61 protein-coding genes (1 of these 61 running past the window's edge) are annotated in these 53,733 nt (G+C 63.8%); 24 read left to right on the top strand and 37 right to left on the bottom strand.

Annotated elements, in window-relative coordinates; all coding sequences use genetic code 11:
* The 6 genes from OKW20_RS06310 to pheT all read left to right on the top strand — a co-directional run.
* Nucleotides 1-1,333: the 3' portion of a sensor histidine kinase gene (locus OKW20_RS06310; protein WP_429170926.1), read on the top strand. 35 nt of this gene lie to the left of the window's left edge; the window shows 1,333 of its 1,368 coding nt (coding positions 36-1,368); its start codon lies off the left edge, out of view; its stop codon occupies nt 1,331-1,333.
* A gap of 219 nt (nt 1,334-1,552) precedes the next feature.
* The gene (gene rpmI, locus OKW20_RS06305) at nt 1,553-1,756 is read left to right on the top strand and encodes a 50S ribosomal protein L35 (RefSeq protein WP_043617095.1); all 204 of its coding nucleotides are present in this window, start codon (nt 1,553-1,555) and stop codon (nt 1,754-1,756) included.
* 39 nt (nt 1,757-1,795) lie between these two features.
* On the top strand, nt 1,796-2,200 hold the full coding sequence (rplT, locus tag OKW20_RS06300; protein ID WP_043617092.1) for a 50S ribosomal protein L20: 405 nt from the start codon (nt 1,796-1,798) through the stop codon (nt 2,198-2,200).
* 145 nt (nt 2,201-2,345) lie between these two features.
* Nucleotides 2,346-3,119 carry a serine/threonine protein phosphatase gene (locus tag OKW20_RS06295; RefSeq protein ID WP_429111966.1) on the top strand — a complete coding sequence of 258 codons (774 nt, stop codon included), beginning with the start codon at nt 2,346-2,348 and terminating at the stop codon, nt 3,117-3,119.
* Nucleotides 3,120-3,171: 52 nt separating this feature from the next.
* Nucleotides 3,172-4,254 carry a phenylalanine--tRNA ligase subunit alpha gene (gene pheS / locus OKW20_RS06290; protein WP_043617089.1) on the top strand — a complete coding sequence of 361 codons (1,083 nt, stop codon included), beginning with the start codon at nt 3,172-3,174 and terminating at the stop codon, nt 4,252-4,254.
* Nucleotides 4,255-4,387: 133 nt separating this feature from the next.
* Nucleotides 4,388-6,814, top strand: a complete 2,427-nt coding sequence (gene pheT / locus OKW20_RS06285; RefSeq protein ID WP_429170924.1) for a phenylalanine--tRNA ligase subunit beta — start codon at nt 4,388-4,390, stop codon at nt 6,812-6,814.
* 65 nt (nt 6,815-6,879) lie between these two features.
* Here pheT and OKW20_RS06280 read toward each other — a convergent pair whose 3' ends face one another.
* The 3 genes from OKW20_RS06280 to OKW20_RS06270 all read right to left on the bottom strand — a co-directional run bounded on the left by OKW20_RS06280 (nt 6,880) and on the right by OKW20_RS06270 (nt 8,727).
* A complete protein-coding gene (locus OKW20_RS06280) occupies nt 6,880-7,287 on the bottom strand; it encodes a VOC family protein (RefSeq protein WP_429171161.1) in 408 nt (135 codons plus the stop codon).
* The gene (locus OKW20_RS06275; RefSeq protein WP_429170922.1) at nt 7,268-7,630 is read right to left on the bottom strand and encodes a nuclear transport factor 2 family protein; all 363 of its coding nucleotides are present in this window, start codon (nt 7,628-7,630) and stop codon (nt 7,268-7,270) included. Before OKW20_RS06275 ends, OKW20_RS06280 begins: the two co-directional genes overlap by 20 nt.
* Before the next feature lie 101 nt (nt 7,631-7,731).
* Complete coding sequence (locus OKW20_RS06270; protein WP_429170920.1) at nt 7,732-8,727, bottom strand: aldo/keto reductase; 996 nt, start codon at nt 8,725-8,727, stop codon at nt 7,732-7,734.
* 249 nt (nt 8,728-8,976) lie between these two features.
* Here OKW20_RS06270 and OKW20_RS06265 point away from each other — a divergent pair, with 249 nt between their 5' ends.
* Both OKW20_RS06265 and OKW20_RS06260 read left to right on the top strand, forming a co-directional pair.
* Nucleotides 8,977-9,867 (top strand): LysR family transcriptional regulator, encoded by an 891-nt coding sequence (locus tag OKW20_RS06265; RefSeq protein WP_043617078.1) that lies wholly within the window; start codon nt 8,977-8,979, stop codon nt 9,865-9,867.
* 79 nt (nt 9,868-9,946) lie between these two features.
* Nucleotides 9,947-10,582, top strand: coding sequence for a hypothetical protein (locus OKW20_RS06260; RefSeq protein WP_429170918.1), 636 nt, complete (start codon nt 9,947-9,949; stop codon nt 10,580-10,582).
* Here OKW20_RS06260 and OKW20_RS06255 read toward each other — a convergent pair.
* Nucleotides 10,534-11,007 carry an N-acetyltransferase family protein gene (locus OKW20_RS06255; RefSeq protein WP_429170916.1) on the bottom strand — a complete coding sequence of 158 codons (474 nt, stop codon included), beginning with the start codon at nt 11,005-11,007 and terminating at the stop codon, nt 10,534-10,536. The two genes, OKW20_RS06260 and OKW20_RS06255, sit on opposite strands and share 49 nt — an antisense overlap.
* Before the next feature lie 19 nt (nt 11,008-11,026).
* Complete coding sequence (locus tag OKW20_RS06250; RefSeq protein WP_429170914.1) at nt 11,027-11,977, bottom strand: aldo/keto reductase; 951 nt, start codon at nt 11,975-11,977, stop codon at nt 11,027-11,029.
* Between the two features lie 199 nt (nt 11,978-12,176).
* Between OKW20_RS06250 and OKW20_RS06245 the strand changes: the two genes are divergently transcribed.
* Complete coding sequence (locus tag OKW20_RS06245) at nt 12,177-13,163, top strand: Gfo/Idh/MocA family protein (RefSeq protein ID WP_429170912.1); 987 nt, start codon at nt 12,177-12,179, stop codon at nt 13,161-13,163.
* Between the two features lie 66 nt (nt 13,164-13,229).
* Here OKW20_RS06245 and OKW20_RS06240 read toward each other — a convergent pair whose 3' ends face one another.
* Nucleotides 13,230-13,634, bottom strand: a complete 405-nt coding sequence (locus OKW20_RS06240) for a hypothetical protein (protein ID WP_429170910.1) — start codon at nt 13,632-13,634, stop codon at nt 13,230-13,232.
* A gap of 129 nt (nt 13,635-13,763) precedes the next feature.
* Between OKW20_RS06240 and OKW20_RS06235 the strand changes: the two genes are divergently transcribed.
* Nucleotides 13,764-14,543, top strand: a complete 780-nt coding sequence (locus OKW20_RS06235) for a helix-turn-helix domain-containing protein (RefSeq protein WP_429170908.1) — start codon at nt 13,764-13,766, stop codon at nt 14,541-14,543.
* Nucleotides 14,544-14,547: 4 nt separating this feature from the next.
* On the opposite strand, the gene OKW20_RS06230 is transcribed toward OKW20_RS06235, so the two are convergent.
* The 4 genes from OKW20_RS06230 to OKW20_RS06215 are packed head-to-tail and all read right to left on the bottom strand — an operon-like array spanning nt 14,548 to nt 16,885.
* Complete coding sequence (locus OKW20_RS06230; RefSeq protein WP_043617063.1) at nt 14,548-14,757, bottom strand: hypothetical protein; 210 nt, start codon at nt 14,755-14,757, stop codon at nt 14,548-14,550.
* A gap of 17 nt (nt 14,758-14,774) precedes the next feature.
* Nucleotides 14,775-15,143: a transporter gene (locus OKW20_RS06225; protein WP_429170906.1), complete on the bottom strand. Its 369-nt coding sequence runs from the start codon at nt 15,141-15,143 to the stop codon at nt 14,775-14,777.
* Between the two features lie 3 nt (nt 15,144-15,146).
* Nucleotides 15,147-15,854 carry a class I SAM-dependent methyltransferase gene (locus OKW20_RS06220; RefSeq protein ID WP_429170904.1) on the bottom strand — a complete coding sequence of 236 codons (708 nt, stop codon included), beginning with the start codon at nt 15,852-15,854 and terminating at the stop codon, nt 15,147-15,149.
* A complete protein-coding gene (locus OKW20_RS06215) occupies nt 15,851-16,885 on the bottom strand; it encodes a glycosyltransferase family 2 protein (protein WP_429170902.1) in 1,035 nt (344 codons plus the stop codon). Before OKW20_RS06215 ends, OKW20_RS06220 begins: the two co-directional genes overlap by 4 nt.
* Nucleotides 16,886-17,022: 137 nt before the next feature.
* Between OKW20_RS06215 and OKW20_RS06210 the strand changes: the two genes are divergently transcribed.
* The 4 genes from OKW20_RS06210 (at nt 17,023) to OKW20_RS06195 (ending at nt 21,902) form a co-directional block, all read left to right on the top strand.
* On the top strand, nt 17,023-18,843 hold the full coding sequence (locus tag OKW20_RS06210) for a hypothetical protein (RefSeq protein WP_429170901.1): 1,821 nt from the start codon (nt 17,023-17,025) through the stop codon (nt 18,841-18,843).
* Nucleotides 18,844-18,916: 73 nt separating this feature from the next.
* A complete protein-coding gene (gene xseA, locus OKW20_RS06205) occupies nt 18,917-20,527 on the top strand; it encodes an exodeoxyribonuclease VII large subunit (RefSeq protein ID WP_429170899.1) in 1,611 nt (536 codons plus the stop codon).
* Nucleotides 20,528-20,593: 66 nt separating this feature from the next.
* Nucleotides 20,594-21,178: a chloramphenicol phosphotransferase CPT family protein gene (locus tag OKW20_RS06200; RefSeq protein WP_429170897.1), complete on the top strand. Its 585-nt coding sequence runs from the start codon at nt 20,594-20,596 to the stop codon at nt 21,176-21,178.
* 133 nt (nt 21,179-21,311) lie between these two features.
* The gene (locus OKW20_RS06195) at nt 21,312-21,902 is read left to right on the top strand and encodes an NAD(P)H-dependent oxidoreductase (protein WP_429170896.1); all 591 of its coding nucleotides are present in this window, start codon (nt 21,312-21,314) and stop codon (nt 21,900-21,902) included.
* Between the two features lie 6 nt (nt 21,903-21,908).
* Here the strand turns inward: OKW20_RS06195 and OKW20_RS06190 are convergent, their stop codons facing one another.
* Complete coding sequence (locus tag OKW20_RS06190) at nt 21,909-22,403, bottom strand: MarR family winged helix-turn-helix transcriptional regulator (protein ID WP_429170894.1); 495 nt, start codon at nt 22,401-22,403, stop codon at nt 21,909-21,911.
* 89 nt (nt 22,404-22,492) lie between these two features.
* On the opposite strand from OKW20_RS06190, the gene OKW20_RS06185 reads away from it, so the two are divergent.
* The 3 genes from OKW20_RS06185 (at nt 22,493) to OKW20_RS06175 (ending at nt 24,493) form a co-directional block, all read left to right on the top strand.
* The gene (locus OKW20_RS06185; RefSeq protein ID WP_429170892.1) at nt 22,493-23,371 is read left to right on the top strand and encodes an EamA family transporter; all 879 of its coding nucleotides are present in this window, start codon (nt 22,493-22,495) and stop codon (nt 23,369-23,371) included.
* A 72-nt stretch (nt 23,372-23,443) separates the two neighbouring features.
* The gene (locus OKW20_RS06180) at nt 23,444-24,073 is read left to right on the top strand and encodes an RNA polymerase sigma factor (RefSeq protein ID WP_429170890.1); all 630 of its coding nucleotides are present in this window, start codon (nt 23,444-23,446) and stop codon (nt 24,071-24,073) included.
* Nucleotides 24,074-24,094: 21 nt separating this feature from the next.
* Nucleotides 24,095-24,493, top strand: coding sequence for a VOC family protein (locus OKW20_RS06175; RefSeq protein ID WP_429170888.1), 399 nt, complete (start codon nt 24,095-24,097; stop codon nt 24,491-24,493).
* A gap of 90 nt (nt 24,494-24,583) precedes the next feature.
* Here OKW20_RS06175 and OKW20_RS06170 read toward each other — a convergent pair whose 3' ends face one another.
* The 3 genes from OKW20_RS06170 to OKW20_RS06160 all read right to left on the bottom strand — a co-directional run bounded on the left by OKW20_RS06170 (nt 24,584) and on the right by OKW20_RS06160 (nt 27,569).
* The gene (locus OKW20_RS06170; RefSeq protein ID WP_034804607.1) at nt 24,584-25,837 is read right to left on the bottom strand and encodes an aminopeptidase; all 1,254 of its coding nucleotides are present in this window, start codon (nt 25,835-25,837) and stop codon (nt 24,584-24,586) included.
* Between the two features lie 88 nt (nt 25,838-25,925).
* Complete coding sequence (locus OKW20_RS06165; RefSeq protein WP_429171159.1) at nt 25,926-26,804, bottom strand: MBL fold metallo-hydrolase; 879 nt, start codon at nt 26,802-26,804, stop codon at nt 25,926-25,928.
* 93 nt (nt 26,805-26,897) lie between these two features.
* On the bottom strand, nt 26,898-27,569 hold the full coding sequence (locus tag OKW20_RS06160) for a glutathione S-transferase family protein (protein ID WP_429170886.1): 672 nt from the start codon (nt 27,567-27,569) through the stop codon (nt 26,898-26,900).
* Between the two features lie 84 nt (nt 27,570-27,653).
* On the opposite strand from OKW20_RS06160, the gene OKW20_RS06155 reads away from it, so the two are divergent.
* A complete protein-coding gene (locus OKW20_RS06155) occupies nt 27,654-28,109 on the top strand; it encodes a MarR family winged helix-turn-helix transcriptional regulator (protein WP_429170885.1) in 456 nt (151 codons plus the stop codon).
* Nucleotides 28,110-28,408: 299 nt separating this feature from the next.
* Here the strand turns inward: OKW20_RS06155 and OKW20_RS06150 are convergent, their stop codons facing one another.
* The 5 genes from OKW20_RS06150 to tatA all read right to left on the bottom strand — a co-directional run bounded on the left by OKW20_RS06150 (nt 28,409) and on the right by tatA (nt 31,877).
* Nucleotides 28,409-28,960: a dual specificity protein phosphatase family protein gene (locus OKW20_RS06150; RefSeq protein ID WP_429170883.1), complete on the bottom strand. Its 552-nt coding sequence runs from the start codon at nt 28,958-28,960 to the stop codon at nt 28,409-28,411.
* Nucleotides 28,961-29,105: 145 nt separating this feature from the next.
* Nucleotides 29,106-29,579, bottom strand: coding sequence for a Cys-tRNA(Pro) deacylase (gene ybaK / locus OKW20_RS06145; protein WP_429170881.1), 474 nt, complete (start codon nt 29,577-29,579; stop codon nt 29,106-29,108).
* A gap of 20 nt (nt 29,580-29,599) precedes the next feature.
* Nucleotides 29,600-29,953: an ArsC family reductase gene (locus tag OKW20_RS06140; protein WP_402323572.1), complete on the bottom strand. Its 354-nt coding sequence runs from the start codon at nt 29,951-29,953 to the stop codon at nt 29,600-29,602.
* Nucleotides 29,954-30,066: 113 nt separating this feature from the next.
* Entirely contained in the window at nt 30,067-30,699 is a 633-nt protein-coding gene (locus tag OKW20_RS06135; RefSeq protein ID WP_429170879.1) for a YitT family protein, read from the bottom strand.
* 8 nt (nt 30,700-30,707) lie between these two features.
* Nucleotides 30,708-31,877 (bottom strand): tyrosine aminotransferase, encoded by a 1,170-nt coding sequence (gene tatA, locus OKW20_RS06130; protein ID WP_429170877.1) that lies wholly within the window; start codon nt 31,875-31,877, stop codon nt 30,708-30,710.
* A gap of 238 nt (nt 31,878-32,115) precedes the next feature.
* Between tatA and OKW20_RS06125 the strand changes: the two genes are divergently transcribed.
* Nucleotides 32,116-32,592: an Lrp/AsnC family transcriptional regulator gene (locus tag OKW20_RS06125; RefSeq protein ID WP_429170875.1), complete on the top strand. Its 477-nt coding sequence runs from the start codon at nt 32,116-32,118 to the stop codon at nt 32,590-32,592.
* A 26-nt stretch (nt 32,593-32,618) separates the two neighbouring features.
* Here OKW20_RS06125 and OKW20_RS06120 read toward each other — a convergent pair whose 3' ends face one another.
* Entirely contained in the window at nt 32,619-33,677 is a 1,059-nt protein-coding gene (locus OKW20_RS06120) for a peptidase M14 (RefSeq protein WP_429170874.1), read from the bottom strand.
* Nucleotides 33,678-33,846: 169 nt separating this feature from the next.
* Between OKW20_RS06120 and OKW20_RS06115 the strand changes: the two genes are divergently transcribed.
* Complete coding sequence (locus OKW20_RS06115) at nt 33,847-34,473, top strand: glutathione S-transferase family protein (RefSeq protein ID WP_429170872.1); 627 nt, start codon at nt 33,847-33,849, stop codon at nt 34,471-34,473.
* A 173-nt stretch (nt 34,474-34,646) separates the two neighbouring features.
* Entirely contained in the window at nt 34,647-35,111 is a 465-nt protein-coding gene (locus tag OKW20_RS06110; protein WP_429170870.1) for a hypothetical protein, read from the top strand.
* Nucleotides 35,112-35,234: 123 nt separating this feature from the next.
* On the opposite strand, the gene OKW20_RS06105 is transcribed toward OKW20_RS06110, so the two are convergent.
* The 6 genes from OKW20_RS06105 to OKW20_RS06080 form a co-directional block, all read right to left on the bottom strand.
* Complete coding sequence (locus OKW20_RS06105; protein WP_429170868.1) at nt 35,235-35,837, bottom strand: 2'-5' RNA ligase family protein; 603 nt, start codon at nt 35,835-35,837, stop codon at nt 35,235-35,237.
* A 101-nt stretch (nt 35,838-35,938) separates the two neighbouring features.
* Entirely contained in the window at nt 35,939-36,352 is a 414-nt protein-coding gene (locus tag OKW20_RS06100) for a GFA family protein (protein ID WP_429170866.1), read from the bottom strand.
* A gap of 121 nt (nt 36,353-36,473) precedes the next feature.
* Nucleotides 36,474-36,941, bottom strand: coding sequence for an SRPBCC family protein (locus OKW20_RS06095; RefSeq protein ID WP_429112018.1), 468 nt, complete (start codon nt 36,939-36,941; stop codon nt 36,474-36,476).
* Nucleotides 36,938-37,267, bottom strand: a complete 330-nt coding sequence (locus tag OKW20_RS06090) for an ArsR/SmtB family transcription factor (protein WP_429171156.1) — start codon at nt 37,265-37,267, stop codon at nt 36,938-36,940. The genes OKW20_RS06095 and OKW20_RS06090 overlap by 4 nt, the downstream gene beginning before the upstream one ends.
* Nucleotides 37,268-37,392: 125 nt before the next feature.
* Nucleotides 37,393-38,127: an SDR family oxidoreductase gene (locus tag OKW20_RS06085; RefSeq protein ID WP_429112020.1), complete on the bottom strand. Its 735-nt coding sequence runs from the start codon at nt 38,125-38,127 to the stop codon at nt 37,393-37,395.
* Between the two features lie 257 nt (nt 38,128-38,384).
* Entirely contained in the window at nt 38,385-39,143 is a 759-nt protein-coding gene (locus OKW20_RS06080) for an alpha/beta hydrolase (protein WP_429170864.1), read from the bottom strand.
* Nucleotides 39,144-39,290: 147 nt separating this feature from the next.
* Here OKW20_RS06080 and OKW20_RS06075 point away from each other — a divergent pair, with 147 nt between their 5' ends.
* Nucleotides 39,291-39,737, top strand: a complete 447-nt coding sequence (locus OKW20_RS06075; protein WP_429170862.1) for a MarR family winged helix-turn-helix transcriptional regulator — start codon at nt 39,291-39,293, stop codon at nt 39,735-39,737.
* Nucleotides 39,738-40,178: 441 nt separating this feature from the next.
* The gene (locus OKW20_RS06070) at nt 40,179-41,009 is read left to right on the top strand and encodes a DUF2971 domain-containing protein (RefSeq protein WP_429170861.1); all 831 of its coding nucleotides are present in this window, start codon (nt 40,179-40,181) and stop codon (nt 41,007-41,009) included.
* Nucleotides 41,010-41,092: 83 nt separating this feature from the next.
* Here OKW20_RS06070 and guaA read toward each other — a convergent pair whose 3' ends face one another.
* The 4 genes from guaA to OKW20_RS06050 all read right to left on the bottom strand — a co-directional run bounded on the left by guaA (nt 41,093) and on the right by OKW20_RS06050 (nt 44,366).
* Complete coding sequence (guaA, locus tag OKW20_RS06065) at nt 41,093-42,655, bottom strand: glutamine-hydrolyzing GMP synthase (protein ID WP_043625848.1); 1,563 nt, start codon at nt 42,653-42,655, stop codon at nt 41,093-41,095.
* 94 nt (nt 42,656-42,749) lie between these two features.
* A complete protein-coding gene (locus OKW20_RS06060; protein ID WP_429170859.1) occupies nt 42,750-43,388 on the bottom strand; it encodes a 5'-methylthioadenosine/S-adenosylhomocysteine nucleosidase in 639 nt (212 codons plus the stop codon).
* Entirely contained in the window at nt 43,385-43,837 is a 453-nt protein-coding gene (locus tag OKW20_RS06055; protein ID WP_043625842.1) for a PaaI family thioesterase, read from the bottom strand. The genes OKW20_RS06060 and OKW20_RS06055 overlap by 4 nt, the downstream gene beginning before the upstream one ends.
* A gap of 76 nt (nt 43,838-43,913) precedes the next feature.
* A complete protein-coding gene (locus OKW20_RS06050; RefSeq protein WP_205237292.1) occupies nt 43,914-44,366 on the bottom strand; it encodes a TspO/MBR family protein in 453 nt (150 codons plus the stop codon).
* Nucleotides 44,367-44,449: 83 nt separating this feature from the next.
* Between OKW20_RS06050 and OKW20_RS06045 the strand changes: the two genes are divergently transcribed.
* Nucleotides 44,450-45,004 carry a GNAT family N-acetyltransferase gene (locus OKW20_RS06045; protein ID WP_043625836.1) on the top strand — a complete coding sequence of 185 codons (555 nt, stop codon included), beginning with the start codon at nt 44,450-44,452 and terminating at the stop codon, nt 45,002-45,004.
* Nucleotides 45,005-45,017: 13 nt separating this feature from the next.
* Here OKW20_RS06045 and OKW20_RS06040 read toward each other — a convergent pair whose 3' ends face one another.
* The 7 genes from OKW20_RS06040 to OKW20_RS06010 all read right to left on the bottom strand — a co-directional run bounded on the left by OKW20_RS06040 (nt 45,018) and on the right by OKW20_RS06010 (nt 53,358).
* Complete coding sequence (locus OKW20_RS06040) at nt 45,018-46,103, bottom strand: DUF1513 domain-containing protein (RefSeq protein WP_429170857.1); 1,086 nt, start codon at nt 46,101-46,103, stop codon at nt 45,018-45,020.
* A gap of 73 nt (nt 46,104-46,176) precedes the next feature.
* Entirely contained in the window at nt 46,177-47,166 is a 990-nt protein-coding gene (locus tag OKW20_RS06035) for a magnesium transporter CorA family protein (protein WP_043625893.1), read from the bottom strand.
* Nucleotides 47,167-47,397: 231 nt separating this feature from the next.
* Nucleotides 47,398-48,513 carry an imelysin family protein gene (locus tag OKW20_RS06030; RefSeq protein ID WP_429170854.1) on the bottom strand — a complete coding sequence of 372 codons (1,116 nt, stop codon included), beginning with the start codon at nt 48,511-48,513 and terminating at the stop codon, nt 47,398-47,400.
* Nucleotides 48,513-50,042: a di-heme oxidoredictase family protein gene (locus OKW20_RS06025; protein WP_429170853.1), complete on the bottom strand. Its 1,530-nt coding sequence runs from the start codon at nt 50,040-50,042 to the stop codon at nt 48,513-48,515. Before OKW20_RS06025 ends, OKW20_RS06030 begins: the two co-directional genes overlap by 1 nt.
* A 49-nt stretch (nt 50,043-50,091) precedes the next feature.
* Nucleotides 50,092-51,372 (bottom strand): imelysin family protein, encoded by a 1,281-nt coding sequence (locus tag OKW20_RS06020; RefSeq protein WP_043615417.1) that lies wholly within the window; start codon nt 51,370-51,372, stop codon nt 50,092-50,094.
* Between the two features lie 188 nt (nt 51,373-51,560).
* Nucleotides 51,561-52,847, bottom strand: a complete 1,287-nt coding sequence (locus tag OKW20_RS06015) for an RsmB/NOP family class I SAM-dependent RNA methyltransferase (protein ID WP_429170851.1) — start codon at nt 52,845-52,847, stop codon at nt 51,561-51,563.
* A gap of 136 nt (nt 52,848-52,983) precedes the next feature.
* Nucleotides 52,984-53,358: a septal ring lytic transglycosylase RlpA family protein gene (locus tag OKW20_RS06010; RefSeq protein WP_060519659.1), complete on the bottom strand. Its 375-nt coding sequence runs from the start codon at nt 53,356-53,358 to the stop codon at nt 52,984-52,986.
* Between the last annotated feature and the right edge of the window lie 375 nt (nt 53,359-53,733).

Here is a 53,733-nt window from a genome sequence, read left to right as displayed (position 1 = left end):
CGCATCGGTCGCCATCTGCCTGGTTCTGCTGGTGGTCTGGCTGTCTTTAAGCCGGCTTTTCACCGATTATGTTGCCGGACGTTACCGCGCCGAAATGGCAACGCTCGTCGATACCGTTGCCGCCCAGGTGCGGGTGCGCAACGGCGAATTGGTGCTGCCGCGCGCGCCGGCCGATCCACGCCTGAGCCTGCCGGCCGGCGGCCGCTACTGGCAGCTCGACCGCGACGGCGGCACGCCGCTGCGTTCACGCTCCCTCTGGGACACGGTGATCGATGCCGATCGCCCGTCGGCGTCGCACCACCTGGGTTTTCTTGAGGCGGAGGGGCCCGACGGTGCGCCGATCCTCGTCTACCGCCAGGCCCTGACGCTCGGCGAGGGCGCGGATGCCAAGCGGTTCGCCGTCGCCGCCGGTTTTGCGCGCGGCGAACTCGATGACGCCTTGTCCGCCTTTCACGGCCGCATCCGGCTGATGCTGCTGGCGACGGCGGCCGTGCTTGCCGGCGCCGCATTTCTACAGGGTGCGCTCGGCCTTCTGCCGCTGGCGCGGCTGCGGGAGCGCGCCGCTCGCGTCCGCTCCGGCGAGGAGAAGGATTTTGGTCTGGCTGGCCCGAGCGAGGTGCAGCCGCTCGTCAGCGAAATCAATCTTCTGCTTGCGGAGCGCGCGACGGCGTTGGCGCAGGCTCGGGCGCGCGCCAGCGATCTTGCCCACGGGCTGAAGACGCCGCTGACGGTGCTGGCGCAACTTGCCGAAGGCCTGCCGAAACAGCAGCGCGACATCGCCCTCGAACAGGTCGACCTCGTGCGCCAGCGCGCCGACCGCCAGCTTCAGGCGGCCCGCATGGGCGTCGAGCGAATGGCAACGACCTCGATCGCCGACCTCGGTAACAAGCTGGTCAGCGTCTTGCGTCCCGTGACCGCCGAGCGCGACGTTGCCTGGGAGGTCGATATCGATCCGTCGATTTCGATCGACGTCGATCCGGCCGACCTTGCCGAATGTCTCGGCAACCTGCTCGACAATGCTGCCAAATGGGCGCGGGCGCGCATCCGGCTTTCGGCGGGGATGATCGACGGGCGCGTTCGGATCGCCGTCGGTGACGATGGGCCGGGCATTGCGGAGGGCGATCGCGCGCAGGCAATGCACCGCGGGAGCCACAGTGCCAATGCCGCGCCGGGCCACGCTTCCGGCAATGGCCTCGGACTGGCGATCAGCGCCGATATAGCGGAGGCCTATGGCGCGGCCATGTCGCTCGGGCAATCGGCGTTGGGTGGTCTTGAGGTCGCGCTGACGTTCGACGTCGGCGGCGGCAGCCGCCGCCCGTGTGATCCGGCCTGAGGCGCAACGCGCCGTCGCAAATTGGCGGAATGTGCCGGCGCTGAAGGCATCGGATCGCCACTTGCAGCCCGCGTCTTCGATTCCCCAGTTGCGCTTTTCGGGATGTGCGGTTATAAGCCCCCGTCCGAACGGTCCGGCAGGGCATGCCGTGGCCGTTCTTAACGCTGGAAATGGACCTCGTCTGTCCGTTTCGATTCTTAAGAACAATGGAGTAGCAAAATGCCCAAGATGAAGACGAAATCGTCTGCCAAGAAGCGGTTCAAGATCACCGCCACCGGCAAGGTTCGTGCTGCAGCTGCTGGCAAGCGCCACGGCATGATCAAGCGTACCAATAAGTTCATCCGCGATGCGCGTGGAACGATGATCCTCGCTGAGCCCGATGGCAAGAAGGTCGTCAAGAACTACCTGCCGAACGGTCTCTAAGACTTTCAGGCATATTGGACACGTTAAGGAGATCATGACATGGCACGTGTAAAACGCGGCGTAACCGCCCACGCCAAACACAAGAAGACGCTGAAGGCAGCCAAGGGCTTCTACGGCCGTCGCAAGAACACCATCCGCGCCGCCAAGGCAGCGGTTGACCGTTCGAAGCAGTACGCTTACCGCGACCGCAAGGTTAACAAGCGCAACTTCCGCGCTCTCTGGATCCAGCGTATCAACGCTGCCGTCCGCGAATTCGGCCTGACCTACGGCCGCTTCATCGACGGCCTGAACAAGGCTGGCATCGAAGTCGACCGCAAGGTTCTGTCCGACATGGCTATCCATGAGCCGGCAGCATTCGGCGCCCTCGTCGAAGCTTCCAAGAAGGCGCTCGCCTACCTCAAGGAAGCCGGTACGGAAAACGAGTTTGAAAGCGCTGTTCGTTAAGCCAGCGTTTTCCCAAAATCGTTTTTGAAATTAGTTGGGAAACCCGCGCTGGCAGGGCTGGCGCGGGTTTTTCTTGTTTTACGGGACGAAAGTGTACCACGATCGAAGGGGACCATGCGCGGTCCCGGAGCTTGATGACGACGATATGACGTCTCTGCTGGCAGCGCTTGCAGCCGGCCGGGAGCGCGTTGAGCGCTGCGAGCTCAAGGATCGTATGGTCTGGATCAAGCGCTACTGTCGCCAGGGCCCCCGTCTTTGGCTGCGCACGCAAGCCTTCATCGCCCGGATCTGTGGCCTTCCCGTGCTGCTGCCTTCCCCCCTTCTCGACATCGAGGGCATGATCGAGCGCGAAGTTCGCCAGATCGCGACCTTCTCCGAGGCCGGTTTCATGACGCCCGAGGTCATCTATCGCGGACCGAAGGTGCTGGTTCTCTCCCATCTCGGCCTGCCGGTCAGCAAGCATATGGGGCCGCTGCGCGACAGTGACGCCGACGCCCACGATCAGCTGCTGGTGCGCTGTGCTGCGGAACTCGGGCGCCTGCACCGCGCCGGCCTTTGCCACGGACGCCCGCATCCGCGCGATTTCATCATCGACAACGGCGAATTCGGCTTCCTCGATTTCGAGGAGGTGCCTGCGAGCGTCATGCCGCTGGCGACCGCCCAGGCGCGCGACCTCTGGCTCCTGTTTTTGCAGGTAGCGAGCCGGGCCCTTCTGCCGGAGACCCCGGCAGTGGCCTTTGCCGCCTGGAAGTCCGCCGCTCCGGCGGAAGCCAGCAGGGCGCTCACCGAAATCATGCCGCTCTTCATCCGCTTGCTGCCGCTGGCGCGCTTCCTCCTGCGCTTCCGCAAGGGCAACGATATCATCCGTTTCATCGCTGCGACGGACTATCTGGCGGGTGCGACGCAATCACATTCTTGAAGACAAGAACCGATATAGAACCGAACCCATTCCCGCATCGAGGCAGGACAGAATGAGCGAACTGGAAACACTGGAACGGACACTCCTGGCGGACATCGACGCCGCCGGCGACGAAGGATCGATCGAGGCGGTGCGCGTCAACGCACTCGGCAAGAAGGGCTCGATCTCCGAGCTGCTGAAGACGCTCGGCACCATGACGCCCGAGGAGCGCCAGACCCGCGGCGCGCAGATCAATGCGCTGAAGAACACGGTCGCCGAAGCGATCGCCGCTCGCAAGTCGGCGCTCAAGGACCAGGCGATCGCCGAGCGCCTGGCGCGCGAGACCGTCGACATCAGCCTGCCGGTGCGCTCGTCGCCGGCCGAGCGTGGCCGCATTCACCCGATCAGCCAGATCGTCGACGAGATCACCGCGATCTTCGGCGACATGGGCTTCTCGATCGCCGAAGGGCCGGACATCGAAACCGACTACTACAACTTCACGGCGCTGAATTTCCCCGAGGGCCATCCGGCTCGCGAGATGCACGACACCTTCTTCTTCAATCCGGATGAAAACGGTGAGCGCAAGGTGCTGCGCACGCACACCTCGCCGGTGCAGATCCGCACCATGGAAGCGCAGAAGCCGCCGATCCGCATCATCATTCCCGGCAAGACCTACCGGCAGGATTCCGACGCGACCCATTCGCCGATGTTCCATCAGGTCGAAGGCCTGGTGATCGACAAGGCGGCGAATGTCGCCAACATGCGCTGGGTGCTGGAAGAATTCTGCAAGGCCTTCTTCGAGGTCGACCAGGTGACGATGCGCTTCCGCCCGTCGTTCTTCCCCTTCACCGAGCCGTCCTTCGAGGTCGATATCCAGTGCGACCGTTCCGGCCCGATCGTCAAGTTCGGCGAAGGCACCGACTGGATGGAGATCCTCGGCTGCGGCATGGTGCACCCGAACGTGCTGCGCTCCGGCGGGCTCGACCCGGACGAGTACCAGGGTTTCGCCTGGGGCATGGGCCTCGATCGCATCGCGATGCTGAAATACGGCATGCCGGACCTGCGTGACTTCTTCAACGCCGACGTCCGCTGGATGACCCACTATGGCTTCCGCCCGCTGGACATGCCGACGCTGTTCGGCGGTCTCTCGGCCTGATCGCGCGCAGTTGACCGGAGCGGGCGCGCTCACACTGTTCGCGCCTCCGCTCGTTCTTTTTGTTTTGCCGCATTTGTGCGACGCCAGGTGATGCCACCTGGCTGCAAAATGCTCCTAGGACACAGGTGAAATCATGAAATTCACGCTTTCCTGGCTCAAGGACCACCTTGAAACCGACGCTTCGCTGGAAGAGATCTGCGCGCGCCTGACGATGATCGGGCTCGAAGTGGAAGACGTCGACGACAAGGCCGCCTTCAAGCCCTTCGTCATCGCCAAGGTCGTTTCGGCCGAGCAGCATCCGAACGCCGACAAGCTGCGCGTGCTGATGGTCGATACCGGCAACGGCGCTCCGATCCAGGTCGTCTGCGGCGCACCGAATGCGCGTGCCGGCCTCGTCGGCGCTTTTGCAGCCCCCGGCACCTACGTGCCCGGCATCGACGTGACGCTCGCCGTCGGCACCATCCGTGGCGTCGAAAGCCGCGGCATGATGTGCTCGGAAAAGGAACTGCAGATCTCCGAGGACCACAACGGCATCATCGACCTTCCCGCCGATGCGCCCGTCGGCACGAGCTACGCGACCTACGCCGGCCTCGACGATCCGATGATCGAGATCAATCTCACGCCGAACCGGCCGGACTGCACCAGCGTCTACGGCATTGCCCGTGACCTCGCCGCCTCCGGCCTTGGCACGCTGAAGGCGCGCAACGTGCCGACCTTCAAGGTGGAAGGCGACACGCCCGCCAAGCTGACGCTCGACCTCGGCGAAGACAAGCATCTGTGCCCGGGCTTCTCGCTGCGCCTGGTGCGCGGCGTCAAGAACGGCCCGTCGCCGAAGTGGATGCAGCAGCGTCTGCTCGCCATCGGCCTGCGCCCGATCAACGCGCTGGTCGACATCACCAACTACATGACCTTCGACCAGGGTCGCCCGATGCACGTCTTCGACGCCGCCAAGGTCAAGGGCAACCTGACGGTCCGCCGCGCCAAGGACGGCGAGACGGTGCTGGCGCTCGACCAGCGCGAATACAAACTCGGCCCCAACAACGTGGTTATCGCCGACGAAAAGGCGATCGAGTCGATCGGCGGCGTCATGGGCGGCGAACATTCCGGCTGCGACGAGAACACCACCGACGTGCTGATCGAGTCGGCGCTCTGGGACCCGATGAACATTGCCAAGACCGGCCGCACGCTCGGCATCATCACCGATGCGCGCTACCGCTTCGAACGTGGCGTTGACCCGGAATACATGGTGCCCGGTCTCGAGCGCACCACCGAGCTGGTGCTCGAACTCTGCGGCGGCACGGCGGCCAAGGCGGAAGTGGTCGGTTATGCCGGCTACAGCCCGAAGGTCGTCGACTTCCCGGTTTCCGAAGTGAAGCGCCTGACGGGTCTCGAAGTCTCCTCCGAGGAGAGCGTCTCGATCCTGAAGAAGCTCGGCTTCGGCGTCGAAGGTTCCGGCGATCGCTTCAAGGTCTCGGTACCGTCCTGGCGCCCCGATGTCGACGGCAAGGCCGATCTCGTCGAAGAGGTCATGCGCATTCACGGCGTCGACAACATTGTCGCCGCCCCGCTGCCGAGCCATGGCACCGTCAACGGCAAGATCCTCACGACGCTGCAGATCCGCACGCGCCTTGCCAAGCGCGCGCTTGCCAGCCGCGGCATGCTCGAAGCGGTCACCTGGTCGTTTATCTCCGAGGAACAGGCCAAGCTCTTTGGTGGTGGCTCGGCTGCCCTGAAGCTCGCGAACCCGATTGCCTCCGACATGTCGGACATGCGTCCGTCGCTGCTGCCGGGTCTGCTGGCCGCCGTCCAGCGAAATGCCGACAAGGGTTTCGGCGACGTCGCAATCTTCGAAGTCTCCGGCACCTATGAAGGCGATACGGCGGACGCGCAGCGCCGCGTTGCAGGCGGCATTCGTCGTGGTACCGCATCGCTGAACGGCGCCGGCCGTCTGTGGTCGAACGCCGCCAAGGGCGGCGGCAAGCCGGTCGATGTCTTCGACGCCAAGGCCGACGCCATTGCGGTGCTCGAAGCCTGCGGCGTGCCGATGGGCAACGTCCAGTTCGAGCCGGGCGGTCCCGCCTGGTACCATCCGGGTCGCTCCGGCACGATCAAGCTCGGCCCGAAGATCGTTCTCGGCACCTTCGGCGAGTTCCACCCGAAGACGCTCGAAGCGCTCGACGTCTCGGGTGCGCTTGCAGGCTTCGAGATCTATGTCGATGCCATGCCCGAGCCGAAGAAGAAGGCGACCCGCACCAAGCCGGCGCTCGACCTCTCGCCGTTCCAGGCGGTCAAGCGCGACTTCGCCTTCGTCGTCGACAAGACGGTGGAAGCCGGCGCCATCCTGCGCGCCGCTTCCGGTGCCGACCGCAAGCTGGTCACCGGCGTCAGCGTCTTCGACGTCTTCGAGGGCGCCTCGCTCGGCGAAGGCAAGAAGTCGATCGCCATCGAAGTGACTATCCAGCCGGTCGAGCGCACGCTCACCGACGAGGATTTCGAGGCGCTCACCGCCAAGATCGTCGCCAATGTGACGAAGACGACCGGCGGCGTTCTGCGCGCCTGATCCGATCGAAAAAAAAACGGATACCGAAAGGGCCGCTGTACCGCAGCGGCCCTTTTCGTTGCGGCCTATTGCGCGCGCTGCATCAGTTCGATGCGGTTGCCGAACGGGTCGTTGACATAACATCTGCGGTAGCCGGCAAGCGGCTCGTCCTCGGCAATCGTCACGCCGCCGGCTTCGAGCCTGAGGATCATCCGCTCAAGATCGTCGACCAGAAAGGCCGGATGGGCCTTGCGCGCCGGTACGAAATCCCGGTCGATGCCGAGATGCAGGCGGATGCTGCCCCGCTCGAACCAGCAGCCGCCACGGCCAAGCAGATTGGCGGGCTTGGCGACCTCCGTCAGCCCGAGCAACCCGCCATAGAAGCCGCGCGCCAAGTCCTCGCCGCCCTCCGGTATCGCAAGCTGTACATGCTCGATGGCCGGCCGGTCGACGTGGCCTCGGGCCCGCCGTCCGTCATTGCGCGTGCAAGTGATAGATCTTGTTGACGATCAGCCAGCGGCCGTCGATCTTCACCAGCGACAGGTAATCGGAGAAGCGCTCTCCGGCGAAGCTGTCGATGACCTTCACCGTGGCGGCGTCGCCGGTAATGTCGATCAACTGCACGTCCATTTCCGGCTGTGTTCCGGGCGGTGCCGCACCGGTGTCGAGGATCGCCTTGATGAAGCCGTCACGCGTCATCCATTCGAGTGCGCCCTGGTAATTGCCGATGATCGCAGCATCCGGATGGAACGCCTTGCGCAGCGCCCCCTCGTTGGCAAATGCCATGCCGTCGACATAGAGGTGCACCACTGCACTGATCGCCTGTTCGTCGGACATCCCCGCTCCTCCTGACCTTTTGACCGTCGATCGAGAGGTAGGGCACCCGGCGGGAATTTCGATGGGTGATCTCCTCGCGCCGGTGGCGCGAGGAGAAGGTGTCAGCGGTTGGTGAGCGCCAGCGACGCATCCGTGTAGCGCTTGCCGGCGACCAGGGCCGGGGAGAGTGCGTCGGCGAGCCGGCTCGATTCTTCGGCCGTGAGCGTGATGTCCGCAGCGGCGGCGTTCTGTTCCAGATGGTCGAGCTTGCGTGCGCCGGGGATCGGCACGATGAAGTCGCCCTGGTTGATCACCCAGGCAAGGGCCAGTTGAGCGGCGGTGACACCCTTTTCCTCGGCCAGCGCCTGCAGCGTTTCGACCTGCCGGACGTTGGCATCGAGATTCTCCGCCTGGAACCGCGGCAGCGAGCGGCGGAAGTCGTCGGCTTCCAGATCCTCGACCTTGCGGATCGCGCCGGTCAGCATGCCGCGTCCAAGCGGGCTGTAGGGTACGAAGCCGATGCCGAGTTCGCGGCAGGTGGCAAGCACGTCTTCTTCCGGGTCGCGCGACCAGAGCGAATACTCGCTCTGCACCGCGGCGATCGGATGAACCCTGTGGGCGCGGCGAATGGTGGCCGCACTCGCTTCCGAAAGCCCGATCGCCCGCACCTTGCCCTCGCGCACCAGCTCGGCCATGGCGCCGACGGTGTCTTCGATCGGCACCTCAGGATCGACGCGGTGCTGGTAGTAGAGATCGATGACATCCGTGCCGAGCCGCTTGAGCGAGGCTTCCGCCACCGCCTTTGCCTGTTCCGGCCGGCCGTCGACGCCCCTGATCGCCTGGACGCTCGGCACGCCGGTTTCGATGCGGAAGCCGAACTTGGTGGCGATGACCACCTTGTCGCGCATCGGGCCGAGGGCCTTGCCGACGAGCTTTTCGTTCTCGAACGGGCCGTAGACTTCGGCCGTGTCGAAGAAGGTGATACCGAGATCGACGGCGCGCTGTAGCGTGCGGATCGATTCCGCTTCGTCGGCGGCGCCATAGGCAAAACTCATGCCCATGCATCCAAGGCCGATGGTGGAGACGGTAAGGTCACTTCCGAGTTTGCGGGTTTTCATGTCTGATCCTGTCTGGCTGACATGCGTCAGAGGTAGCGCGCTGGGAGCGCACGTCTATCGTCCGAGGCAATGAATGGGTGGGTGGGCACCGCCGCTTACGCCTTCCATCACGGAGCGGCAGGTTCCTCTGTGCCATTGCCGAACGCTCTCCTCGCGTCGTTCGAGCCCGGCAACACGTGAAGAATAGGCCTCGGCGGGGCGACTGAAAATCACTGTCAATTCTCACGGGCTGTTCTATCATTTCGATCAATGAACAGAACACAGCTCTCCCAACTCGCGGTATTGGCCGCCGTCGCCGCCCATGGCAGCTTTCGCGGAGCCGCGCGCGAACTGGGTGTCGCACCGTCGGCCGTCAGCCACGCCGTCGGCAGCCTCGAGGCGAGCCTCGGCATTCGCCTGCTCGCCCGCACCACCCGCAGCGTCGCGCCGACGGAGGAGGGGCGCCGGCTGCTCGAACGGCTGGCACCGGCGCTCGACGAGATCGCCCATGCTCTGGAAGCGGCGTCGGACGCCCGCGAGCGTCCCGCCGGCAATCTGCGCATCACGGCACCGCGTTTCGCTGCCGATCTGATCCTTGCGCCGCGCCTGGGCGCCTTCCTGGACCGCTATCCCGAGATTGTGCTCGAAATCGCCAACGAGGACGGCTTCACCGATATCGTCCAAGAAGGTTTCGATGCCGGCATCAGGCTCGGTGAGAGCCTGGAGGCCGACATGATCGCGGTTAAGGTCGGGCCGGAGCTCGAAAGCGCCGTCGTCGCGTCACCCGAATACTTCCAACGCTACGGCCGACCGCAGCACCCGCGCGACCTCGCGCAGCATCGCTGCATCCGTCGGCGCTTCTCCAACGGCACGCTCTATCGCTGGGAATTCGAGAAGGATGGCGAGGAACTGACGGTATCGGTCGAGGGACCGCTGATCCTTGGCGAAGACCGACCGATCATCAAGGCGACAATGGGCGGCGCCGGCCTTGCCTATCTCTTCCTGTCGCGCGTCGAGACCGCGATTGCCGAAGGCAAGCTGGAGCGCGTCATGGCGGACTGGTGCGCACCCTATGCCGGTCCCTATCTCTACTATCCGAGCCGCCGGCAGATGCGGCCGGCACTGCGCGCCTTCATCGATTTCTTCCGGCACAGCGGATAGCCACGGCGCGAAATCGGGTGGCGCGACAGGCCTGGATCTGGAATGCCATTGGTTTCATGTCTTGATGAGAGGAAGGTCCATGAAGAAGCCCGGTTCGATGAAGGGCCTTGAAGATCTCGGCCGGGTGCGGCTTTCCCGAAACTTCTTCTTCCGCGATTTCCTGCATTCGGAGATCGCCGATTTCTACCGCATCCCGAACATTCCCGATGATCCGGATCTGGCGATCGAGGCCGGTCGTCGTCTCTGCGAAGAGTTGCTGGAGCCGCTGGAGGCGACCTTCGGTCGTCTCGTCATCCGCTCCGGCTACCGCAACCGCGCCGTCAACGGCTTCGGCAATGCCAACGGGCTGAACTGCTCGACCAATGCAGCCTCGGCCGCAGATCACATCTGGGACATGCGCGATGCCGACGGATGCATCGGCGCCACCGCCTGTATCGTCATCCCCTGGGTCTGGGACCGGCGCGGCGAGATCGGCGGCTGGCAGTCGATCGCCTGGTGGATCCACGACCATTTGCCTTACGCCTCGCTCTGTTTCTTCCCGAAGCTCTGGGCTTTCAACATCCAATGGCACGAGCGGCCGGCGCGCCGGATCATGAGTTTCGTCGAGCCGCGCGGTGTCTTGACCAAGGCCGGTATGGCGAACCAGGGAGGCCGCCATGCCGAGGCCTATGCCGGGTTTCCGGACTTGAGGACCGCGCCGATATTGACCTTATAGCGCACATGCTCGTCGGTGCGGGAGTAGCGGTCATAGAGCCGCCGCGCCGTGGCATTGTCGGCCTCGGTGTACCAGTAGAGCCGATCCCAGCCCTTCTCCTGACAATGCGCAATGAGATCGTCGATCATCGCCCGCGCCACGCCTTGGCCGCGCGCTGCAGGATCGACATAGAGATCCTCGATATAGCAGATCGGCTGGCGGAAGAAGGTGGCGAGCTGCTCCTGGCAGATCGCAAAGCCGACCACCTGCCCGTCGAGGATCGCCAGCCGCGCAACGAGCGGCGCGGCGGGATCGATCAACCGCTTCCAGGTGCCGTCGATGATGTCTTCGGCGAGTTCGCTGCCGGAAAAGGCGACATAGCCGGCCCAGAGGCGACGCCAGTCCGCCTCGTCGCCGCCTGTCGCGGCGCGTATCGTCAATGCCATTGTGTTGTTTTTGCTCCCGTCATTCACCGACGTCGTTGAGTTTTCGCACCGCCTCGTCCGACAACTTGAGTTCGGCGGACCGAATGAGGCTCTGCAATTGCGCAAGACTGGTGGCGCTGGCGATGGGGGCCGTGACGCCCTTGCGCGTGCGGATCCAGGCAAGGGCGATTTCCGCCTGGGTCGCTCCGGTGTCGGCCGAGATGTCGTCGAGCACGCCAAGGATGCGCATGCCGCGTCCGTCGAGATATTTCTCGACACCGCTGCCGCGTGCCGAGCCTTCTAGGTCCTTGTGCGTCCGGTACTTTCCCGAAAGGAAGCCTCGCGCCAGCCCGAAATAGCTGATGACGCCGATCTCCTCGGCGATGCAGAGGTCGCGCAGCGGCCCTTCGAAGGCATCGCGGTCGTAGAGATTATATTCCGGCTGCAGCACCTGATAGCGGGGCAGGCCCTGGTTGGCGGACACGTCGAGCGCCTCGCGCAATTGCAGCGAGTTCAGGTTGGAGGCGCCGATCGCCCGCACCTTGCCTTCGGACAGAAGCTGGTCGTAGGCCGCAAGCGTCTCCTCGTAGGGCGTTTCCGGATCCGGCCAATGCGAGAGATAGAGGTCGATATGGTCGGTCTGCAGGCGTTTCAGCGAATCCTCGACCGCTTGCAGGATCCAGCGGCGCGAAAGCCCCTTGCGGTCGGGTCCGAGTTCGGAGCCGACCTTGGTGACGATGACGGCCTTGTCGCGAGACCGGCCCGACTGTTTCAGCCACTTGCCGATGATCGTTTCGGACTCGCCGCCCTGATTGCCGGGCGCCCAGGAAGAATAGACATCGGCAGTGTCGATGGCGTTGAACCCGGCATCGAAAAAGGCGTCGAGCAGCGCGAAAGAGGTCTTCTCGTCGGCGGTCCAGCCGAAGACATTGCCGCCGAAGACGAGGGGCGCGATTGTCAGATCGGTGCGGCCAAGTCTCAGTTTTTCCATGGTTTCGCTCCATTGGACTGGATGAAGGCATGTTGCGATCGGGAGGATTGCGAGGGAAAGATAGGGCAGAAAAGCTGACATTGTCACCCGCCTTTCGGCAATTTTCTGCACGGTGCCCTTCTTCGCCAAACCGCGCTCTGCCGCTTGCTAGGTACGTACCTCGGCGCTAGTCTCTGCCGCCAAATCAGGGAGCCTTGTCATGTTACGTTTCGGAATTCTGTCCACGGCCAGGATCGGCCGCGACCTCGTCGTGCCGGCCATTCAGGACGCGGAGAACGCCGTCGTTTCGGCTGTTGCCAGCCGCGACTTCGCCAAGGCCCGGGCCATGGCCGATCGCTTCTCCGCGCCGCATGCCTTCGGTTCCTACGAAGAGATGCTGGCCTCCGACGTCATCGATGCGGTCTATATTCCGCTGCCGACGGCGCAGCATGTGGAGTGGTCGGTCAAGGCCGCCAATGCCGGCAAGCATGTGCTTTGCGAAAAGCCGATTGCGCTGCGTGCCTCCGAGATCGACCAGCTCATCGCCGCGCGTGACCGCAACGGCGTCGTGATTGCCGAAGCCTTCATGGTCACCTACAGCCCGGTCTGGCGAAAGGTCCGCGCGCTGATCGCCGAGGGCGCGATCGGCCGGCTGCGCCACGTCCAGGGTGCCTTCACCTATTTCAACCGCGACCCCAATAACATGCGCAACATCCCGGCGCTCGGCGGCGGCGGCCTGCCGGATATCGGCGTCTACCCGACGATCACCACCCGCTTCGTCACAGGCAAGGAGCCGGTGCGCGTTCAGGCAAGCACCGATCGCGATCCGGACTTCGGCACGGATATCTATTCGAGCGTGCGCGCCGATTTCGGTGATTTCGAGCTGAGCTTCTATATCTCCACCCAGTTGGCGGCCCGCCAGGTCATGGTCTTCCATGGCGACAAGGGCTTCATCGAGGTGAAGTCGCCCTTCAACGCTGACCGCTATGGCCGCGAGGAAGTGGAACTGACGAACCAGAACCACGCCCAGTCCCAGCTCTTCCGCTTCCAGGACGCGCGCCAGTACAAGCTCCAGGCCGAGGCTTTCGCCCGCGCCGCCAGGGGCGAGGACGAGGAAGTGGTGACGCTGGAAAACTCCCGCCTCAATCAGAAATTCATCGACGCGATCTACCGCGCCAGCGCCAAGGACGGTTGGGAGACCATCTGATCAACGGCAAGGGCCCGCCGGTCTTGCCGGCAGGCCCTTTTCTCTTGATCTCCTGCGATCGTCCCGTCAGGCAAGCGCTGCCTGTTCTCGCGCGAGACCCCGCAGCTTGAAGATCAGAAAGTCGGCGACCGTGATCAGGCCGATGGCGATGAAGCCGATACCTGCGACGGTGAGCAACGGATAGGCCGCGACCAGCAGTGCGACGCTTGCCACCTGCCAGAGGATGTCGCCGGCGATGCTGACGCGTGCTGCCGAAGCGACCGGCCCGCCGTTGCGCGCCGCGGCGAGGTGAAAGATCCCCCAGAAGACCAGCCCGACGCCGAGCATCTTCATCATCGGCGCCGTCGCGGCAGGGCTGAAGAGCGAAGCAAGCGGGGTGGCAAACAGGATCAGCACGGCGCCGACGACAAGAGAGTAGACGCCGTCGGCAAGGAAGGTCTTGTTGAGCAGGCTGCGGTTCGAGAGGTTCATCGTCGGCTCCATCGGTTTGTCGATGGCCGGATATTTGCGCCGATGACGTCATCGAGCCAATTACCTCAGAGGTAATGGATTTTACCTGCCGCGCGCGCCACTCTCCGGCAGAACGGAGAATCACGACCCATGCAGTTTGGCGAACATCTGAAGGAATGGCGCGGGCACCGCCGCATGAGCCAGCTTGATCTTGCGGTTGCCGCCGGCATCTCGGCGCGCCACCTGTCTTTCCTTGAAACCGGCCGGTCGAAGCCGTCGGAGGGTATGATCTTGCGGCTGGCCTCGGTGCTGGAAGTGCCGGCGCGCGACCAGGGCACGCTGTTTTCGGCAGCTGGCTATCGACCGCGCATGGCGACGCGGCCTGCCGCCGGGCTGGACGCCATGCCGCCAGTCGTTGCCAATGCCATCAGGTTGATTCTCGCGCGTCACGATCCCTATCCGGGGCTGGTGCTCGACCACGAATATACGCTGCTGGTCGTCAATCCGGCGCTGGCGAGCCTTGCGGTTGCCGCCGACATTCCGTTCCAGCCCGGAGAGAACTTCCTCGACACGTTTCTTGCCAACGACAATGTGCGCAAGCTGGTCGTCAACTGGGAGGCCGCGGCCGCCGATCTGGTGCAGCGGGTCAGGACCGAGGCCTGGTTGCAGGGTCCGCGCAGCCGTCTCGGCAAGCGGCTGGAAAAAGCCGCGTCCAATCCGGCCGTGGCGCGTGCGATCGAGAACCATCCGGACACCGACCGGCTGCCAGTGCTGCCGATCGAGCTCGACATCGGCGGCTTGCGCTTGAGCTTCATCACCACGCTTCAGACCTTCGGCTCGACCCAGGATGCGCTGGTCGAGGGCGTGCTGATCGAATCCTTCTTTCCGGCGGACGAGGAGACCAGAGCCTTCTTCGAACGAAAGGGATGACGGGCTACCGGTCGCGCTCGATGCCGATGGCGATTGCGCCGCAAATCATCAGCGCGACGCCCATGTTGTAGGCGCCGATCGCTGCCGCCGCCTGGATCCAGTCGCCGTTTGCGCCGGCCAGCGCCAGCAGCCCCGTGCCGGCAAACAGGCAGGCGCGGGCGGATTTGAGGCCGCATATGGCAATGCCGAGGACGAAGGATGCGGTTACGATCATGAGGCCCGCCTATCCCCTTAGGAGTTGATGATGATCATGCCGCTGATGATCAGCGCGGCGCCGAAGGCGTAGCGCAGCGTCACCGCCTCGCCGAGAAAGACGGCGGCGAGCAGCGGCACGATGCAGAAGGTGAGCGCCATGAAGGAATAGGCGATCGTCAGGGGCACCGACTTGATCGTGAAGATCCAGATGATCGTGCCGATGCCATAGACGGCGAGTGCGATCAGCAGGGTCGGGCTGAGGGCCAGGGCCAGAAGTCCCTGGGCACTGGCATTCCCGGTCTTCGTGCTTGTCAACTTGAAGAGGATCTGCCCGGCCGAGATCAGCACCGGGGTGAAGAAGAGCCCGAACCAGACGGTGGGTGCGAGATTGAGGTTCATCGCCATGCCTCACTCCGCCGCGGCAGTTCTGTCTTCGCAATAGAAGATATCGCGGCCGATATCGACACATGTGTGCGCTGCCGGAACCGGATGCATCGCCCGCAGGAAGGAGTGGGTATAGGGGAAGAAATTGAAGTGCGGATTGAAGGTGTAGCGATATTCGCGCTCTCGCGGCACGACGATGATCAGCCGCCGGCGGGTAATCCGGCGAAGCTCGGCGATTGCCTTGCGATAGTCGAGGATGTGCTCGATCACATGCGTGCAGACGACCGTGTCGAATTCGCCGTCGGCAAAGGGCAGGTCTTCGATCATCGCAGCGTGATATTCGATGCCTTCGATCCGCGCCGCATCGTCGATGGCGAAGTCGACGCCGGCGAGGCGCGTTAGGCCAGGCTTGGTCTCCCGGATCCGCTTCAAGAGTACACCGGTGCCGCAACCAACGTCGCAGACGCTGTCGCCGACGACGCTCGCCGCGATCCTGCGCACGCAGGCTTCGGAATTGTCCGTTCCCTCGTGCACCCGGGGATGCTGCCGGTAGAGGTCCTCGTACTCGTTCGCTGACAGGAACGGCGCCCGTGCGCGAAAGTCGGCGAGATGGGCGATGTGCTTGCCCCAGGCGAGGCTCGCCATGCCCTTGAACAGGCGCGAATCCCTGAGGATCGGCGGAATGACGTCTTCGATCAGGAAGCGTATGCGATTGGTCGTTTCCCGGTTCATCCGCGGCGCTCCCGCACAATGCGTGGTGCCGACTGCAATCCGGCCTCCTGGATGTCGACGCTCTCGACCGGCATGGCCCGCGAAGGGGTCGCGATGTAGTGCAGCCGGAGCTGCTCGGTGCGGGCGCGCGAGACCGAATCGAGGATCAGGCCTGCCGTGAACGTGATGATCGACATCATCAGCATGGCTAGCGCAAAGACCCAGGTGGGCATGCGCGGCACGAGCCCGGTCGCGAAATATTCGAGCAGGACGGGCATCATGAAGCCGATGCTCGTCGCAAAGAAGGCCATGGCGATCACGCCGAAGAACGTGAAGGGCCGCGTTTCCTTCATGAGCATCGCGAAGGTCCAGAGGATCTTGGCGCCGTCCTTGTAGGTCGACAGCTTGGAATGGGAACCTTCCGGGCGCCGGCCATAGTCCAGTTCCAGTTCCGCGACCGGCAACTTGAGACGCGAGGCATGGACCGACATCTCCGTCTCGATTTCGAAGCCGTTGGAAATGGCCGGGAAGCTCTTGGCAAAGCGCCGCGAGAGCACGCGGTAACCGGAGAAGATGTCGTTGAAATCCGTGCCGAAAATTTCCCGATAGAGAATGTTGAAGAGCCTGTTGCCGAAGGCGTGGCCCTGCCGGCCGGCGTCGTCGTGAACCCCACGCCGCGTTCCGACCACCATGTCGGCGCGCTCGGTGATCAGGGTGCGGATCAGGTCTTCCGCATCGGTCGGGCAATAGGTGCTGTCGCCGTCCGCCATGACGTAGATGTCAGCGTCGATATCGGCGAGCATGCGGCGCACCACGTGCCCCTTGCCCTGCCGGCGTTCACGCACAACGGTCGCGCCGGCGAGCATCGCCTTCAGCGCGGTGCCGTCGGTCGAGTTGTTGTCATAGACGTAGATGCGTGCCGTGGGCAGTGCCGTCTGGAAACCCTGGACCACCTGTCCGATGGTCGATGCTTCGTTGTAGCAAGGCAGGAGAACGGCGATGTTGAAGCGGTCGAACATCAGGGTGGCTCGGTTGCTGTTGGATCGCGCCATCATAGGATCAGGGTGTTAACAAGGTGCCAAGGTGCGCCGCACGGGGCGGTCCAAGCGGCATGCGCCGCTGCCATGCGCTTTACGCTTTCTTGATCGCAGGGGCGTAAGCTCCGCGCGATCAAGAGGGGCGGAGACCTATGTCGGGCGGCACGGCAGCACTACCGGAAATGGCGGCGATGCCCAGGCGGCGGCGGTTCTCGTCGAACCTCCTGTGGATGGTGCTCGCCTATGGCGTGCCCACGGTTCTTTTCCTCGTCATCCAGTTCATGCGGGCACCGGATTATCTCGGCCGCGACAATGACGATGCCATGCGCCTGGTCGAGGTGCGCGATCTCCTTGCCGGCCAGAGCTGGTTCGACCTGATGCAGCTCCGCCTGGGGCTCGAGGGCGGAACGCTGATGCACTGGTCGCGTCTGATCGACCTGCCGATCGCCGGGCTCATCGCCATGTTCCGCCCCTTCTTCGGCGTGATGCAGGCGGAAGTCCTGGCGCTGGCGATCTGGCCGATGGCGCTGGCAGTGGTGTTGCTCGCGATGATGGGGCTCGCCGGACGCCGTGCGGGCGGTACGGCCGCCATGCATTTCTGCCTGGGGCTGACCGCGATCTTCATCGCCACGTCGAACCGCTTCCTCGGGGGCGCGATCGACCACCACAATGTGCAGCTGGTGCTGGCCGCCGCCATGGTGGCCATGCTCGTCGATCGCCGGTATCGTGCCCTGAACTATGCGCTTGCCGGAGTGGCGGCCGCCATCGCGATCGCCGTCGGTGCCGAAACCACGCCGTTCGTGGCCGTCGTCTGCGCCATCGTTGCCTGCCAATGGCTCTGGGCCGGCCAACCGGCCGCCCGCGCGACGGTCGCCTTCGGCCTGTCGCTGGCAACGGGCCTCAGCGTCATCTTCTTTTCGACCGTGCCGCCGCGCCTCTATTTCGTCGCGACCTGCGACAATCTCTCGATCGCCTTCTATTCGCTGGCGTTGACCGGCGGCGTCCTTCTGGCGCTCGCGGCCGTCACGGTCAGCCACCGCGCGCCGGCGCTGCGCTTCGGCGCGCTCGCTCTCTGCGGTCTCGGCGTTGTCGCGGTCGCGCTGATCGTGGCGCCGCAATGCCTCGGCAATCCGCTGGCCGGTCTCGATCCGTTGCTCGTCGAACTCTGGCTCGACCAGGTCTCCGAAGCCCGTTCCGTCGCGCTCATTGCTGCGCAGGAGCCGACCAATATCGGCGCTTACTATTTCACCGGCGCCTTTGCCTCGGCGATCTGCCTCTGGCGCATCTGGCGTCGCGACCGGGTCGATCTCCATCTCGTGCTCCTGGCCCTGGTGTTTTCGAGCCTGGCGATCGCGCTTGTCCAGGTCCGCGGCATGGCATTCTCCAACCTGCTCGCCATCGTGCCGATGGCGCTGCTGCTGGCCGATCTGCGCGCGCGGTCGGGCGGCGGAACGGCTGGGGCCCGCGCCTCCCTTCTCTATGTCGGCGCCCTGCTCGTTTCCGTTCCGGCGACGTGGGCCATCGCCGGAACGCTTGCAGAAAAGGGGATCAACGGGTTTGCTGCGGCAGAAAGGGTGGTCACCAACGGCGAGGCGTGCCTGAGCGACGTCGCGCTTGCCGATATTGAGCGGCTTGCGCCGTCGCTGGTCGTCGGACCGTCGGATATCGGCGCGACACTGCTTCGCCGCACCGAACACCGCGTGCTCAGCGCTCCCTATCATCGCAATGCCGCCGGCATGCTTCGCGAGCTGAAGATCGGCCTGGCCGAGCCTGAAGCCGCAGCCGTCCTGTTGCACCAGCTCGGCCAGCCGGTGCTCGCCTTCTGCGCCGTCGACGTGCAAACGCAGATCATAGCTGCCCGTGCTCCCGATGGTCTCTATGCCGACCTCGCCGCCGGGCGTGTGCCGGCGTTTCTGACGCCCCTGCCGGTGTCGGAAGGCTCGCCCATCCGGCTCTACACGCTGTCGCCTTGAGCGCCACGCCCCTGGCGCGTGGAAAGCGTGAGGGATGTGCTGGCCTTCGGCGAAGGGTGCGGTAAAAGAGGCGATGGCCTCTTTCTTCGACAACGATTCTCCGAGCAACCTCACTGAATATTCGGTGTCCGAGCTTTCGGGCTCGATCAAGCGAACGGTCGAACAGGCCTTCGACCAGGTGCGCGTGCGCGGCGAGATCTCCGGCTATCGCGGCCCGCATTCCTCCGGCCACGCTTATTTCGCACTCAAGGACGACCGCGCGCGCATCGACGCGGTGATCTGGAAGGGCACCTTCTCGCGGCTGCGCTTCCGTCCGGAAGAGGGCATGGAGGTGATCGCGACCGGCAAGGTCACGACCTTCCCCGGCTCGTCGAAGTATCAGATCGTCATCGATACGATGGAGCCCGCCGGCGCCGGCGCGCTGATGGCGCTGCTCGAAGAGCGCAAGCGCAAGCTTGCGGCCGAAGGGCTGTTCGACACCAATCGCAAGAGGCCGTTGCCCTATATGCCCAAGGTGATCGGTGTCGTGACGTCGCCGACCGGTGCCGTCATCCGCGACATCCTGCACCGAATTGCCGATCGCTTTCCCGTTCATGTCGTCGTCTGGCCGGTTCGGGTGCAGGGCGATGGCTCGGGTGACGAGGTGGCAGCGGCGATCCGCGGCTTCAACGCGGTCGCGCCCGGCGGGCCGATTGCGCGGCCGGATGTCCTGATTGTCGCGCGTGGTGGCGGTAGCCTCGAAGACCTCTGGGGCTTCAACGACGAGGCCGTCGTGCGCGCGGCCGCCGCCTCGGAGATCCCATTGATTTCCGCCGTCGGCCACGAGACCGACTGGACGCTGATCGACTATGCCGCCGACCAGCGCGCGCCGACGCCGACGGGTGCTGCCGAAATGGCAGTGCCGGTCAGGGCCGATCTCGAAGCCGGTCTCTCCGGCCTGTCGGCCCGCCTCAAGTCTGCGGTCGGCCGCCAGATGGACAATCGCCGCCAGTCGGTGCGGGCGCTGGCGCGGGCGCTGCCGTCGCTCGACCAGTTGCTGGCGTTGCCGCGCCGCCGTTTCGACGAAGCCGCCCTCGGGCTCGGGCGCGGCCTCACGATGAACACGGCCAACAAACGGCGCCAGTTTGAGCGCGCCTCGGCCGAGTTGCGTGCCGATCTTCTCAAGGGCAAGCTTTCCGAGCGCCGCCAGCGCCTGGCCGACGCCATGAACAAGGCCGACCGCATCGTCGAGCGGCAGCTGCATCGCGGCGAGGCGCGGGTTTCGGCGGCCGACGCTGCACTGCGCGCCTTGCCTTCGCGCCTCATCGGCCAGATCCATCGGGCATCCGATCGCGTCGCCGGCCTTGCGGCCCGGTCCGATGCGGCCGTGCGCGCCGACGTCCGCCGCCTGCGCAGCGTCATCGTCGCCCAGGACCGCATCCTGCAGTCGCTTTCCTATCGCAACGTCCTGCAGCGCGGCTTTGCGCTGGTGCGTGACGCCGAAGGCGGGCCGGTGCGCCAGGCTGCGTCCGTCTCGGTTGGCATGACGCTCAGCCTGGAGTTCGCCGACGGTCGCGTGTCGGCCATTGCCGGCGAAGGCGAAGGCGAGGGCGAGCCGGCTTCCCCGCCGACTGTGCCGCGCAAGAAGCAGACAAAACCCGCAGAGCCGGCGGGGGATCCGCCGAAACAGGGCAACCTGTTCTAGCGCGTCATCCCGCTGTCATGGCGACGGCGTAACGCCAGCGTTCCCAAGAGAGCGACGGAGCCCGGCATGGTCGAGCGAGCCAAGATTATCTTCATCCACGGGGCCTCCAGCAGCGGAAAATCGACGCTGGCGCGGGCGGTCCAGGCGCAGATCGGCGAACCGTTCTGGCACGTCTCGATCGACCATCTTCGCGATTCGGGAACGGTGCCGATGGAACGGTTCCGCCGCGGCGATTTTCGCTGGAAGGAACATCGGGCGCGCTTCTTCGACGGGTTCCACCGCTCGCTGGTTGCCTATGCGTCAGCCGGCAACAATCTCCTGCTGGAGCACATTCTCGAGGAGCCCGGCTGGGCGTCTGAGCTCGCGGTGATGTTTCAGCCGTTCGACGTGTTCTTTGTCGCGCTTCACTGTGAACTCGACGAACTGGTCCGGCGCGAGCGGCTTCGCGCCGACCGGCCGATTGGCAGCGCCGCGGATGATTTTCACCGCATTCACTTCGGACAACGTTACGATCTGGAGCTCGGTCCGGGGCAGGCCGCCGCCGCCGCCGCCGCGCAGTTGATATCCGCCTGGTCTGTGCGCTGCTCGCCCTCCGCCTTCGACGCACTGGCGCTGGAGGCGCGGGCAGGATCGGGAAAATCCCAGGTCTAAGAACAGTGAGCCGGCTATCCTTCTTCGGTGGCGCTCGTCGCTCGCGAAAAACGGCATTGTATTCGGTTGATTTTTCAGCTCATTTTCCCGGCTACGGATCTTGATTCCAGATCGATATGTTAGGGAACGCCGGATGCGCATCCTGCTCGTGCTTGCTCACCCGCTCGAAGACAGTTTTGCCGCAAGCGTGGCGCGTCAGGCGCGCGCCGCCTTGGAGGCGAACGGCCATTCGGTCGACTTGCTCGATCTCTATCGCGAGGATTTCGATCCGCGTCTCACCGTTGTCGAGCGTGGAAGCTACTTCACCGACGCCTATGATCGCTCAAGCGCGGCAGATTGGATCGCGCGGCTGCAGGCGGCCGACGGGCTGGTGCTCGTCTTTCCGCAATGGTGGTTCAATTTTCCGGCGATCCTGAAGGGCTTCTTCGATCGCGTCTTTGCCCCGGGCGTCGCCTTCGACAACGACCCGGCCGGCGGCCGCATCATCCCGCGGCTCCACAACATCAAGCTCTTCTGGGCGCTGACGACGACCGGCTCGCCCTGGTGGGTGGTGCATCTCTACATGGGCAATCCGGTGAAGCGGCTTTTGAGGCGCGGCATCGCCGCCTTCTGCGCCAAGGGGCTGAACTTCCGCATGCTGGCGCTGCACGACATGGACCGGGCGACCGACGGCAAGCGCAAGGCGCATCTGGAGCGTGTCCGCCGGCTTGCCTCCAGTCTGTGATCGCGGCTACTCGAACGTCGCGAGATATTTGCGCAGCAGTGCGTTGAGCACCACGCGTTCCTCAGGCGAGAGCGCGGAAACCACGCGATGCTGGTTGGCCACATGCGCGGTCGCGGCTTCGTCGACACGGCGCAAGCCTTCTTCCGTCAAGGCGATGATCACGCCCCGCCTGTCCTCGGGGTTGGCGATCCGTTCGACAAGCCCTGCCTTTTCCAACTGATCGATGCGGTTGGTCATGGTGCCGGAACTGACCATGGTCGTATCCAGAAGCTCTCCGGGCGAAAGCCGATAGGGCGGCCCGGACCGACGAAGCGTCGCAAGCACATCGAAGCTCGACGCATTCAACCCGCGTTCGGAAAACGACTTCTCGATTTCGCGGCCGACATGTGTCGAGACCCGTGAGAGCCTCCCCAGCAGGCCCATGGCCGAAACGTCAAGGTCCGGCCGTTCCCGGTGCCATTGGGCCAAAATCCTGTCGACGCGATCCATCAATACCTCCATGTATTTATCTCAGCATAGAGTATCTTGACTTAGAGATAAACCGCGCTATCCTCAATTTATCTTGATATAGAGATTCTTGAGGTAAAGATATGAGCTCGAACCGCACCATCGACCTTGCCTTGACCGCTCTGGCACCGGCCATTTGGGGCAGCACCTACCTCGTCACCACGCAGTTCCTGCCGTCCGGCTATCCGCTGACGGTCGCCATGCTGCGGGCGCTTCCGGCGGGGCTGCTCCTGCTGCTCATCGTCCGGCGATTGCCGGAAGGCATCTGGTGGCCGCGCACCTTCGTGCTCGGCGCGCTCAACTTCTCCTTCTTCTGGGCGATGCTCTTCGTTTCGGCTTACAGGCTGCCGGGCGGCGTCGCCGCCACGGTGGGTGCAGTCCAGCCGCTGATCGTCATCCTCCTCTCGCGCGTCTTCATGGGCTCGCCGATCCGTCTGCTCAGCGTCGTCGCCGGCCTTGCGGGCATCGCCGGCGTTGCCCTGCTGGTGCTCACGCCCGGCGCCGCGCTCGATCCGCTCGGGGTGCTCGCCGGTCTCGCCGGTGCCGTTTCCATGGCCTTCGGCACGGTGCTCAGCCGCCACTGGGCGCCGCCGGTGCCACCGCTCACCTTCACCGCCTGGCAATTGGCGGCCGGTGGCCTCATGCTCGTGCCGGTGGCGCTGTTCTTCGAGCCGTCGCTGCCGCCGCTGACGACGGCCAACGTCCTCGGTCTTGCCTATCTCGGCCTGATCGGCGCCGCCTTCACCTATCTGCTCTGGTTCCGCGGCCTCTCGCGCCTCGAGCCCTCTGCCGTGTCGCCGCTCGGTTTCTTAAGCCCCGTCGTCGCCATCCTGCTCGGCTGGGGCGTGCTCGGAGAGCAACTGACGCCGGTCCAGGCGCTCGGCATCCTCGTCGTCTTCGTCAGCGTCTGGCTGAGCCAGCGCGCGCAGCTCGCCCCGAAGGTGCGCGCGGCCCGCGCTTGAGTGTGGGCTTGCAACCACAGGGCATGCGCTTCACATTGCCGGGACCTCAATTCCCAGGAAGCGCATGCCGCAATGACCGAGCACCTGACGCCGGCGCACTATTTTGATCTCCTCCGTTTCGCCAGGCGCCAGACCCGCCGCGCAGCAGAAGCGGAGGATTTGCTGCATGAGGCGCTGATCGTCGCGCTCAAGGCAGGGCGTTTTCCGACCGGCGGCGATCGTGCCTGGTTCTGCGGCGTTCTCCGCAAGCTCGCAGCGATGCAGGCGCGTACTGCCGCTCGCCGACTTCGCCGGGAGCAGCAGCTTGATATCCCAGAAGCGGAAGACGCCAGTTCCGCCGATCCGCTCGCCTTCGCCGCCACGCTTTCCCCCAGCCTCAGGATCGTGATGCTGCTGGCGATCGCCGGCCACAATCGCCTCGAAATCCGTCACCTCCTTGGCATATCCGATGAAGCGCTGCGCCAGCGCATCCTGATGCTCCGCCGGGCCTGGCGTGATGCAGGCCATGTCGAGACCAATCTGGAACTGTCCGGGCTTCGTTATCCGCTCGAAAGCGGCCGCATCCGCCAGGCGTTGCTGCCGATCACGCGGGGCGGCCGCGCCGCCTTTGCCAGCCACGATCCGGATGGACATCTCTTCGCGGTCAATTTTTCACCGCGCGCGTCTCACGAAACGGCAACCGGCGGCAACAAGCCGGCGTAACAAGCAAAAAGGAAGCAACCAATGCTGTCGAAACCACGTATCGGGGCCATCTGCTACTTCGTCTCGGAACTTGCCCGGACGGAAGCCTTCTACCGTGATGTTCTGGGTCTCAACGTCCAGCGCATGGAGGACGACGAAGCCGGCGCCTGGCTGATGGCCAAGATAGAAGACGAGGTCGAGTTGATCTTCTTCGTCGCGGAAAGCAAGCCGGGCAACACGCCGATCGTCGTGTTCGATCTCGCCGAGGGCGGTATCGACGATGTTGTGAGTGGCCTTGCCGAAAAGGGAACCACCATCGTCACGCCGGTGAGCCATGCGCCCGGCGGCTGGTCGGCAGAATTCGCCGATCCCGATGGTCACGTCCTGTCGCTCTACCAATCGGCGGAGATGCCGCGTCTGAAGCGGGCTGCCAACGCCTGAAGGGGCCGTTTCCCCAATAGAAAAGGCCGCCGCATTTGCTGCGGCGGCCACAAGACTTTTAGGCCGAACGAGACCGGGGAGGGGCCGTGATCAGGCCCATTCACCCTTTCGCATGACCGGCACGCGGCTGCCGTCGGCGCGCACGCCGTCGATGTCGACCTGGCCCGAGCCGATCATCCAGTCGATGTGAATGAGGCTGGAATTGCCGCCCTGGGCACGGATCTGTTCCGGTGTCAGCTTGGTGTCGTCGACGAAGCAGCCGGAGTAGCACTGGCCGAGTGCGATGTGGCAGGACGCGTTTTCGTCGAACAGCGTGTTGTAGAACAAGATGCCGCTCGCCGAGATTGGCGAGGAATGCGGCACCAGAGCCACTTCGCCGAGCCGGCGCGCGCCCTCGTCGGTGTCGAGCACCTTGTTCAGTACTTCCTCGCCGCGCGATGCCTTGGCCTCGACGATCCGGCCGCCCTCGAAACGTACCTGGATGTTGTCGATCAGCGTGCCCTGGTGCGACAGCGGCTTGGTCGAGGAGACATGGCCTTCGACGCGCAGCGCATGCGGCGTCGTGAACACTTCCTCGGTCGGGATGTTCGGGTTGCAGGTGACGCCGTTCTTGGCTTCCGACGCGCCGCCGCACCACAGATGGCCGTCGGCCAATCCGACGGTCAGGTCGGTGCCGGGGCCGGTAAAGTGCAGCGCGGCAAAACGTTCGCCGTTCAGCCAGGCCGAGCGCCGCGCAAGGTTGGCGTTGTGCTCCTTCCAGGCGGCGACCGGGTCGGCGACGTCGACGCGCGAGGCGGCGAAGATGGCGTTGGCGAGCTTCTCGACGGCAACCTCTTCCGGATCATTCGGGAAGACGAGCTTCGCCCAGGACGGGTTCGGGTAGGAAACGATGTTCCAGTTGATGTCGAAGTTGGAGATCTTTTCGAGCGCCGGCTTGTAGGCGATCGAGTTCGCCTTGTTGGCGCGCGCCACCTTGGCCGGATCCTGCGCCGACAGCATCATCGGGTTGTCACCGGAGATTGCAAGCCGCGCCGCACCACCGGCAAAAGCCTCGGCCATGCCCTTGAACAGCCAGTCGCTCGCCCGGTCGAAGCTCTCGTCCGGTGCATAGGCGTAGCGCGAAAGCGTCGTGTCCTCGTCCGAATAGAGCGTCGTCACGAGGCCAGCACCGGCCTTGTAGGCGTGCTTGGTGATCAGGCGAACGAGCGGCATCGCCGCGACCGGCGCGGTCATGACAAGGTCCTGGCCGCGCTGAAGCTGCAGGCCGACCTGGATCGCGACTTCCGCGAGCTTGTCGAGTTTCACCGGGTCGATCGGATCGGGCGTATTGGCGGGAAAGGTCATGATCTACCTGTCTTTCTGAAATCGGAAGAAGAAGACTTAGAGCGCTTTGCGGCGAAAATGAAGGCTGAGTGCCGGAGGTTTGATGCAATCAGCGCGCGCCGATGGCCGCACGCACCCGCTCAACATTGCTCCTGTGCACGGCCTCGTACGGCGCGAAATAGAGGATCGCGCCGGAGGCGATCTCCTCGGCGGCGAATTCCTTGAGCGTGCCGGTGTCAGCACCGGTCGCGATCGCCTGCGTCAGCCGCTCGATATAGCCGCGATTGGCGTCGATCAGGTCCGGCCCGTAGCCGCCGCTGGCGATGCGTTCGCGGTCGCCATGGGCGGGCAGAATCCGAGCAATCGGCCATTGCCGCAGGCGCATGAGTTCGGCGATGTGCGTCGCGGTCTGATCGGCCTCGCTGATAAAAGTCGTCGTATCCTCGAGCGTATCGCCGGCCAGCAGCAACTTTTCCTCGGGCAGCCAGATCACGTTGCCGTCGGCGCTATGGATGGCGAAGTGGTGCAGTTCCACCGGCCGCGTCCCGACGGTCAGCAGAAGCGTCTCGTCGAACAGCCGGCTCGGCATGACGAGCGGCTGGATCGGCGGCGTCGCGGCTTCGATCTTCTCGCGGTTTTCTTCAAGTTTCTGTCCCGTCAGCCTGAGCGCGATGATCTCGCAATCGGCAAAGACGGCATTTCCGGCCACGTGGTCCTTGTGCCAATGGCTGAGCACGACGCGGATCGTGGTGACGCCAAGGCTTTCGAGGTGGTTGCGGATCGCCCGGGCGTGATCGAGCGAGATGTGCGTGTCGTAGACCAGGGCCTCGCGACCGTCGACGATGGCATAGGAGGCAACGCCGAGTTCGTAGGCGCCGTCATCGAGCCAGTTCGCCGCCTCTGAATAGAGCCGCACCCCGGCAACGCGCCCGTCATAATAGGCATAGACGCCGGGGTAGGGCTCAAGGATCGTCAGGGTCGAGGTCATGTCCGTCACAATGCGCTCCTCCAGCATGGCTTACGCCCTGTCATAGAGCAGGCGCGCGCCAAACTGAAGGACCGCATGATCTCGCCCTTTTCGTTATGCCTGCCCGGCGCGCAGCAGATAGGCGTCGTGCTCCCTGAGGAACGTCATCAGCCGCTCACCGTAGTCCGGCGTGACGGCTGCCTTGACGCTTGGTCGCTCGGCGAGCGCTTTGCGCCAGGCGTTGACACGATCGAGCCCGTCGAAAATGCCATGGTCGGCGAGCGTGTCGAAGAGATCGAAGTAACGGAAGACCGGCGCAAAGACCGCATCGACGAGAGAAAATTGTGTGCCGGCAAAGTAGGGGCCTTCGCCAAGTGCCGCTTCCATGGTCGCAAACTTGCCGGCGACCGCCTGACGTTTCTGCTCGTAGGTCTCCTGGTCCCGGGCCGTCTCGAAACCCCAAAGATCCGAAAGGATCGACGAGCCGAATTCCATCCAGCCGCGATGCCGGGCGCGCTCCAGCGCGTCTTCCGGGTGAAGCTTCGGGCCGGCTTGGCTTTCCTCGACATATTCGGCGATGACGGAGCTTTCGAACAGCACCGCTTCGCCGCCCGGCTGCGGCACCTGCAGCAGCGGCACCTTGCCGAGCGGCGAGATCTTCAGGAACCAGTCGGGCTTGGCTTTGAGGTCGATATAGGTCCGCTCGAAGCGAACGCCTTTTTCGTCGAGCGCGATCGAGGCGCGCTGCACATAGGGGCAGAGATGGTGGCTGATGAGGGTAAGCATGGCAATCTCCCGGTTGAGGCAAAGTAGATGCATATGCATGTATGTGGACTTGCTTCGACTTTCAAGATGGATGTAATTGCATCTATGAGCAAAGAAACGAAAACCGACATAAAGGGCCCTGGCCCAGACACGACCGCGGCCTGGATCGGGCTGATGCGCGCGCGGGAATGCGTGCTCGCTCGGATCGAGGCCGATTTCAAGGCTGCCAGCCTGCCGCCGCTCGGCTGGTACGACGTGTTGTGGGAACTGGTTCAGGCGGAAGACGGCCGGCTGCGGCCCTTCGAGATCGAGGCGCGGACCCTCCTTGCGCAGTACAATCTTTCGCGCCTGATCGATCGAGTGGTGAAGGAAGGCCTTGTCCGCCGCGAAACCTTCGACGCCGACGGTCGCGGCCAATGGGTTGTCGTCACCGAGGCCGGAAGGGCGATGCGCGCGCGTATGTGGCAGACCTATGGCCCATCGATCGAGGCCCATGTCGGCGCCCGACTGACAGAAGCTGAGGCGCGGCAGCTCGCGGGGCTGCTGGCGAAGCTCAGGTAGAGCATTTGAATCGTGCATGGCGTCGCGGCTGCGTAATGCCATGCAATCGGACTGCGCCTGTCCGCAAGCTTGCCCCTCTCCTCGGGTTTAAACCGAAGAGTAGCGCTCTCCCCGCAGGCGGGGAGAGGGGACGCAACATGTTCGCAACGCTGTCGAGCGGAGCTGCGTCACGGGAAATTGGGGGCGTTTGTTGTTGGGGCGAGTGCCACGAGTCTCCTTCGCCCCGCCTGCGGGGAGAAGGTCGCGGCAGCGGGATGAGGGGCAGTTCAACGGAGTGTCGACCGCCGAAAGATTCGCACTCAGCTGTTTAGCCCGAACGACTTCTCGAGGGCTTCCCAGGTCTCGTCCATGGCGAAGGTGCCGGAGAGATAGGGAATGGCCACGTGCCCATAGAGCGGCGAAAGCTGCCACTCGGCCGTTTCCTCGTCGACCCCTGCGATCTGCTGCAGGTAGATCGTCGAGACCAGCCCGGTACGGTCGGCGCCGGCCTTGCAGTGGATCAGAAGCGGCTTTGGTGCGTCCCTGAGGATCGCCATCAGCGCGTCGGTTTCCTTGCGGTCGATCTCGGCCGAAGCGGACATGGGGAAGTTGATGAGCCGGATACCGTTGCGCTCGGCGGCGGCAACCTCTTCGCGATACCAGCGCTCGCCCGGCCTTTCGCCGCGCAGGTTGAGAATGGTGCGGATGCCATAGGCCTTGGAATAGGCGGCGATCGCCTCCGGCGTCGGCTGTGCCGAACGGTAGACCTCACCGGCCACGAGCGTATGGAAATTGCCGGTCCATTGAAGACCGACGAGGTAGATGACCATGGCCGCGACCAGCGCTGCCATGCCGACAGCGAGGCGCTTCAAAAGACGCTTCGCGCTGGGAAATCTTGCAAATGCCATGAGAGAGACCCGACGCCGTTCGAAAGCGGGAATGCATGCGAAAGTTGCACTTTCCGTCCCCGCATCAGCGGCTCGTATAAGGCATCTGTGATATTTTGATGGCAGTGCCTCAGGCGATGAGCGGTGCGGCGATCGCTTTCAGCGCTGCCTGGGCGTCACTGGGTGCGAGCCGCACCTGCAGGCCGCGCTGCCCGCCATTGATGTAGACCTGCACTTCGACAAGTGCGGCCTCCTCGATTGCCGTCGGCACCAGTTTTTTCTGGCCGAACGGGCTGATGCCGCCGACATGGTAGCCGGTCAGCCGCTCGGCATCCACCGGCTTCATCATCGCCGCCGACTTGCCGCCGAAGGCGGCGGCGAGCTTCTTCATGCTGACTTCGCGGTCGGAGGGCACGACGCAGCAGACCGGCTTGCCGTCGACCTCGGCCATCAGCGTCTTCAGCACCCGGCACGGATCCTCGCCGAGCGCCTCGGCCGCCTGCAGGCCGACCCGTTCGGCATTGGGATCGTAGTCATAGGCATGCACGCTGAAGGCGACGCCGGCCTTCGAAAGCATCTGCGTGGCGCGCGTGGTCTTCGACATCGTCGTCGCTCCGAATGGGATCAGGCTTTGGCGAGCACCGCCTCGTAGAGGTCCGGCTTGAAGCCGATCAGCAGGTTGCCGTCGGCTTCGAGCACCGGGCGCTTGATCATCGACGGCTGAGCGAGCATCAGCGCGATTGCCTTCTGCGCGTCGAGGTCCTGTCTGTCGGCCTCGTCGAGCTTGCGGAAGGTCGTGCCGGCGCGGTTCAGCACCGTTTCCCACCCAGCTTCCTTGCACCAGCGCTCCAGATGCGGGCGGTCGATGCCCTCGGCCTTGTAGTCGTGGAAGCGATAGGCGATGCCCCGGCCGTCGAGCCATGTGCGCGCCTTCTTCATCGTGTCGCAGTTCTTGATGCCGTAAATCGTAACCGTCATGCCCATGCTCCAGCCGCAGCGAGGAATTCCCGAATGCTGGGAATCGCGCAATTTCAAAGCGTGGCAGGAGTGATAGCCGCCCGATGCGCGGGAGGGAAGACCGAGACCTTGCGTCAGGTCACGCCGGCGTAGCGCCCCGGCTTGTGATTGATCGCCAGCGTCATGTTGACGACCGCCGCCCCGATCACCGAAAGCACCAGGTTCGACGGCGGCAGCACGAAGAAGGCGGCTGCAAGGATCGCAAGATCGACCGCCAGCTGGAAATAGCCGGCACGGATGCCGAACCTCTCCTGGAGATAGATCGCGACGATGTTGATGCCGCCAAGCCCGGTGCGATGGCGAAAGAGGATCAACAGGCCCATGCCCATCAGCCCGCCGCCGACAACCGCCGCATAGATCGGGTCGAGCCGGGCGATCTCCACCCAGCCGGCCGTCAGCCGGGAGAACAGCGAAACGAGGCTGACGGCGATGAAGGTGCGCAGCGCAAACATCCAGCCGAGCCGTTTGACCGCCAGGACGTAGAAGGGCAGGTTGACGAGCGAAAAGACCAGCCAGAACTCGGCGCCGGTCGCATATTGCAGCAGCAGCGCCAGACCCGACGTGCTGCCTGTGAGCAGCATCGCCTTGCTGTAGATGATGATGCCGAGCGACATGATCAGCGTGCCCGTCAGGATCGCCAGCGCGTCCTCGTAGAGACGATGGCGTTCGGTCGGGGTTTCTGCTGCGTCGATGCTGCGCTCGGCCATCGTGGTCCTCAGAGGTTCTTGAAGTTGGCGATGACGCCGTCGACTTCCGCCGTCTTCAAGCCGGCAATATTGATGCGGCCGGAACCGGGCATGTAGATGCCGTGTTCGTTGCGAAGCCGCATGACATCGGCCTCGGAAAGCGGCAGCAGCGAGAACATGCCCTCCTGGGAGGCAACCGCACCCAGTGCCTGCCAGCGGTCGCGCAGGCCTTCGGAGAGCGCCCGGCGGATGTTGGCGATGCGCAGCCGCATCGTTTCGAGCTCTTGCCTCCAATCCTGCGCGAGTTCTGCGTCGGAAAGGATCATGCGCACGATCGCTGCGCCGTGATCCGGTGGCATCGAGTAGCTGGTGCGTGCGAGGCCCGAGAGGTTGGAGCGGACCGTATCGGCCGACGACGACGAGGCGGTCACCGCGAAGATGGCGCCGGCGCGCTCACGATAAAGGCCGAAGGACTTGGAGCAGGAGACGGCAACCAGCGCTTCCGGCACGACGCCGATCAGGTGGCGCAGCCCGGCGACATCCTCGTCGAGGCCTCGGCCGAAACCCTGATAGGCGAGGTCGACGAGCGGCAGCAGGCCGCGCTCAGCGATGACGGCGGCAAGCTCCATCCATTGCGCTTGCGAGATGACGCCGCCCGTCGGGTTGTGGCAGCTGGCATGCAGAAGCACGGCGTCGCCGGTGGCAGCGCCCTGCAGCGCCGTCATCATGTTGTCGAAGAGCACGGTCTGCGAGGGCACGTCGAAGAACGGGTAGCCGGCGGGTTCAAGGCCGGCGGTCTTGAAGATGCTTGCATGGTTCGGCCAGCTCGGCAGCCCGATCCAGATGCGCTTGCCGCCCATCTGGTGGATGAGGTCGGCCGCGAGCCGGAGGGCGCCGGAGCCGCCCGGCGTCTGTACGCCGGCAACGTGGCTGCGGTTGACGGTCTCGCCGCCGACCAGCGTCCACAGATGGTCTATGAAGACGAGGTCGCCTTCGGGGCCGACATAGGCCTTGCTGTCCTGCGTTTCGAGCAGGCGCTTCTCCGCTGCCTTGACTGCCCGGAAGATCGGCGTATGGCCGGTTTCGTCGCGGTAGACGCCGACGCCGAGATCGACCTTTCCGGGGCGCTCGTCCTTGCGGTAAAGCCCGATCAGGGCCAGCAACGGATCATCGGGTTGGCGGGTCAGAGCGTCGAACATGCCGGAAATTCCCCCTTGAATGGCAGCGATGCGATATCGGTCGAGAAAGCCTGCCGGCCGCCGTTCCTCCGGCTGCCCTGCGGCTTTCTTCTTAAGTCAGCGCAAGCGCAAAATCGATGCGATATTTGCCACGGAGACAATATCGACAGCGTGCTATTTGCGCAAAATTCTGCAATTCATTTGCTGATTTGCGTGCTGCGTCCTATTTCCTGAAGCCGAAATCGAAGCGCTGGGGGCGATGATGGTCGAGAAGATGGCGGTAGAACTGGATCAGGTCGACCGGCGGATCATCCGCCTTCTGGTGGAGGATGCATCGCTCAGCAACAACGCGCTTGCGGCGCGGGTCGGCCTTTCGCCGGCGCCGCTGTCGCGCCGCCTTGCCCGGCTCTATGCGGCCGGCGTCATCCGCCAAACGGTGGTCGTCGATCCGAAGGCAGCGGGCATCGGCTTCCAGGCCTTTGTCGAGGTGACGCTGGAGCGCACCGCAAGCAAGGTCGGCCAGCGCTTCATCGAGCTGGTGTCGCGCATGCCGGAGGTGGTGGAATGCCACACGGTCGCCGGCGATTTCGACTTTCTTCTGAAGATCGCGGTGCGCGACGTCGCCGATTACAAGCGCCTGCTCTGGAGCGAATTCGAGCAGATCGCCGAGATCAAGACCTTGCGCTCGACCATCCTGCTCGACAGCCCAAAGATGACGGCCGCCACGGGGGCGTGACGGCCGCTTGAACATTCAATGGCGTCCTAGGCTTCGAGCGACCCGGGTTTGCGCACGGCGCTCGACGGCGCAGCGCATGCGATCTTCATCAGGTCCGAGCGCCGGCGCGCAAGGCGCGTCGAGACGCGGGTGACGATCAGCCCGTCCTGCGGCGCGCGAACTTCGAGGGCACCATCCGCCTGGCCGGGGCGCGTAAGGATCGTTGCGAGCAGGTCGCCGGCCTTCACGCTCTCGCCGATATCCCGGTGGAACAGGATGGCGCCGGCCTCAGGCGCCCGGATCATTTCGATGTTGTCGAGCGGCGCGACGATGCCGGCGAAGGGTGCGATCGTTTCTTCGTCACCGGTCACGACGCCGCGGGCGACGAGGAAGCGGAAGACGCCTTCGGCATCCTTGCGGGCAAGTTCCGGATAGACGTCGCGCGTGCCGCGAAGCTCGACCGTCACCGAGAGGCGTCCCGGCAGGCGCGTCTTCTTCTGCCCGGTTTCATATTTCCAGGCATAGGCGACAGCCTCTTCGAAGGCGGAGCTTTCGCCGTCCGAAAGGAACACCGCTTCCATGTCGAGGGCCGAGGCGAGGTCGCCGGCTTCCGGCCAGAAGGCGTCGTCGATATAGGCGTATTGCAGCGCCTCGTCGTCGCAATGAAGATCCAGCATCAGGTCGGCGCCGAGCGCCATATGCAGCAGCTGCCGTTTCAGCCGGTCCGTTGCGGAGTAACGGTCGAGATCGTCGATCAGCCGGTCACGGTCGCCGAGCGCAATCAACGGGAAATCTCGGTTGAAATTGGTGCGCGATCCCAGTTCGAAGCGGCCCTGCAACTCGCCGAAATGCGACTGCGCGGCTCCGATCGGGTTTGCCTGGGGTACGACGGTGATGTCGCCGAGGATGGCGCCGTCCTTCTCCGCCTGCTGCAGCCGCTGCAGCAGGAAATGCGCAAGGGCAGTGCCCGGCAGCTCGTTGGCGTGCAACGCAGCCTGGATGTAGGTCTTGGGTGCGGCGGCTGTCCTGCCCTTGAAACGGAAGACCGGCAGGCGCCATTCGATGCCGGGCGTATCGCCGGCGATGATGATTTCGGAAACGTCCATGGGCTCCTCCCGTATCGTATGCTGGTGGCGCTTATCGGCATTCCGGCGGCGCTCCGCAAGTCGCTAAAACAGGGGTGCGATTTCGGGTTGCGCCGATGGCGCTTTGCCTTTGACATGGAGGGCCGGCCTATTGTTCCTTGAACCGTCACCACAGGCAGGAAACCGCAAGATGATCCTCATCGGCCAATACGACTCCCCCTTCGTGCGACGCGTGGGCATCGCGCTCAGCCTCTACGACATTCCGTTCGAACACCGTCCGTGGTCGTCCTTCGGCAATGCCGACGAGCTTCGCGCCTACAATCCGTTGACGCGCGTGCCGACGCTGGTGCTGGACGATGGGACGGTGCTTGCCGACAGCCATATCATCCTCGATTATCTCGACAGTCTCGTCTCCGACGACCGGGTCCTGTTCCCGCGGACGGAACCGGCGCGGCATCGGGCGCTGAGGATCGCCACGCTTGCGACCGGTCTCGGCGACAAGGCAGTCAGCCTCTTCTACGAGAAAAGGCTGCACGGCGCGGTCTCGGCGCTCTGGGTCGACCGCTGCCGTCGCCAGATCGAAGAGACGCTTCAGGTTCTCGAAACGAGCCGCGCGGAAGGCACGGTCGCCTACTGGTTCGGCGAGCGCATCGGCCATGCGGATATTGCCGTTGGGGCCGTGTTGCGCTTCCTCAAGGAGGTGCATCCCGATCTGGTCACGATGGGGCGCTATCCGTGCCTGCAGGCGCATGCAGACATGCTTGAAGCGCTTCCGGTGTTCCAGGCGATCAGCCAGCCCTTCATCCCGCCGGCATAGGGGCCGGCTTCTCGTCGAAGCCGGGCCACCACATCACCAAGGCGTGATTGCCCGGCTACCTTCGGCCCGGTGCAATTTCCATCATCCGGTCACAAACGCGGCAGATTCTCGTGGCGAGGCTGGCGTTCAGGAGCCTCTTGGGCGTTTGATGCCTCTGGCAAAGGGGAATTTCCATGAAAATCACCCGCATTGCAGCCCTCACCGTTCTCTCGCTTTCTCCCTTCTTTTTTTCATCCGGTGCACACGCTCTGAGCATGAGCGAGTGCAGCGCGAAGTATAAGTCGGCGCAGGCTGCCGGTTCGCTCAATGGCATGAAGTGGAACGATTTCCGAAAAGCCCAGTGTGGCACGGAAGCTGCCGCCAAGCCGACCGCCATGACCAATGAAGAGCCCACGGCAAGCAACACGGAAAGTGCTCCGGAACCGGCCGCGACGACGGCCAAGGCGCCGAAGGGCGTGGTCTTCCCGAGCAAGGTCGATGCGAAATATTCTACGGAAACAGCCGGCAAGGCGCGCATGCGCACATGCCTCGACCAGTACAACGCCGACAAGGCGAACAATTCATTGAACGGCCTCACCTGGATCAAGAAGGGTGGCGGCTACTACAGCATCTGCAACACGCAATTGAAGCATTCCTGATCTCAGGCCGTCCCGGCATTCGGCATTTCGAGCCGCTGCCGCTCGATGCTGTCTCGCGGTGACCTGCCTTTGGCTGCGGCAACCCGTAAGCCGCCAAAGGCAGGTCATGGCACCGCGGGCGCTTTAGCGCGCCGGCAGCAGCGGCCAGCGGGCGAGGATCTTCGCGGAGCCCATCCCCTTGCGCGCATGGATCAGAACGAGTTTGCGCGCCACCCAAGAGACCGGTTCTGAAACGCGGATCTCCGGCGCGACCCGATCGTTCCGGTAGAGCGTCATGTGAGGGATTGCCGCGAGCGGGCGTTTGAGCGCCCCGATTTGCCGGACCAGCGCGCTGAAGCCCGGTGCGGCGTCGCGCGTCGTCAGGGCGCGCGGCCGGTCGCGGCCATTGCCGTTGCTGACCAGCCTGTCGAGCCGGATCTCGACCGGTGGCACGTCGATGCGCGCACCCTGCCGCAGCGCATCCGCGACCGCGAAGTCGGGCATGCCGCGGCCCTGCCAGCGCTTGTCGACGGAGACGTGCAGGCGATCGGGCCGGTAGATGAAGCCGTCCGCCGCCTGGTCGGCGAAATCCCTTTCGGCGATTGCCAGCGCCTGCGTGGCGGCGGGCTCGTCCGGAAGCAGCGCGAAGTAAAGGATGTCGGTTGCCGGGGCCGGCTGGGGACCACCGAGATCGAATGCGAATTGGTTCGACGACACGGCATCCTCCACCGCCCGGGCGCGCGCCACGACATGTGGCCTCAAAGGCAGATGGGGATGCCGGCCGACAATGCCAAGGACATCCGGTGGGCAAGGGAAGACTTCGCCCGTTGGCTGAGACTCCTGCTTCGCTATTCCGTCGGCATCCGGCTAAATTTCTGCAGGTCCGGATCGAGACGGTCCCAGGCAAGGCCGCGCACGGCATAGGTCACCGCCTGCGGTCTGTAGCGGTTGGGCTCGTCGAGGCTTGCCGCGCGAACGCTGAAGAACTCCGGCATGGCCGAGAAGGTCATGTAGACCGGCGAGCCGCAGGTGGGGCAGAAGCCGCGCGTCTTCACATGGCCGCTGTCGGCGACCATGTCCCAATGCGAGGCCTGGCCTTCGAGCTTCACGCCCTCGCGGCGGAACGTCATATGCGATCCGTGCCCGGTCCCGCTTTCGTGCTGGCAGTCGCGGCACTGGCAGTCGTTGGAAAAGACCGGTTCACTCGAGATCTCGTAGCGGATCGCGCCGCAGGCGCATCCGCCGATATAGGACTTGCTCATGCATTCCTCCTGTTGCGGGCACGGCAAAGCCGGCGCGCGGCCGTACAGGCGCGCGCCGATCGAACGCTTTGCCTATCGAGGTGGGTGCGGTGCCGGATCGCTTCGGCGATCCGCCCGGGCTTCAATGCTGTTCGTCGGTAACGGTGCCGAGGCGCGACAGGACCTTCGGCCAGCCGTTGCTCATGTTGGCGTATGCGCTGTCGTTCTTCGGCGTGACGAAGCCGGAATGAACGAGCCGGAGGCGGGTGCCGTTGTCGACCTTTGTCAGCGTCCAGGTGACGACCGTATCGAGGCGCGAGCCGTAGCCGCTATTGCCCTCGTCGCCGCCTTTCCAGGAGTAGACGAAACGCTCATGCGGGCGCACCTCCAGCACCTGGCAACGGATGGTGCCATCCCACGCGCCGGCCGGCGTCGTCTGGAAAGTGAAATGGGTGCCTTCCACCGGTCGGAAGCCCGCCGGCGGCATGATCCAGCGGCCCATCAATTCGCCGTTGGTCAGCGTCCTCCAGATCGTCTCAGGCGTATGCGGAAAGACCTCGTCGACGACGATATCCTGGGTCTCGAGTTTCAAGGCTGCTGCGTCGGTCATGGATCGATCTCCTTGAGAAGGGTGCGCAGATTGGCGAAGCGGTCGCGCCAGAAGCTGCCGTAGTGGCTCATCCAGTCGACGAGCGGCGCCAGGCCCTCGGGCTCGGCGCGGTAGTAGACGTTGCGGCCCTCTGGACGCTCGGCGACGAGGCCCGCCTGCTTCAGCGATTTGAGGTGCTGCGATATCGCGCCCTGCGTCACGCCGCTGCCGCGCGTCAGCTCGACCACGGTGATTTCGTCGGCATTGGCGATGCGCTCGAACACGGCGCGCCTCGTCGGATCGGCGAGGGCGCGCATGACGGCGGTAACGGGGGCGGTTTCGATCATCATGAATAAACGAATAGCAGATGCTAATTGATTAGTCAATGCTATTGATTTTGACGCCAGTGCAGAAAGAAAAGGCACGCTCGAGGCGAGCCTTTCTGTCGCTTTGATCCCCGGAGCGGATTGCCTCAATGCGGGCTCGCCGTCGGGCGCACGATGATCTCACTGACGTCGACGTCATCGGGCTGGCCGATGGCGTAGGCGATCGACGATGCAACGGCGTCGGGACTGATGCAGACGGCCCGCCATTCCTTCATCGCCTCGCGCGCGCTGGGGTCGCTGATCGTATCGGCGAGCTCGGAGGTCGTTGTTCCGGGCGAGATGACGGTAACGCGGATGCGATCGGTCTCCTGCCTCAGGCCGTCCGAGATCGCCCGGACGGCGTACTTGGTGGCGCAATAGACGGCGGCCGTCGGCGACACCGAATGGCCACCGATCGAGGAGATGTTGATGATCTGCCCGGATCCTTGCGCACGCATGATCGGCAGGGCCGCGGCAATGCCGTAGAGCACGCCCTTGATGTTCACGTCGACCATGCGGTCCCACTCGTCGACCTTGAGCGCGGCCAGCGGTGACAGCGGCATCACGCCGGCATTGTTGACGATGGCGTCGAGGCGCCCGAATTCGGCCTGGGCAAAGCGGGCGAAGGCGGCAACGTCGTCGCGGTCGGTAACGTCGAGCACGCGAAAGCGGACCTCGCCGCCGGCAGCGGTGATTTCGTCGGCGATGCGCGCCAGCCGGTCGGCTCGGCGCGCACCGATCACCACCTTGGCGCCGGCTGCAGCCAGCCTCTTGGCGGCGGCTTCGCCGATGCCGCTGCTTGCGCCGGTGATGGCCACGACTTTTCCCTGAACATTCTCCATGGATATCGCCTTTCGAGAGGTCCGTTTCTGATTGGCTCGGGTGCTGATGCCCCTGAGTTGATGAGACTGAGGATAGAAAAGGCGATCCGCTCGATCGAGCGGCCAATCGAGGATGACGTGGTCAGAAGTTCTAACCAATGATGGCGACGGTGGAGCAGGGTTCCGCGCGGATTGGTCGTTAGGCTGACCCTGGAGACAAGCGAAAGGGCGAAGCTTCGCACTTCGCCCCCATTTCTGTCGCTGTCCGTTGAGGCCGCTTATTCGCTCGCCTGCGCGGCCTGCTCGATGATCGCGGCCACCGCCTCGGGCTTGGAGACGTAGATGGCGTGGCTGCCGGATGTCTCGACCACGGTGGAACCCGCCCGCTTTGCCATCTGGCGCTGGGCGGCCGGCGGGATCATGTGGTCGTCGGTCGCGACCAGGTAGAAGCTCGGCTTTTCCTTCCACGCCGGGGCGGTGACGGCGCCGGTTGTCGCTTCAATGCCCCACGGTACCTGGGAGTCGGCCATGAAGGCCGCAAGCTCAGGATCGACATCGGCCGCGAAGGCAGCAGCGAACTTTTGCTTGTCGAGCGAGAGGAAGCCATCGACCGGCGGCAGGATCGGCGGAACGGCCGCGCCGGCCGGCGGGTTGGCAATGAGCGAGGAAACGGACTCGCCCTTATCCGGCGCGAAGGCGGCAATGTAGACGACAGACTTCACCTTCTCATCGGTGCCGGCTTCCGAAACGACCACGCCGCCATAGGAGTGGCCGACGAGCACGACCTGTCCGTCCTGCGCGGCGATCGCACGCTTGGTGGCCGCAACGTCGCCGGCAAGCGTCACAGTCGGGTTCTGGACGATGGTGACGTTGTAGCCGTCCTTCTTCAGGATGTTGTAGACGCCCTGCCAGCCGGAGCCGTCGGCAAAGGCGCCGTGAACGAGTACGACATTCTTGGTGGCGGGGGCTGCGTGGGCCGGTGTCAGCGCGCTTGCGGAGAGGGCGAAAGCGGCGGCGGTGATCAGGGACTTGAGCATTTCGGGTCTCCTTCGTTGAGTCGTTTCCGCGACATTAATTATCGCGATAAATATCGTATACGGCGACTCGGTTTTCTTGTAAAGATATTAATTATCGCGATATCTATTTTCGCGGCGAAAGGCCGCAAGCGCCGCAAGGAGGCTGGAATGCCCGACGACCCGACAACGCTGCCGCTCGACAGCCAGCTCTGTTTCTCGATCTACTCGGCGTCGATCGCCATCAACCGCGTCTACAAGCCGATGCTCGATGCACTCGGCGTGACCTATACGCAGTATCTCGTCCTGAGCACGCTTTGGGAAAGGGATGGACTGACGATTTCGGCGATCGCCGATCGGCTGGGTCTGGAATCGAGCACCATCACGCCGGCCGTGAAGCGCCTCGAAGCCGCCGGCTTCCTGGGTCGGCATCGCAGCGTCACGGACGAGCGGCAGGTCGAGGTCCATCTCACCGGGAAAGGGCGCGGCCTGCACGTGAAGACCGGTTGCCTGACCGATGCGCTCCTGGAAAATTCCGGCTTCACGGTACCGGAAATGATAGACCTCAACGAACGGGTCCGGAAACTGCGCGATGGCATGCGCGAGGCTGCCAAATAGCGGCGCTCGTGTCTCCGCTTCACGAAGGACGAAAGGCCGGCGGCCCACGTTTTACCGCAGCCTGCCGATGGGTATGATCTCGGGCGCGGACACTTCGAGCGGCCTGCCGTCCCAGCCACCAAGCCAGGTTTCAACGACCAACCCGCTTTGTCGATCATCGCGACGAGATCCTCATGGGGCGGGAAGGCGATTTTCGACCGGGCCTCGTAAAGGCGCCCGTCCGATGCAGCCCGGTAGAAGGTGCCATATTCCACAACACCCGTTGCCGGATCATGGTCGACGTCGTTCCAGGCGAGAACCTGACCGATGGTCGGATGAACGATGTCCCGTTCGGATTCAGTCGGCGTCCATTCCCGCCACCAACATCGGACCGAGCTTGACCAAAAAGTTACCGTTAATGTTGTAAGTTATGCGCGGAGAACAACTAAAAAAAGAGGCGCAATGTCAGTACTTTACAAATTTGTGGGCAGCCAAGCAGCCGCCCGAGCCATAGCTAGCGGATCTTTAAAGTTTGCAAAGATCGACGAACTGAATGATCCATCAGAACTCGTGCCTCATATGAACCGAGAAGCAGTCCGCGCGTCGCTCGTTCGGGTACGGGGAACAGGTTATACGCCAGAGCAATTTGAATGGCTGGGGTGCCAGGAAGCGGTGCTTCGTCTGCTTTCGCCGGAAACCCTGTTACTATCGCGCCCAAGAACTATTGAGCAAGCTAATAGAACTCTTGCGTCCCCGATTTATGACGACTTAGATTTCATGGAAACGCAGCTCCTGAAGACGATCTCGCTCATCCGTTCTCGAGTTGGTGTGCTCTCATTGACTGAAAGGTTTGATTCACTTCCAATGTGGGCGCACTACGGCGCCTTGGCCAAAGGCTATGTCGTGCAATTTGAACGCCTTGATCGCGAATTTCCGAAAAATCAAACCGGCAGCTTGAACTCTCTGAAGCCGGTGGCCTACGTGGATGATCTCTTGGGAATGACACATGATCCCAGCACTCAGGACAATCTCTTCTTTTGCAAGTTTCGGGACTGGAGCTACGAACGCGAGTGGCGAATTGTGAGTGCTTTGTCATCCTGCACACAAAGTGCGGATGGCAAGATGCATCTGAGATCAATAAATCCATCGACGGTCACCGGAGTCATCTGTGGATGGAGCGTTGCTCGAGAAGAGGTAAGTTCTCTCGCTGCCGACCTGTCCTCCATTAATCCCGATCTGAAAGTGAGCGTTGCTTCTTACTGTAGGGGCCATGTGGGCTTGACGCCCGCGTAGTTGGCGGAGCACTACCGTTAGGCCAACCTGCTAGCGGTAGTGCTCTGTGTAAGATTTCAATCTCGTGCGCGTATCCCGAGCACTTACTCCCACTCGATCGTGCCCGGCGGCTTCGAGGTGACGTCGTAGACGACGCGGTTGATGCCGCGGACCTCGTTGATGATGCGCGTCGCCGCGCGACCGAGGAATTCCATGTCGTAGTGGTAGAAGTCGGCGGTCATGCCGTCGACCGAGGTGACGGCGCGAAGCGCACAGACGAACTCGTAGGTGCGGCCATCGCCCATGACACCGACGGTCTGCACCGGAAGCAGCACGGCAAAGGCCTGCCAGATGGCGTCGTAGAGACCGGCCTTGCGGATCTCGTCGAGATAGATCGCATCGGCTTCGCGGAGAATCTCGAGCTTCTCGCGGCTGATGCCGCCCGGGCAGCGGATGGCAAGGCCCGGACCCGGGAAGGGGTGACGGCCGATGAAGCTGTCGGGCAGGCCGAGTTCGCGGCCAAGCACGCGGACTTCGTCCTTGAAAAGTTCGCGCAGCGGCTCGACCAGCTGCATGTTCATGCGTTCCGGCAGGCCACCGACATTGTGGTGCGACTTGATCGTCACCGACGGGCCGCCGGTGAACGAGACGCTTTCGATCACGTCGGGATAGAGCGTGCCCTGGGCGAGGAAATCCGCGCCGCCAAGCTTCTTTGCCTCTTCCTCGAACACTTCGATGAACAGGCGGCCGATGATCTTGCGCTTGGTCTCCGGATCGCTCTGGCCTTCCAGTTCGCCGATGAAGCGGTCGGATGCGTCGACGTGCAGGAGGTGCAGGTTGTAGTGCTCCTCGAACATCGCGACGACGTTCTTCGCCTCGTCCTTGCGCATCAGGCCGTGGTCGACGAGGATGCAGGTCAGCTGGTCGCCGACAGCCTCATGTATCAGGAGCGCTGCGACCGAGCTGTCGACGCCGCCCGAGAGCGCGCAGATGACCTTCTTGTCGCCAACCTGCTTGCGGATCGCTTCGACCGCCTTGGCGCGGTAGGCCGACATCGACCAGTCGCCCTTGATGCCGGCAATCTTGTGCACGAAGTTGGAAATCAGCTTGGCGCCGTCGGGCGTGTGCACCACTTCCGGATGGAACTGCACGGCGTAGTACTTGCGCTTTTCGTCGGCGATGAAGGCGAAAGGCGCATTGGCGGAGGTCGCGACGACCTCGAAGCCCTCCGGGATCGCGGTGACGCGGTCGCCGTGCGACATCCAGACCTGGTGGCGCGAGCCGACCGACCAGAGGCCTTCGAACAGCGGGCAGTCCTTCTCGACTTCGAGGAAGGCGCGGCCGAATTCGCGGTGATGGCCGCTCTCGACCTTGCCGCCGAGCTGTGCGCAGATGGTCTGCTGGCCATAGCAGATGCCGAACACCGGCAGACCGGAATCGAAGATCACCGAGGGCGCACGCGGCGAGCCGATGTCGAGCGTCGAGGCCGGGCTACCGGAGAGGATGACGGCCTTCGGCTTCAGCCGCTGAAAACCTTCTTCGGCCGACTGAAACGGCACGATTTCGCAATAGACACCGGATTCGCGGACGCGTCGGGCGATGAGCTGCGTCACCTGGCTGCCGAAGTCGACGATGAGGACGGTGTCGGGATGGGCTGTCTGGGTCATTGGGTGCCTTCAAACAAGCTTGATCATGGCGAGCCTTTAATGAAAGCCCGCCATCGACGCAACGATTCAATTGCACCCGGACAATTCCGGGGTTTTAGAGTGGGATCGCGCCACTCAAGACCGCATTCTCCAACCGGTCGATCACGCTTGCAAGCTTCTCGTCGATGACGTGAAGATACTCCGTCCAGTCGTTGACATGCTTCAGTTCGGCCTTGCCATCGGAAATGCCGCGAAGCGCAACCAAGGGAATTCCGAAGGACTGGCAGGCGCGTAAGACCGCGAAGGTCTCCATCTCCACCATGTCGGCGTCGATCCCATCATAGGCAGCGCCCGAAACGATGTTGGCGCCAGTCGAAAGCCGCGCCTCGGGCACGCCGGGGATGCGCAGTTGCAGCGGCACTACGGCCGGAAGATCGAGAAACGGCGTTCTCCCCTTCTCGAAGCCGAGCGGCGAGGCGTCCATGTCGCGGTAGCCGACGGAAACCGCCTGGTAGACTTCCGTCTGTTCGAGCTTGGCCGCACCCGCCGAACCGAGGGAAACGACGAGATCGGGCAGGGCCCGCTCGGCCGAAAGTTCACCAAGCGTGCGCGTCAACACGACGGCCGCCTCGACCGGGCCGACGCCGGTCATCAACGGCTTGATCCGGCGCTTCAGATGCGGACCGTATTCGGCATCCACGGCCATGACGTAGAGCACCTTGCGTCCGGCAACGTCCTTGACGGCAAAACTCATCCTTCGATCCCTTCGCGTCCGCGCACCACCATCATCGTTCCGGTCATCGAGGCGATCAGCTTTGCCGGTCCGTCGGAGCGGATCGCATAGCCGCGGCCGTCGGAAACGATGATCGTCGAGCCGGGCTTGGTCACCTCGCCGCGGAACAGGAACCGCTCGCCGCGTCCGGGCGAAAGCAGGTTGACCTTGAACTCGATCGTCAGGATCGAGGCATCCGGGTCGATCACTGAATAGGCCGCATAGGTGCCGGCCGAATCCAGCGCTGCGGAGATCACGCCGGCGTGCAGGAAGCCATGCTGCTGCGTCAGCTTGTCGTCGAAGGGCAGCTCGATTTCGACCGTGCCCTGCTCGACCAGTGTCAGTTCGGCGCCGATCGTGCGCATCGCCGCCTGCCGCGCAAAACTGTTGCGGATGCGGTTTCGGAAATCGGGGGGATCACGGTCGTCCATCAGTCCATGGGCCTTTGTGTCGCGCGGCATCATTATGCTGGGCGGACAGTGGCACGCTCATGAAGGTCCGACAAGTTCAATTCATGAGCAAAATCGCGCTGTTGAGTGCGGTCGCAAACGCAACCCAGGCGAGATAGGGGAGGAACAGCAGGGCCGAAAGACGGTCTCTTTGCCAGCTTGCGATGACGAAGCCGGCGACCGCGATCACGAGCGCAAGGATGACGATCAACGCCGACGAGATGTCCTGCATGCCGAAGAACAGCGGCGACCAGAGGAAGTTGAGGATCATCTGCGCCAGCCACAGGCGCATGGCGGCGGTACGGCGATGGTCGAGAAAGATCCTGGCGCCGGCGATGCCGATCATCACGTAGAGGATCGACCAGACAGGCGCGAAGACCCAGTTCGGCGGATTGAAGGCGGGTTTTGCCAGCGACTGGTACCATTCGCCGGGGATGTTGTTGTAGCCGATGAGAAGGCCGAGGCCGAGAACGGCGGCGATGAAGATTGTGTAAACGATCGGTCTGTTCATGGCTTCGACAGATAGAACAAACTTTGACGCTTTCCAGCGGCCTTGCCGTTTTGAAGCCGTGATGTGTCACCTATATCATCGCCATGAAGAGCTTCAGACGCATCGACATCCGCCCGGCCGGCCCGGATGATATCATGATGATCGCCTCCGTCATCGTCGAAACCTGGCGATCGACGTTCCGCGGGCTGATTTCCGATGCCTTTCTCGACGGCATGAGCATCGAGGAACAGGCGCTGCGTCACGCAAGGCGCATGCGCATCGCCGATGTGTTCCATCTGGTCGCGGTCGACATGAGCACGAACAGGGTGATCGGCTTTGCCAATTACGGCAAGGCGCGCTCGATGCCGCCGCGGTTCGACCGGGAGCTCTATGCGCTCTATATCCTCAAGGAATTCCAGGGGGCCGGCATCGGCTCGGCACTGGTGCGCAGCGTCGCCGGCCACTGCCGGGAGTTGGGCGGAAAGTCGCTCTTTGCCTGGGTGCTTTCCAGCAACCCGAGCCGGGGTTTCTACGAGCGCCTCGGCGCCGTTGCCGTCGGCCAGGGACAAGTGAGCCTCGGTGGCGAAAACCATGACCAGACCGCCTATCGCTGGAACGATCTGGCAAAGCTCTCGGGCGACGGCCGCTTTTCGGCCTGAGATCGCGTTAGTGCTAAACCAGCCGCACGATGTGCTGGTCCCAGGCCACGCGGCTCCTGTTGGCCTTGAAGTGGCCGTCATAGGAGGAAACGGCAAAGCCGTGATCGGCGCTGGCGACCCCCGCCGCATCGACGACGCGCTCTTGCTTCAGCACCGCGCCGGTTCGTGCGTCGAGCGTCACCGCCACGCCGCCCTTCGGAGACGTCAGCCCGATCAGTCCCTCGTTCCGGTTGACGGCGATCGCGCCGACATAGTTCGCCAGCGCTTCGGTCGTGCGCTCGGGCAGCGACAGGAACTTCAGGTCCTCTCCCTGGGAAAACGAGCCGACGAGCGGCGGCAGATCGTTGCGCGCGCCTTCGTATTGGCAGGCAAACCAGATTTCGCCCTTCGGACCGATGTCGACATGGCGGGTCGACAGGCGGCTCAAGTCGTCAGGCAGTCCGTGCTTCTGGATCAGCGCACCAGTCCTGGTATCCACCAGCGTCAGGCTTGGTTCCATATGGTCGAGGTTGAGCTTGGTGCGGCCGAAATCCGGGTGGGTCTCGATGCCGCCATTGGCGATCGCCAGCAGCTTCCCGCTGGCGCTCAGCGTCATGTCGTGCGGGCCGATGCCATAGGTCGGGAATTCGCCGATGCGAGCGAAGTTATCGCTGCCGTCATAGATACCGACCATGCCGCGGTTGGCGGCAAAGTCGTTCTCGGTGGCATAGAGCAGCTTGCCGTCTCCTGAGAAGCAGCCGTGGCCGTAGAAATGCCGGCCGTCGGCTGCGGCAATCACGATCGGCTCGGCCGTGCCGTCGGTCGCAAGGATCATCGCATAGGTGCCGGGTCTGCGGGCAAAGGCGACGGCGCGGCGGCTGACCGGCGAATAGGCCATGCCGTGGGCCCGGGCCGGTAGCGCCGTGCGGTCGATGATCTCGCCCGCTTCCGTCAGCGTCGCAACGCCATAGCTGCCATCAGGCGCCATGAAGGCCGAGGCGAAGACGGCGTCCGCCCTGGTCAGCGCGAAGGCCCGCTCAGGGGCAAGGCTCGTCACCCAGGCTGCGCCCGCCATCTTCAGGAAACTGCGCCGGTCGATCAGGCCCGTGGCGGCTGTCATGCCATTGTCCCCAGTCATGGAATTTCCGCACAAACGGCGGCTGTGCCGCCGTTTGTCTTGGCACCTTAAACGCTCAGAGCCAGCCCCGGCGCTTGAAGTAGAAATAGGGCACGATCGCCGAGATCACCATCAGCATCAGTGCCGCAGGGTAGCCGAATTCCCACTGCAGTTCCGGCATCACCCCGAAGTTCATGCCGTAGATCGAGGCGACCAGCGTCGGCGGCAGGAAGACGACGGCGGCAACCGAGAAGATCTTGATGATCTGGTTCTGCTCGAGATTGATGAGGCCAAGCGTTGCGTCGAGCAGGAAATTGATCTTGTTCGACAGGAACAGCGCGTGGTCGCCGAGCGACGTCGCGTCCCTTTGGATCAGCTTGATCCGCTGCCGGCTTTCCTTGCCCGCCTTGCGCGGCCCCATGCCTTCGAGCGCCACGTGGTAGGCAACCAGCCGGCCGATACTGACCAGGCTTTCGCGGATGACCGTCAAGAGATCGCCCTTCTGGCCGATCTGCTCGATCAGCGATTGCAGGTCGCGCGTCTTCTTGGTGGCGCTGGCATTGGTCTTGCGGAACACATCCCGCGAAATTCCGTCGACCTCGCTGCCGGCGCGCTCCAGCGCATCCGCCGTACGGTCGATGATCGCCTCAAGCAGCCCGAGCATCACCAGTTCGCCGCTTTCGCAGATCTGGCCGTTGGCCTTCTGAATGCGGTTGGAAAAATTCTGGAACGGCTTCGGGTCCGCGTGGCGCACGGTAACCAGCGTCGTGCCCTTGAGAATGAAGGTCACTGGCACCTTGACCGGATAATCGCTGTCGAGCTTGGCCGCTGCCGTCATCGTCATGAATTCGGCGCCAGCCTCCTGGTAGAGCCGGTCGGAAAGCTCGATCTCCTGCATCTCGTCGCGGGTCGGGATCTCGATGCCGAGTTGGCCTTCGACGAGCCGCGTTTCCTCGGTCGATGGATTGTAGAGGTCGTACCAGATTGCCGGCGTCGGCAGGGCGATGCCGTCGATCATGTCGACAAGCACGAGGTGGCTGTTCTGGCTTTTGTAGATGCGCAGCATATTGGGCTCCATAGGGCGAGTCATCCGACCGCCTGAAGCCCTGATCAATCAGGACCGGACGGCCGTGAGCGTGAAGGCTCGACTTCGACTGTCGGGGTTCATTGGGAGTTGGTCCTTGTGGTGAAACGTGCCCGCGAGAGCGGACACGGGAAGGGCTTTGCGCCCAAAAGCCGTGATTGTCAACACTCTGGGTTTGAACGGGATGCGGGCGGAAAACCGCACGCATTTTCCTCAGTCGCCGTCGGCAAAGGAGAAGCCGGCGCCAAGCCCGATCGCGCCGCCGAAATCGTTGTTCAGGCGGTTGAGCAGGTCGTTGACGTTAAGCGACAGGAAGGCGAGCTTGCCGCTTTTGCCTTCGTCGGCCAGCGCCGCGTCGATCGGCCCGTCGACATTGCCGGCCATGCTGATCACCGACTTGAAGACGAAGTCGGCCGAACCCGCGACCGAGCGGCTGTCTTCCGGCAGCAGGCTCTGCATGTCGGCCACATCGAACAGGGTCTTCAGCCCCCGAACGTTCGCGGCGATCGACGGCATGGTGTTGCCGGAGCGCCAGTAGATCGCGAGCTTCGGATGTCCCTTGTCGTCCTTGCCCTCGTAGAACGGTTTCAGCCGCTGGTCCTTCACCGTCTCGACGCCATGGACGAGAATGCCGAGCAGTTCGGTTGCCGCCTCGCGGTTGTCGCGGAACTCAGGATTGTCGGGCCCCGGATGTTTCCAGGCCGCCTGAATACCGTCGGGCTTTTGCCACGCGGCCAGGAACTCGTTGGCGATGGTGTCGAGGTTCTTGGTGATCGCCAGGCCGTAGCGGCAGCGGAAATCGCCGTCCTTGTTCAGAAGCGTCTCGGCGCCCGTGCCGTAGAGCACGTATTCGAGCGCGCCGAGGCCTTGCGCTGCGACGCTCTTGCCCTTGAGCCTGGCTTCGTCCGAAGCGCTTTCGTCCTTCTTCGAGACGATCGCCTGCACCTGCTTCAGGCCCGTGCTCTTGCGGTCGGGGTAGAACAGGAACCGCTCGAACCGGTTCTGCTCAAGCGCCGGACCAAGCCTCACCACCTCGATCGCCGACCACGCGCCGACCACCTCGGAAAACGCAGCGCGAGCGCCCTCGACTGTCGCCTGCGACGGCGCCGCGCAGAGCTTGGCCGTGGCCTTTGTAGCGGCAGCGGTCTTTTCCGTGAGGTTGCGGTAGCCGGGGATGATGAAGTCGTCGACGGCCTTGGCCATGACCGTAGGCACGGCCGCCTCGTTGACGACGCGTGGCGAGAGCGCGCTTCCTTCTTGCGCCACTGCGGGGAAAACGGCCGCCAGCGTCAGGGCAAATGCGAGAGTAAGTGTATGCGTGCGGGGCATCAGAGTGACTCCAGGAAGGCAAGGAGATCGCGGCGATCGCCTGCGGCAAGGGCGGCAAAGGCATCACGGGCCTTCTGCCCTTCGCCGCCGTGCCAGAGGATCGCTTCGGTGAAATTGCGGGCGCGTCCGTCGTGCAGCAGGAAAGTGTGCCCACTGACGGTCTTCGTCAAGCCGATGCCCCAAAGCGGCGGCGTGCGCCACTCGCGGCCGGTAGCCACACCCACCTGCTGCCCGTCGGCAAGACCCTCGCCCATGTCGTGCAGCAGGAAATCGGAATAGGGCCAGATCAGCTGGAAGGATTGCGCCTTGCCCACCGCATCGCGGCGGGTAACGAATTTCGGCGTGTGACAGCTGGTGCAGCCGAGATCGTAAAAGACCTTCTTGCCGCGGAGCGTTTCGGCAAAGCTCGCCTTGCGCCGTGCCGGCACGGCGAGGTTCTCCGAGTAGAAGGTCACGAGGTTGAGCACCGGGTCGGGCGCCTCCGTCGGGCCGAGGCGCGCCTGCTCGCCGGTCGGCATGGTCAGGCATTCTTTCTGGGCTGCGGTGCAATCGCCGTGCGGTCGGTCGGCGTCGGGAGACGAGATGCCGATATCGGTGGCGAAGGCATCGGCGCTCTGCTGCCGCACGGTGGCGTTCTGCGCCTTCCAGCCGAAGCGGCCGAGCATGAGCTTGCCGGTCTTGGCATCCCGCGTCAGCGCCGGTCGGCCGCTGATGCCGTCACCATCCCTATCGTCGGGGTCGGCGTTCGCCAGAATATCCGCCTCATGGATCGCCTCGATCAGGCCGAGGCCGATCATCGGCTGCGCCACGCGCGGCGAGAGCGTCGTTGCCGGATCGAGCGGTCCGTAGGCAAGGTCGGCGACGGAATAGCTGGGCCGGCGCAAAGACGCGGCTTCGCCGTCAGGAAAGGTGAAGGGCTCTTCGGCGTAGCTGACCTTCAGATGGCCTTCGGCGGCAAGGCCGGGCACGGCGCTATCCTGAAGCTGGGCACCATAAACAGGGTCGCCGAAGTTCACCACTTCGTGCGCCGCAATCATCCGGCGTTCCTCGTCGTCGCGGGGCGGCCGCGCCAGGCGGAAGAACATCGAGGTCGTATCGACGGCACCCTCCGGCGGACGGCCACGCCCGTCCTTCAGGTGACAGCTCTGGCAGGCGCGGGCGTTGTAGAGCGGGCCGAGCCCGTCCGATGCCTGGGTGGAGGAGGGGGAGGAAACCCAAAGCTTGCGAAAGAGCGCGTTGCCGAGCTTGAAGCCCTCTTCCTCCTGGAAGGTGAGGTTGGCCGAAAACTGCGAAAAGCTGTCGGCATTGACGGGCGCGATCGAGGTCGCAGCACCCCCGGACATGGCCTCGAAGGTTTCCGCCTTGGAGAAATCGGCCGCAGGCCGGGTCACCGCCTGCACGCGCTGGCGGTCCTTGTCGTCGAGATCGGAGCGTTCGGTCAAAAGGCCATCGCCGGCGAAGGCGGGCAGGGCCGTGGAAAGCGCTTGCACGAGAAGAAGCGCGTAAAGGCGGGAAGCGCCGAGTTTCATCTCAGGAGGATCGGGCCGCATCTTTGTCGATGCGGCCCGCCTTTTCAGCTTATTGGAAGACGGCGTTAGGATTATCCAGGCTGTCGGAACCTTCAAGCTCGACGGTGCCGAGATCCAGCGACGCAATGACGCGCTGTACGGTCTTTGCCTGGGCGATCAGGCCGTCGATCGCCGCCTGAATGGTGGCGTTGCCCTCGGCATTGCCTTCGCCGATCATCTGGTCGTAGGCCTCGGTCGTTTCCGCGCGCTTGGCCATCGCCTGCATCTTCTCGACGGTGGTGGCGAGGTTGCCCGCCATCTCCTTGTCGAGCGCGGCATCCTTGGCCGCGACGAGCTCGGAGAGCGACGGGCCGGTCATCTTCGTGCCGTCGACGCGGGTGTATTCGCCCGTATAGGCCGACTGGATACCGATCGCATCGTGCAGGTGCGAGTTGTGCGTGTTGTCGGAGAAGCAGTCATGCTCTTCTTCCGGATCGTGCAGCAAGAGGCCGAGCTTCATGCGCTCGCCGGCGAGTTCCCCATAGGAGAGCGAGCCCATGCCGGTGAGGATGGCGACGAGGCCAGCCTTCGGGTCGGCCTCGACCGCCTTGGTCGCGGCACCATCCGGCGTCCAGTTGGCGACCATTTCCTTGAGGTCGGAAACGAGCAACTCGGTCGCGGCCTTCAGGTAGGCGGCGCGGCGGTCGCAATTGCCGCCGGTGCACGCCTTGGTGTCGTAATCCGTGTACGGGCGGTTGCCGGCGCCGGCCTTGGTGCCGTTCAGGTCCTGGCCCCAGAGCAGGAATTCGATCGCGTGGTAGCCGGTCGCGACGTTCGCCTCGATGCCGCCGGCTTCCTGCAGCGTGCCCGCCAGGAATTCCGGCGTGATGTTGGAGGCGTCGACGTCCTTGCCGTCGATCTTGATCGTCTTGTTGGCGATGACATTGGCGGTGAACAGCGCGTTCTCGTCGCTCTCGGTGCCGTAGCTCGGATCGACATAGTCGATCAGGCCTTCGTCGAGCGGCCAGGCGTTGACCTTGCCTTCCCACTCGTCAACGATCGCGTTGCCGAAACGGTAGACTTCAGTTTCCTGGTAGGGGTTGCGGGCCTTCTTCCAGGCGTCGCGCGCGGCCTTCAGCGTTTCTTCGCTCGGCGTCGCGATCAGCGCGTCGACCGCCTTGTCGAGCGCTTCTGCGGTCGTCAGCGCATCTTCGAACTTGGCGTGAGCGACGGCGGTATAGTGCTTCACCACGGCGGCGGCATCGGTCGCGGCATGGGCCGGCTGCAGGGCCATCGCCGAGGTCGCCGTCATCAGCGCCAGCGCGGCGCCGCGGAAAAATTTCTTGGTCATGACCCTCTCCTGTTGCGTCCCCCGGCGCCGTCGAACGCGCCGCAAAACATGGCGTCGTTCAGCCGTCAGGCCATGAGAAAGGCCCCGCCGAGCCCGCTTCTCATGAACCAAAAGCAAACTTGTGTCAAAGTGTATAGTTTAGAACGCTTTCAATCTGATGCGCGCCTTTTGACGATCGTCAAACGGCCTTAACCCTTGCGTTGCATCAGGCAGAAGAAGAAGCCGTCCGTGCCTGTGGAAGCGGGGGTCAGCGTCACCGTCTTCATGTCCGCAGACCAGGGTTGCGGCTTGTCGGTGCCAAACAGCGTCGCCCAGATGTCGGCGGCCGACAGGATCTCGAATTCCGGATTGTCCTCGCAGAAGCCGTAAACCTGCGCCTCGTTCTCCTCGGGAAGAACCGAGCAGGTGACGTAGATCAGGTGGCCGCCGGGGCGGACGAACTGCGCCGCACTTGCCAGCGCTTCTTCCTGCTGGGAGATGCGCTCTTCGAGGTTCTTCTGGTTCAGCCGCCATTTGGTATCGGGGCGACGGCGCCAGGTGCCGGTTCCGGTGCAGGGCGCATCGACCAGCACGCGGTCGAAACGGCCGGCCAGCGGCGCGAGGCTTTCGGTCGATTCATGCACCTGGACATTGCGGGTGCCGGCGCGCTTCAGCCGCTCGATGATCGGGGCGAGCCGCTTGCGGTCGGTGTCGTAGGCGTGGACCTGGCCCTTGTTGTTCATCGCTGCCGACATGGCGAGCGTCTTGCCACCGCCGCCGGCGCAATAGTCGAGCACCTGTTCGCCTTCCTGCGGATAGGCGAGGTCGGCGACGATCTGCGATCCCTCGTCCTGGACCTCGAACCAGCCCTTCTGGAAGGAAAGCTCGGCCGTCACGTTCGGCAGGCGCGAGGCGCCTTCGCCGGCGGGAATGCGGATGCCGTTGCGGGCGATCGTTGCTGCCTCGGCGCCGCTGCGCTCCAGCGCCTTCAGCACCTTGGCGCGCGACGCCTTCAGCGTGTTGGCGCGCAGGTCCAGCGTCGGCCGGCCGGCGAGCGCCTTGGCTTCTTCCAGCCAGTCGTCGGAGAAGTTTTCTTCAAAGGAGGCTCGCACCCATTCGGGGATGTCGCCCTGCACATGGGCCGGGGCGTCTTCGATCTGGCGCGACCTGAAGGCCTGAAGCTGTTCGGCCGGTGCCTCCGGCGCGAACTTGTCGCCATCGAGTTCGGCGGCCAGCTTTTCTGGCGAAAAGCCCCACTGGCGGTACATCACCGCATGGCCGAGCGCCGAGGCGCTGTCGCTGTCCATGAGGTAAGCGTGGGAGAGCTTCATGCGAAGGGCGTCGTAGACGATGTTGCCGATCGCCGAGCGATCGCCGGATCCGGCGAAACGGTGGGCAAGGCCCCAATCCTTGAGCGCGTCGGCGACCGGGCGCTTCCGCTTTTCGATATCCTCAAGAACCTCAATGGCTCCAGCGAGCCTGCCGCCCAAACGCATCTTCGATCAACTCCTTTTTCGCCGTGGTAACGGCGATGGCATCGAAGAGCAAGACGGCGGAGAAGATTAACCGCCGAGAACGGCCTTTAGCGAAGTAGATCCACCCGAACGCAGGCCGGGTAGCAGTATTTCAAGATCAGGAGTTGACGACGCGGTAGCAGACGCTGGCAGTACCGGAGCGAACCATGCCGATCTGCGAAGCAGCAGCCTTGGAAAGATCCATGACGCGACCGCGGATGAACGGGCCTCGATCGTTGATGCGAACGATCACGCTCTTGCCGTTGCGCTTGTTGGTGACCTGCACCTTGGTGCCGAACTTCAGGCTGCGATGGGCGGCCGTCAGGTGAGCGGCATTCATGCGCTCGCCGGAGGCGGTCTTGGAGCTCAGCGCATACCAGGATGCGCCGCCGCAGCCGGCACCGGCCGCATGGCTATCGGAAACGGAAACGAGACCGATAGTGGCCGTGAATAGCGCTGCAGCGGCAGCAGTCTTGATCTTCGCTGGCGTCAAACTGGCGATCCCCTCGGTCAAAACACTTGGTTAAAAACTTCTGGGAACCGCTAATTGGGGCGAAAAATGGCAAAAACGTGCTTCAACCATTTACGCTCTATTAGGATTTATTAAAAAATGACGAAATTTCAAAAACGAAGATTGTTTGAAATAGTTTAAACCTGGACCGGAAGTTCTTTGGAATCAGGGGTTGAGCGCTTGCCAACTTCCGCACGCGGGCCCAACTCGCCGGTAAACGAAAAAAATCATTAAAAATTTCGAATTGGACCAGTTTTCCGGAATCCGGATGGTCGAAAATTCGTTACTAGCGCACAGGTTGTATGAAAAAGCCAAGTATCGAACGAATATCCAAAGAATGTCACAATTGCGCTCGCC

The sequence above is a fragment of the Ensifer sp. LBL genome, from assembly GCF_050435225.1.
GTDB lineage: Bacteria > Pseudomonadota > Alphaproteobacteria > Rhizobiales > Rhizobiaceae > Ensifer.
This window is presented reverse-complemented; position numbering and strand designations above follow the sequence as displayed.

Bases quoted from the DNA above. Each gene is read 5' to 3' on its own strand.
- OKW20_RS06190 (WP_429170894.1), bottom strand. From the start codon at position 22,403: ATGGAGGTATTGATGGATCGCGTCGACAGGATTTTGGCCCAATGGCAC.
- tatA (WP_429170877.1), bottom strand. From the start codon at position 31,877: ATGTTCGACGCTCTGACCCGCCAACCCGATGATCCGTTGCTGGCCCTG.
- OKW20_RS06115 (WP_429170872.1), top strand. From the start codon at position 33,847: ATGATCCTCATCGGCCAATACGACTCCCCCTTCGTGCGACGCGTGGGC.
- OKW20_RS06260 (WP_429170918.1), top strand. From the start codon at position 9,947: ATGAAGAAGCCCGGTTCGATGAAGGGCCTTGAAGATCTCGGCCGGGTG.
- OKW20_RS06050 (WP_205237292.1), bottom strand. From the start codon at position 44,366: ATGAACAGACCGATCGTTTACACAATCTTCATCGCCGCCGTTCTCGGC.
- OKW20_RS06135 (WP_429170879.1), bottom strand. From the start codon at position 30,699: ATGGCCGAGCGCAGCATCGACGCAGCAGAAACCCCGACCGAACGCCAT.
- OKW20_RS06255 (WP_429170916.1), bottom strand. From the start codon at position 11,007: ATGGCATTGACGATACGCGCCGCGACAGGCGGCGACGAGGCGGACTGG.
- OKW20_RS06125 (WP_429170875.1), top strand. From the start codon at position 32,116: ATGATGGTCGAGAAGATGGCGGTAGAACTGGATCAGGTCGACCGGCGG.
- OKW20_RS06040 (WP_429170857.1), bottom strand. From the start codon at position 46,103: ATGACAGCCGCCACGGGCCTGATCGACCGGCGCAGTTTCCTGAAGATG.
- OKW20_RS06160 (WP_429170886.1), bottom strand. From the start codon at position 27,569: ATGCTTACCCTCATCAGCCACCATCTCTGCCCCTATGTGCAGCGCGCC.
- rpmI (WP_043617095.1), top strand. From the start codon at position 1,553: ATGCCCAAGATGAAGACGAAATCGTCTGCCAAGAAGCGGTTCAAGATC.
- OKW20_RS06110 (WP_429170870.1), top strand. From the start codon at position 34,647: ATGAAAATCACCCGCATTGCAGCCCTCACCGTTCTCTCGCTTTCTCCC.
- pheT (WP_429170924.1), top strand. From the start codon at position 4,388: ATGAAATTCACGCTTTCCTGGCTCAAGGACCACCTTGAAACCGACGCT.
- pheS (WP_043617089.1), top strand. From the start codon at position 3,172: ATGAGCGAACTGGAAACACTGGAACGGACACTCCTGGCGGACATCGAC.
- guaA (WP_043625848.1), bottom strand. From the start codon at position 42,655: ATGACCCAGACAGCCCATCCCGACACCGTCCTCATCGTCGACTTCGGC.
- OKW20_RS06170 (WP_034804607.1), bottom strand. From the start codon at position 25,837: ATGACCTTTCCCGCCAATACGCCCGATCCGATCGACCCGGTGAAACTC.
- OKW20_RS06075 (WP_429170862.1), top strand. From the start codon at position 39,291: ATGCCCGACGACCCGACAACGCTGCCGCTCGACAGCCAGCTCTGTTTC.
- OKW20_RS06275 (WP_429170922.1), bottom strand. From the start codon at position 7,630: ATGTCCGACGAACAGGCGATCAGTGCAGTGGTGCACCTCTATGTCGAC.
- OKW20_RS06085 (WP_429112020.1), bottom strand. From the start codon at position 38,127: ATGGAGAATGTTCAGGGAAAAGTCGTGGCCATCACCGGCGCAAGCAGC.
- OKW20_RS06090 (WP_429171156.1), bottom strand. From the start codon at position 37,267: ATGATCGAAACCGCCCCCGTTACCGCCGTCATGCGCGCCCTCGCCGAT.
- OKW20_RS06235 (WP_429170908.1), top strand. From the start codon at position 13,764: ATGCAGTTTGGCGAACATCTGAAGGAATGGCGCGGGCACCGCCGCATG.
- OKW20_RS06025 (WP_429170853.1), bottom strand. From the start codon at position 50,042: ATGAAACTCGGCGCTTCCCGCCTTTACGCGCTTCTTCTCGTGCAAGCG.
- OKW20_RS06030 (WP_429170854.1), bottom strand. From the start codon at position 48,513: ATGCCCCGCACGCATACACTTACTCTCGCATTTGCCCTGACGCTGGCG.
- OKW20_RS06230 (WP_043617063.1), bottom strand. From the start codon at position 14,757: ATGATCGTAACCGCATCCTTCGTCCTCGGCATTGCCATATGCGGCCTC.
- OKW20_RS06140 (WP_402323572.1), bottom strand. From the start codon at position 29,953: ATGACGGTTACGATTTACGGCATCAAGAACTGCGACACGATGAAGAAG.
- OKW20_RS06020 (WP_043615417.1), bottom strand. From the start codon at position 51,372: ATGACCAAGAAATTTTTCCGCGGCGCCGCGCTGGCGCTGATGACGGCG.
- OKW20_RS06165 (WP_429171159.1), bottom strand. From the start codon at position 26,804: ATGACCTCGACCCTGACGATCCTTGAGCCCTACCCCGGCGTCTATGCC.
- OKW20_RS06265 (WP_043617078.1), top strand. From the start codon at position 8,977: ATGAACAGAACACAGCTCTCCCAACTCGCGGTATTGGCCGCCGTCGCC.
- OKW20_RS06185 (WP_429170892.1), top strand. From the start codon at position 22,493: ATGAGCTCGAACCGCACCATCGACCTTGCCTTGACCGCTCTGGCACCG.
- ybaK (WP_429170881.1), bottom strand. From the start codon at position 29,579: ATGTCGAAGACCACGCGCGCCACGCAGATGCTTTCGAAGGCCGGCGTC.
- OKW20_RS06270 (WP_429170920.1), bottom strand. From the start codon at position 8,727: ATGAAAACCCGCAAACTCGGAAGTGACCTTACCGTCTCCACCATCGGC.
- OKW20_RS06245 (WP_429170912.1), top strand. From the start codon at position 12,177: ATGTTACGTTTCGGAATTCTGTCCACGGCCAGGATCGGCCGCGACCTC.
- OKW20_RS06175 (WP_429170888.1), top strand. From the start codon at position 24,095: ATGCTGTCGAAACCACGTATCGGGGCCATCTGCTACTTCGTCTCGGAA.
- OKW20_RS06120 (WP_429170874.1), bottom strand. From the start codon at position 33,677: ATGGACGTTTCCGAAATCATCATCGCCGGCGATACGCCCGGCATCGAA.
- OKW20_RS06210 (WP_429170901.1), top strand. From the start codon at position 17,023: ATGTCGGGCGGCACGGCAGCACTACCGGAAATGGCGGCGATGCCCAGG.
- OKW20_RS06195 (WP_429170896.1), top strand. From the start codon at position 21,312: ATGCGCATCCTGCTCGTGCTTGCTCACCCGCTCGAAGACAGTTTTGCC.
- OKW20_RS06295 (WP_429111966.1), top strand. From the start codon at position 2,346: ATGACGTCTCTGCTGGCAGCGCTTGCAGCCGGCCGGGAGCGCGTTGAG.
- OKW20_RS06225 (WP_429170906.1), bottom strand. From the start codon at position 15,143: ATGGCGATGAACCTCAATCTCGCACCCACCGTCTGGTTCGGGCTCTTC.
- OKW20_RS06240 (WP_429170910.1), bottom strand. From the start codon at position 13,634: ATGAACCTCTCGAACCGCAGCCTGCTCAACAAGACCTTCCTTGCCGAC.
- OKW20_RS06080 (WP_429170864.1), bottom strand. From the start codon at position 39,143: ATGCTCAAGTCCCTGATCACCGCCGCCGCTTTCGCCCTCTCCGCAAGC.
- OKW20_RS06055 (WP_043625842.1), bottom strand. From the start codon at position 43,837: ATGGACGACCGTGATCCCCCCGATTTCCGAAACCGCATCCGCAACAGT.
- OKW20_RS06060 (WP_429170859.1), bottom strand. From the start codon at position 43,388: ATGAGTTTTGCCGTCAAGGACGTTGCCGGACGCAAGGTGCTCTACGTC.
- OKW20_RS06250 (WP_429170914.1), bottom strand. From the start codon at position 11,977: ATGGAAAAACTGAGACTTGGCCGCACCGATCTGACAATCGCGCCCCTC.
- OKW20_RS06035 (WP_043625893.1), bottom strand. From the start codon at position 47,166: ATGCTGCGCATCTACAAAAGCCAGAACAGCCACCTCGTGCTTGTCGAC.
- OKW20_RS06095 (WP_429112018.1), bottom strand. From the start codon at position 36,941: ATGACCGACGCAGCAGCCTTGAAACTCGAGACCCAGGATATCGTCGTC.
- xseA (WP_429170899.1), top strand. From the start codon at position 18,917: ATGGCCTCTTTCTTCGACAACGATTCTCCGAGCAACCTCACTGAATAT.
- OKW20_RS06070 (WP_429170861.1), top strand. From the start codon at position 40,179: ATGTCAGTACTTTACAAATTTGTGGGCAGCCAAGCAGCCGCCCGAGCC.
- OKW20_RS06215 (WP_429170902.1), bottom strand. From the start codon at position 16,885: ATGGCGCGATCCAACAGCAACCGAGCCACCCTGATGTTCGACCGCTTC.
- rplT (WP_043617092.1), top strand. From the start codon at position 1,796: ATGGCACGTGTAAAACGCGGCGTAACCGCCCACGCCAAACACAAGAAG.
- OKW20_RS06200 (WP_429170897.1), top strand. From the start codon at position 20,594: ATGGTCGAGCGAGCCAAGATTATCTTCATCCACGGGGCCTCCAGCAGC.
- OKW20_RS06045 (WP_043625836.1), top strand. From the start codon at position 44,450: ATGAAGAGCTTCAGACGCATCGACATCCGCCCGGCCGGCCCGGATGAT.
- OKW20_RS06180 (WP_429170890.1), top strand. From the start codon at position 23,444: ATGACCGAGCACCTGACGCCGGCGCACTATTTTGATCTCCTCCGTTTC.
- OKW20_RS06155 (WP_429170885.1), top strand. From the start codon at position 27,654: ATGAGCAAAGAAACGAAAACCGACATAAAGGGCCCTGGCCCAGACACG.
- OKW20_RS06220 (WP_429170904.1), bottom strand. From the start codon at position 15,854: ATGAACCGGGAAACGACCAATCGCATACGCTTCCTGATCGAAGACGTC.
- OKW20_RS06100 (WP_429170866.1), bottom strand. From the start codon at position 36,352: ATGAGCAAGTCCTATATCGGCGGATGCGCCTGCGGCGCGATCCGCTAC.
- OKW20_RS06015 (WP_429170851.1), bottom strand. From the start codon at position 52,847: ATGCGTTTGGGCGGCAGGCTCGCTGGAGCCATTGAGGTTCTTGAGGAT.